Source organism: Glycomyces niveus (assembly GCF_017592475.1).
Taxonomy (GTDB): Bacteria; Actinomycetota; Actinomycetes; order Mycobacteriales; family Micromonosporaceae; genus Glycomyces; species Glycomyces niveus.
The window spans coordinates 64,666-120,849 of sequence record NZ_JAGFNP010000006.1; the positions used below are offsets into that span (position 1 = coordinate 64,666).

The 56,184-nt window shown below is 68.3% G+C and carries 52 protein-coding genes, 2 tRNA genes and 1 pseudogene (1 of these 55 only partly in view); 24 read left to right on the forward strand and 31 right to left on the reverse strand.

The features are described from left to right. Positions 1-77: 77 nt before the first annotated feature. Positions 78-461, forward strand: a complete 384-nt coding sequence (locus J5V16_RS12795; protein ID WP_208496672.1) for a DoxX family protein — start codon at positions 78-80, stop codon at positions 459-461. A gap of 41 nt (positions 462-502) precedes the next feature. Here the strand turns inward: J5V16_RS12795 and J5V16_RS12800 are convergent, their stop codons facing one another. Further along, entirely contained in the window at positions 503-958 is a 456-nt protein-coding gene (locus tag J5V16_RS12800; RefSeq protein WP_208496673.1) for a carboxymuconolactone decarboxylase family protein, read from the reverse strand. Positions 959-1,300: 342 nt separating this feature from the next. Between J5V16_RS12800 and J5V16_RS12805 the strand changes: the two genes are divergently transcribed. After that, positions 1,301-1,588, forward strand: coding sequence for a hypothetical protein (locus J5V16_RS12805; protein WP_208496674.1), 288 nt, complete (start codon positions 1,301-1,303; stop codon positions 1,586-1,588). Positions 1,589-2,055: 467 nt separating this feature from the next. Then, the gene (locus J5V16_RS12810; protein WP_208496675.1) at positions 2,056-3,324 is read left to right on the forward strand and encodes an ATP-binding protein; all 1,269 of its coding nucleotides are present in this window, start codon (positions 2,056-2,058) and stop codon (positions 3,322-3,324) included. Between the two features lie 567 nt (positions 3,325-3,891). Here the strand turns inward: J5V16_RS12810 and J5V16_RS12815 are convergent. From J5V16_RS12815 to J5V16_RS12850, 8 genes are all read right to left on the reverse strand, one after another. Further along, entirely contained in the window at positions 3,892-4,434 is a 543-nt protein-coding gene (locus J5V16_RS12815; RefSeq protein ID WP_208496676.1) for a hypothetical protein, read from the reverse strand. Between the two features lie 76 nt (positions 4,435-4,510). After that, positions 4,511-5,242 (reverse strand): hypothetical protein, encoded by a 732-nt coding sequence (locus J5V16_RS12820; protein WP_208496677.1) that lies wholly within the window; start codon positions 5,240-5,242, stop codon positions 4,511-4,513. 87 nt (positions 5,243-5,329) lie between these two features. Continuing rightward, positions 5,330-5,755 carry a hypothetical protein gene (locus J5V16_RS12825; RefSeq protein ID WP_208496678.1) on the reverse strand — a complete coding sequence of 142 codons (426 nt, stop codon included), beginning with the start codon at positions 5,753-5,755 and terminating at the stop codon, positions 5,330-5,332. 49 nt (positions 5,756-5,804) lie between these two features. After that, a complete protein-coding gene (locus J5V16_RS12830; protein WP_208496679.1) occupies positions 5,805-7,442 on the reverse strand; it encodes an alpha/beta hydrolase in 1,638 nt (545 codons plus the stop codon). After that, the gene (locus J5V16_RS12835) at positions 7,442-7,876 is read right to left on the reverse strand and encodes a type VII secretion target (RefSeq protein WP_208496680.1); all 435 of its coding nucleotides are present in this window, start codon (positions 7,874-7,876) and stop codon (positions 7,442-7,444) included. Before J5V16_RS12835 ends, J5V16_RS12830 begins: the two co-directional genes overlap by 1 nt. 726 nt (positions 7,877-8,602) lie before the next feature. Next, the gene (locus J5V16_RS12840; protein ID WP_208496681.1) at positions 8,603-9,508 is read right to left on the reverse strand and encodes a DUF6414 family protein; all 906 of its coding nucleotides are present in this window, start codon (positions 9,506-9,508) and stop codon (positions 8,603-8,605) included. Between the two features lie 413 nt (positions 9,509-9,921). Further along, positions 9,922-12,648 (reverse strand): ParA family protein, encoded by a 2,727-nt coding sequence (locus J5V16_RS12845; protein ID WP_208496682.1) that lies wholly within the window; start codon positions 12,646-12,648, stop codon positions 9,922-9,924. A 578-nt stretch (positions 12,649-13,226) separates the two neighbouring features. Next, complete coding sequence (locus J5V16_RS12850) at positions 13,227-13,805, reverse strand: hypothetical protein (RefSeq protein WP_208496683.1); 579 nt, start codon at positions 13,803-13,805, stop codon at positions 13,227-13,229. A 158-nt stretch (positions 13,806-13,963) separates the two neighbouring features. Here J5V16_RS12850 and J5V16_RS12855 point away from each other — a divergent pair, with 158 nt between their 5' ends. Both J5V16_RS12855 and J5V16_RS12860 read left to right on the forward strand, forming a co-directional pair. Continuing rightward, positions 13,964-14,731 carry an XRE family transcriptional regulator gene (locus J5V16_RS12855; RefSeq protein WP_208496684.1) on the forward strand — a complete coding sequence of 256 codons (768 nt, stop codon included), beginning with the start codon at positions 13,964-13,966 and terminating at the stop codon, positions 14,729-14,731. Next, the gene (locus J5V16_RS12860) at positions 14,728-15,198 is read left to right on the forward strand and encodes an NUDIX domain-containing protein (RefSeq protein ID WP_208496685.1); all 471 of its coding nucleotides are present in this window, start codon (positions 14,728-14,730) and stop codon (positions 15,196-15,198) included. The genes J5V16_RS12855 and J5V16_RS12860 overlap by 4 nt, the downstream gene beginning before the upstream one ends. Here J5V16_RS12860 and J5V16_RS12865 read toward each other — a convergent pair. Further along, positions 15,186-15,752, reverse strand: coding sequence for an HD domain-containing protein (locus J5V16_RS12865; protein WP_208496686.1), 567 nt, complete (start codon positions 15,750-15,752; stop codon positions 15,186-15,188). The genes J5V16_RS12860 and J5V16_RS12865 overlap by 13 nt on opposite strands. A gap of 365 nt (positions 15,753-16,117) precedes the next feature. Between J5V16_RS12865 and J5V16_RS12870 the strand changes: the two genes are divergently transcribed. Further along, a complete protein-coding gene (locus tag J5V16_RS12870; protein WP_208496687.1) occupies positions 16,118-16,612 on the forward strand; it encodes a hypothetical protein in 495 nt (164 codons plus the stop codon). A 703-nt stretch (positions 16,613-17,315) separates the two neighbouring features. Continuing rightward, positions 17,316-18,344: pseudogene (locus tag J5V16_RS25730) on the forward strand (recombinase family protein); the annotation flags it as partial. Between the two features lie 613 nt (positions 18,345-18,957). Here J5V16_RS25730 and J5V16_RS12885 read toward each other — a convergent pair. The 4 genes from J5V16_RS12885 to J5V16_RS12900 all read right to left on the reverse strand — a co-directional run bounded on the left by J5V16_RS12885 (position 18,958) and on the right by J5V16_RS12900 (position 23,901). Then, positions 18,958-19,033, reverse strand: a tRNA-Ala gene (locus tag J5V16_RS12885). 76 nt (positions 19,034-19,109) lie between these two features. Continuing rightward, entirely contained in the window at positions 19,110-20,675 is a 1,566-nt protein-coding gene (locus tag J5V16_RS12890) for a dolichyl-phosphate-mannose--protein mannosyltransferase (protein WP_208496688.1), read from the reverse strand. Positions 20,676-20,739: 64 nt separating this feature from the next. Then, complete coding sequence (locus J5V16_RS12895) at positions 20,740-22,881, reverse strand: transglycosylase domain-containing protein (RefSeq protein WP_208496689.1); 2,142 nt, start codon at positions 22,879-22,881, stop codon at positions 20,740-20,742. Between the two features lie 270 nt (positions 22,882-23,151). Further along, the gene (locus J5V16_RS12900; protein ID WP_208496690.1) at positions 23,152-23,901 is read right to left on the reverse strand and encodes a hypothetical protein; all 750 of its coding nucleotides are present in this window, start codon (positions 23,899-23,901) and stop codon (positions 23,152-23,154) included. A gap of 137 nt (positions 23,902-24,038) precedes the next feature. Between J5V16_RS12900 and metG the strand changes: the two genes are divergently transcribed. Further along, positions 24,039-25,829, forward strand: coding sequence for a methionine--tRNA ligase (metG, locus tag J5V16_RS12905; RefSeq protein ID WP_208496691.1), 1,791 nt, complete (start codon positions 24,039-24,041; stop codon positions 25,827-25,829). A 47-nt stretch (positions 25,830-25,876) separates the two neighbouring features. Here metG and J5V16_RS12910 read toward each other — a convergent pair whose 3' ends face one another. Beyond that, positions 25,877-27,001: a hypothetical protein gene (locus J5V16_RS12910; RefSeq protein ID WP_208496692.1), complete on the reverse strand. Its 1,125-nt coding sequence runs from the start codon at positions 26,999-27,001 to the stop codon at positions 25,877-25,879. A 415-nt stretch (positions 27,002-27,416) separates the two neighbouring features. Between J5V16_RS12910 and J5V16_RS12915 the strand changes: the two genes are divergently transcribed. Next, positions 27,417-28,274, forward strand: coding sequence for a TatD family hydrolase (locus J5V16_RS12915; RefSeq protein ID WP_208496693.1), 858 nt, complete (start codon positions 27,417-27,419; stop codon positions 28,272-28,274). Here the strand turns inward: J5V16_RS12915 and J5V16_RS12920 are convergent, their stop codons facing one another. Beyond that, positions 28,275-29,936, reverse strand: coding sequence for a copper resistance CopC/CopD family protein (locus tag J5V16_RS12920; RefSeq protein ID WP_208496694.1), 1,662 nt, complete (start codon positions 29,934-29,936; stop codon positions 28,275-28,277). A 69-nt stretch (positions 29,937-30,005) separates the two neighbouring features. Here J5V16_RS12920 and J5V16_RS12925 point away from each other — a divergent pair, with 69 nt between their 5' ends. Continuing rightward, positions 30,006-30,743: a DsbA family protein gene (locus J5V16_RS12925; RefSeq protein ID WP_208496695.1), complete on the forward strand. Its 738-nt coding sequence runs from the start codon at positions 30,006-30,008 to the stop codon at positions 30,741-30,743. 148 nt (positions 30,744-30,891) lie between these two features. Here J5V16_RS12925 and J5V16_RS12930 read toward each other — a convergent pair whose 3' ends face one another. Genes J5V16_RS12930 through J5V16_RS12945 form a run of 4 tightly spaced genes read right to left on the reverse strand, consistent with a single transcriptional unit; the run spans position 30,892 to position 33,429 of the window. After that, positions 30,892-31,644 (reverse strand): energy-coupling factor ABC transporter ATP-binding protein, encoded by a 753-nt coding sequence (locus J5V16_RS12930; protein WP_208496696.1) that lies wholly within the window; start codon positions 31,642-31,644, stop codon positions 30,892-30,894. Then, entirely contained in the window at positions 31,641-32,402 is a 762-nt protein-coding gene (gene cbiQ / locus J5V16_RS12935; protein WP_208496697.1) for a cobalt ECF transporter T component CbiQ, read from the reverse strand. Before cbiQ ends, J5V16_RS12930 begins: the two co-directional genes overlap by 4 nt. Next, positions 32,399-32,737, reverse strand: coding sequence for a PDGLE domain-containing protein (locus J5V16_RS12940; protein WP_208496698.1), 339 nt, complete (start codon positions 32,735-32,737; stop codon positions 32,399-32,401). The genes cbiQ and J5V16_RS12940 overlap by 4 nt, the downstream gene beginning before the upstream one ends. Further along, on the reverse strand, positions 32,734-33,429 hold the full coding sequence (locus J5V16_RS12945; protein ID WP_208496699.1) for an energy-coupling factor ABC transporter permease: 696 nt from the start codon (positions 33,427-33,429) through the stop codon (positions 32,734-32,736). The genes J5V16_RS12940 and J5V16_RS12945 overlap by 4 nt, the downstream gene beginning before the upstream one ends. A gap of 254 nt (positions 33,430-33,683) precedes the next feature. Here J5V16_RS12945 and bcp point away from each other — a divergent pair, with 254 nt between their 5' ends. Continuing rightward, on the forward strand, positions 33,684-34,157 hold the full coding sequence (gene bcp, locus J5V16_RS12950; protein ID WP_208496700.1) for a thioredoxin-dependent thiol peroxidase: 474 nt from the start codon (positions 33,684-33,686) through the stop codon (positions 34,155-34,157). A gap of 14 nt (positions 34,158-34,171) precedes the next feature. On the opposite strand, the gene J5V16_RS12955 is transcribed toward bcp, so the two are convergent. Further along, positions 34,172-34,390, reverse strand: a complete 219-nt coding sequence (locus J5V16_RS12955; protein WP_208496701.1) for a hypothetical protein — start codon at positions 34,388-34,390, stop codon at positions 34,172-34,174. A gap of 240 nt (positions 34,391-34,630) precedes the next feature. On the opposite strand from J5V16_RS12955, the gene katG reads away from it, so the two are divergent. Together katG and J5V16_RS12965 are read left to right on the forward strand one after the other, a co-directional pair. Beyond that, entirely contained in the window at positions 34,631-36,841 is a 2,211-nt protein-coding gene (gene katG / locus J5V16_RS12960) for a catalase/peroxidase HPI (protein WP_208496702.1), read from the forward strand. A gap of 185 nt (positions 36,842-37,026) precedes the next feature. After that, on the forward strand, positions 37,027-38,139 hold the full coding sequence (locus tag J5V16_RS12965; RefSeq protein ID WP_208496703.1) for a sulfite oxidase: 1,113 nt from the start codon (positions 37,027-37,029) through the stop codon (positions 38,137-38,139). Positions 38,140-38,177: 38 nt separating this feature from the next. Here the strand turns inward: J5V16_RS12965 and J5V16_RS12970 are convergent. Beyond that, a tRNA-Leu gene (locus tag J5V16_RS12970) sits at positions 38,178-38,259 on the reverse strand. Between the two features lie 89 nt (positions 38,260-38,348). Here J5V16_RS12970 and rph point away from each other — a divergent pair. Further along, positions 38,349-39,077, forward strand: coding sequence for a ribonuclease PH (gene rph / locus J5V16_RS12975; protein WP_208496704.1), 729 nt, complete (start codon positions 38,349-38,351; stop codon positions 39,075-39,077). Then, positions 39,074-39,658: an RdgB/HAM1 family non-canonical purine NTP pyrophosphatase gene (rdgB, locus tag J5V16_RS12980; protein ID WP_208496705.1), complete on the forward strand. Its 585-nt coding sequence runs from the start codon at positions 39,074-39,076 to the stop codon at positions 39,656-39,658. Before rph ends, rdgB begins: the two co-directional genes overlap by 4 nt. 32 nt (positions 39,659-39,690) lie before the next feature. On the opposite strand, the gene J5V16_RS12985 is transcribed toward rdgB, so the two are convergent. Further along, on the reverse strand, positions 39,691-40,140 hold the full coding sequence (locus J5V16_RS12985) for a peroxiredoxin (RefSeq protein WP_208496706.1): 450 nt from the start codon (positions 40,138-40,140) through the stop codon (positions 39,691-39,693). 189 nt (positions 40,141-40,329) lie between these two features. Here J5V16_RS12985 and J5V16_RS12990 point away from each other — a divergent pair, with 189 nt between their 5' ends. After that, the gene (locus tag J5V16_RS12990; protein ID WP_208496707.1) at positions 40,330-41,478 is read left to right on the forward strand and encodes a lytic polysaccharide monooxygenase auxiliary activity family 9 protein; all 1,149 of its coding nucleotides are present in this window, start codon (positions 40,330-40,332) and stop codon (positions 41,476-41,478) included. A 146-nt stretch (positions 41,479-41,624) separates the two neighbouring features. Then, positions 41,625-42,506, forward strand: a complete 882-nt coding sequence (locus tag J5V16_RS12995; RefSeq protein ID WP_208496708.1) for a CHAD domain-containing protein — start codon at positions 41,625-41,627, stop codon at positions 42,504-42,506. A 54-nt stretch (positions 42,507-42,560) separates the two neighbouring features. Here J5V16_RS12995 and J5V16_RS13000 read toward each other — a convergent pair whose 3' ends face one another. Genes J5V16_RS13000 through J5V16_RS13010 form a run of 3 tightly spaced genes read right to left on the reverse strand, consistent with a single transcriptional unit; the run spans position 42,561 to position 45,223 of the window. Further along, entirely contained in the window at positions 42,561-44,204 is a 1,644-nt protein-coding gene (locus tag J5V16_RS13000) for a DUF885 domain-containing protein (RefSeq protein ID WP_208496709.1), read from the reverse strand. Between the two features lie 21 nt (positions 44,205-44,225). Next, entirely contained in the window at positions 44,226-44,747 is a 522-nt protein-coding gene (locus tag J5V16_RS13005; RefSeq protein ID WP_208496710.1) for an NADH-quinone oxidoreductase subunit J family protein, read from the reverse strand. Next, positions 44,744-45,223 carry a 4Fe-4S binding protein gene (locus J5V16_RS13010; protein WP_208496711.1) on the reverse strand — a complete coding sequence of 160 codons (480 nt, stop codon included), beginning with the start codon at positions 45,221-45,223 and terminating at the stop codon, positions 44,744-44,746. Before J5V16_RS13010 ends, J5V16_RS13005 begins: the two co-directional genes overlap by 4 nt. A 236-nt stretch (positions 45,224-45,459) precedes the next feature. On the opposite strand from J5V16_RS13010, the gene J5V16_RS13015 reads away from it, so the two are divergent. From J5V16_RS13015 to J5V16_RS13025, 3 genes are read left to right on the forward strand one after another with little or no spacing between them, the layout of a single operon-like run. After that, on the forward strand, positions 45,460-45,933 hold the full coding sequence (locus tag J5V16_RS13015; protein WP_208496712.1) for a hypothetical protein: 474 nt from the start codon (positions 45,460-45,462) through the stop codon (positions 45,931-45,933). Then, positions 45,917-46,666, forward strand: coding sequence for a class F sortase (locus J5V16_RS13020; protein WP_208496713.1), 750 nt, complete (start codon positions 45,917-45,919; stop codon positions 46,664-46,666). The genes J5V16_RS13015 and J5V16_RS13020 overlap by 17 nt, the downstream gene beginning before the upstream one ends. A gap of 33 nt (positions 46,667-46,699) precedes the next feature. Continuing rightward, the gene (locus tag J5V16_RS13025) at positions 46,700-47,047 is read left to right on the forward strand and encodes a VOC family protein (RefSeq protein WP_208496714.1); all 348 of its coding nucleotides are present in this window, start codon (positions 46,700-46,702) and stop codon (positions 47,045-47,047) included. Between the two features lie 132 nt (positions 47,048-47,179). Here the strand turns inward: J5V16_RS13025 and J5V16_RS13030 are convergent, their stop codons facing one another. From J5V16_RS13030 to J5V16_RS13050, 5 genes are all read right to left on the reverse strand, one after another. Further along, positions 47,180-47,992 carry a sugar phosphate isomerase/epimerase family protein gene (locus J5V16_RS13030; protein WP_243901158.1) on the reverse strand — a complete coding sequence of 271 codons (813 nt, stop codon included), beginning with the start codon at positions 47,990-47,992 and terminating at the stop codon, positions 47,180-47,182. Continuing rightward, positions 47,989-49,080, reverse strand: coding sequence for a dihydrodipicolinate synthase family protein (locus J5V16_RS13035; RefSeq protein ID WP_208496715.1), 1,092 nt, complete (start codon positions 49,078-49,080; stop codon positions 47,989-47,991). Before J5V16_RS13035 ends, J5V16_RS13030 begins: the two co-directional genes overlap by 4 nt. Further along, positions 49,077-50,234 carry a Gfo/Idh/MocA family protein gene (locus J5V16_RS13040; RefSeq protein WP_208496716.1) on the reverse strand — a complete coding sequence of 386 codons (1,158 nt, stop codon included), beginning with the start codon at positions 50,232-50,234 and terminating at the stop codon, positions 49,077-49,079. The genes J5V16_RS13035 and J5V16_RS13040 overlap by 4 nt, the downstream gene beginning before the upstream one ends. Positions 50,235-50,499: 265 nt before the next feature. After that, positions 50,500-50,865 carry a hypothetical protein gene (locus J5V16_RS13045; protein WP_363527232.1) on the reverse strand — a complete coding sequence of 122 codons (366 nt, stop codon included), beginning with the start codon at positions 50,863-50,865 and terminating at the stop codon, positions 50,500-50,502. Continuing rightward, a complete protein-coding gene (locus J5V16_RS13050; protein WP_208496718.1) occupies positions 50,862-53,240 on the reverse strand; it encodes an SseB family protein in 2,379 nt (792 codons plus the stop codon). The genes J5V16_RS13045 and J5V16_RS13050 overlap by 4 nt, the downstream gene beginning before the upstream one ends. 324 nt (positions 53,241-53,564) lie before the next feature. Here J5V16_RS13050 and J5V16_RS13055 point away from each other — a divergent pair, with 324 nt between their 5' ends. The 4 genes in view from J5V16_RS13055 to J5V16_RS13070 are tightly spaced (each overlapping or abutting the next) and all read left to right on the forward strand, a layout consistent with a single transcriptional unit that may run on beyond the window. After that, positions 53,565-54,653 carry a S8 family serine peptidase gene (locus tag J5V16_RS13055; protein ID WP_208496719.1) on the forward strand — a complete coding sequence of 363 codons (1,089 nt, stop codon included), beginning with the start codon at positions 53,565-53,567 and terminating at the stop codon, positions 54,651-54,653. Further along, positions 54,650-55,435 carry an endonuclease III gene (nth, locus tag J5V16_RS13060; RefSeq protein WP_208496720.1) on the forward strand — a complete coding sequence of 262 codons (786 nt, stop codon included), beginning with the start codon at positions 54,650-54,652 and terminating at the stop codon, positions 55,433-55,435. The genes J5V16_RS13055 and nth overlap by 4 nt, the downstream gene beginning before the upstream one ends. After that, entirely contained in the window at positions 55,432-55,992 is a 561-nt protein-coding gene (locus J5V16_RS13065) for a TlpA family protein disulfide reductase (RefSeq protein ID WP_208496721.1), read from the forward strand. Before nth ends, J5V16_RS13065 begins: the two co-directional genes overlap by 4 nt. Next, positions 55,989-56,184 carry the 5' end (the start) of an NUDIX hydrolase gene (locus J5V16_RS13070; protein ID WP_208496722.1) on the forward strand. The gene runs 452 nt beyond the window's last position, so 196 of the gene's 648 nt are visible here — the first part of the coding sequence; it begins with the start codon at positions 55,989-55,991; its stop codon lies beyond the right edge, outside the window. The genes J5V16_RS13065 and J5V16_RS13070 overlap by 4 nt, the downstream gene beginning before the upstream one ends.

Here is a 56,184-nt window from a genome sequence, read left to right on the forward strand (position 1 = left end):
ACGACGACCGCGTCAGGCCCCGTCCCCCACCCCGCCCAAGGCCCGACCGGGCCGCCGACACCGCAAAGGATCCCACTATGAACCTCGTCCTCTGGATCTTCACCGGCCTACTCGCCACGGCCCTCCTCGTCAGCACCGTGAAGGCGTTCCTCCCAAGGGAGAAGATCGCCGCAACCGGGCCCGCCGCCGAATGGATCCTCGACTTCAGCCCCGGCGCGCTGCGAACCATCGCGGGCCTCGAATTCCTGGCCGCGATCGGCCTGATCCTCCCCGCCGCCCTAGACATCGCCCCGATCCTGGTCCCCATCACCGCCACCTGCGTGGCCCTGCTGTTCGTCGGGGCGACGACCGTGCGTCTGCGCCGCGGCGAACGGAAGACCGCCGTGGGCGACCTCGTCTACCTGGCGATCGCCATATTCATCGCGATCGGGCGCTTCGGCCCGTGGGCGTTCACGAGCTGACCGTCGGCCGGTGGCGCTGACCAGCGCCACCGGCCTCCCGGCTACCAGCTCTTGACGGCGGGCTGCCTCGTCGGGACGTTGAGGCGGTTGAAGAGGTTCGTCATACCGATCATCAGCAGGATCGCGGCGAGCTCCTCTTCCCCGAAGTGCTTCGTGGCCTCGAGCCAGATCTCGTCGGTGACCGCGTCCGGCCGATCGGCGATCCGGGTCGCGGCCTCGGTCAACGCCAGCGCGGCGCGTTCGGCGTCGGTGAACAGCGGCGATTCGCGCCAGACGGCGACCGAGTGGAGCCGGTCGTCCGTCTCGCCCCGCTGCTTCGCCTGGTCGATCCCGAAGACGACGCATCCGGCGCAACCGTTGATCTGGCTCGCGCGCAGGTGCACCAGTTCGAGGGTGGGCTCCGGGACGCTGGTCGCGCTGATGGCCTTGTTGAGCGCGCCGATCGCCTTGTAGGCGTCGGGGAGCACCATTGCGGGGCTGGTCATGCGAGCTTCCATGATTGACTTCCTCCGTGTTTGCCGTCCGGAATTGCCTTGCATCTCCTTGACGGACGGCGGCGAAGGAATCAGACAGCAACCCGAGAAGCATTTCCAGGGACGGCACCGGCCGCCCCGACGAGGACGATCTACGCCGACTCGACAGCGCCGTCGAGCCGGCGAACGCAGCTCGTCGTCTCGTCCCGGCCGGGTGTCAAGAGCCAGTCCACCGTTCCGGTGATACTCCCCCTCGAGCCGATCCCGCTATCCTGAGAATTCTGTGTGACTCAAGACATACGCTCGCGGCCAGGGGCACAGCCATGCAGCGCATCGACTTCCGCGTCATCTCCGACCTCGGCCCCGGTGCCGACGAGCAGGAACGCCACCAACGCGCTGCGCTCCATTGAGGCCGCCATGACCCCGCGTCTGGTCGGCACCACCCACATCGGCTCCACCTGCGGCGTCGTCGCCTCGGTTGCCATCGGCTCCGCCGCTTTCGCCCCGCTCCTGCGCTCCCTGTTCCACGACTGGACCGGCTCATTCCAACTCGTACTGTGGCTTTCCGCGCTCGTCCCGATCGCTGTCGCCGCCGTCATCGTGCCCCTCCCGCAACGCAGGATGAATAGCCGAGAGTCCGGACTTCAAGATTGATTGCAGCGCTTGGTAATCCGATCGCTCTTCCCAGTGGAGATACTGCGCCGAACCTCAACTCGCAAATAGTGTCTTCGCAGCACAACGACCCCGGAGAATCGAATGAGCGGTCATCTATGCGATGACCGCTCATGTGCTGGATGTCTGATTCTGTGGAGCTGGCAACGGCCTACTTGAACCCATCGCCGCAGGTCAACGCCCACGCAAACCGGCTCCCTGACCTCTTCAACCGCCCCACCCTGTTGGCCTCGGGGACGGCCGTCGTCTGCGGTTTCCCAGTGCGCGAGGAGAACCATGGACCCCTTGGCGGGACCTGTGATCCGTCGGCCGGAGCCGACCGGCCGCGCGCGGCACCCGTCGAGGATGTCTGAACCCGTTCCGATGAGCGTCCATGCCTGCAGAATATTCGTAACGACACGCTCAGAATCTTTGCACTGATCGACGCAGAATCTTGGTACCGTATCCTCGTGAATAGGGAATACGTATCGCGCATCGCCGACCGTCTCATCGGCGAGCTCATGCAGGACTTCCCGGCATTGCTCGTGGTGGGGCCGCGCGCGTGCGGGAAAACCACGACCGCCCGCCGATATGCTCGGACGGTCATCCGCCTAGACCGTGAAGCGGAAGCCGAAGCCGTCCGCGCCGACCCCGACGGCGCACTCGACGCGCCGCTACCGCTGCTCCTAGACGAATGGCAGGAAGCACCCCAGATCCTCGGCGCGATCAAACGGGCAGTCGACGAACGCCCCGGCCCCGGCGCCTTCCTGATCACCGGGTCGGTGCGCTCCGACCTGGAAGCCGCCGGCTGGCCCTTGACCGGGCGGGCGATCAGAGTGGAGATGTACGGGCTCATCCAAAGGGAGATCGAGGGCGCGGTCGATCTCGCCCCGCTCTTCGACCGGCTGCGCGCCGATCCAATCCAGTCCCTGCACCCGGCGCGATCGGACCTGGCGCTCAACGACTACCTCGACCTCGCCCTCCGCGGAGGCTACCCGGACGCGGTCCTGGCCTCCTCCGAAACCACCCGGCGCCGCTGGCTGGACGCCTACGTCGACCAAGTCGTCTTCCGCGACGCTGAACTCATCGACAGCGCCCGCGACCCGCTCAAACTCCGCCGGTACCTGCAGGCCGTCGCCCTCAACACCGCCGGAGTCGTCGCCGCCAAGAGTCTGTACGAAGCCGCCGACATCAACAGTCGGACCGCGCAGGCCTATGACCGGCTGCTGGGCAACCTGCTCCTAGTGGACGCAGTGCCCGCCTGGTGGACCAATCGGCTCAAGCGCCTCGCCAAGGCACCCAAGCGGTACCTCGTCGACCCCGGCATCGCCGGGGCGATTCTCGAAATCGACCGCGCGGGGCTGCGCCGCAACGGCGACTTGATGGGAAGGATGCTCGACACCTTCGCAGCGAGCCAGCTCAGGGCCGAAGCGCGCCTTAGCGAATCGCGGCCCTCGCTCTACCACCTGCGCACCAACGACCAGCACCGCGAGATCGACCTACTCGCCGAGTACCGCGACGGCACCGTGTTCGGCTTCGAGTTCAAATCGGCGGGGACCGCGTCGACCAAGGACGCCCGACACCTGGCATGGCTGCGCGACGAACTGGGCGACAAGTTCATCGGCGGGGCCGTCCTCCACACAGGCCCACGTTCATTCGAACTCGGCGACCGCCTCATCGCCGCCCCCATCGCAGCCCTCTGGACCCGACCGCGAACACCAACGGCCGCAGCAATTTAGGCGGCAGCAGAGGGCGCGCAGATGCACTCGTTGCCCAGGCCGTGGTGCCGCAACTCACCAGAGACCCGGGGCCTTGAACCGCTTCCCCGGCACGGCCGCTCCTCCTCAGCCCGCGAGCAAACTGAGAAAAACATTGACCATTGTCACATTAAGTGAACAACACACTGCGACGCACACGAGGGCCTTGAAAAGCAAGAAGAGGGACCATCTCTGCGATGATCCCTCATGTTCACTATGTCCGTTTGTGGACCTGGCAACGGCCTACTTGAACCCATCACCCCAGGCCAACACCCACGCAAACCAGCTCCCTGACCTGTTCAAGCGCCCCACCAGGAATCCTGACCCCTGCCCCACGACCGAACCCCGGTCATCCAACGGAAGACCCTGGTCCCTGGACCGCCGCCTCACCAGCGCAGACCGCGCGGCGATCGTGCGCGAGTACCAGGAAGGCGAACTCCAGAAGACGCTCGCAACGAAGTACGGCATCAGCCTTTCCAGCGTCAAACGCCTCGCCAGGGAAGCTAGAAAAGCGACCGGACTCGCGCCCGTCTTAGGACAGCTGAGGGATCACGCAGCGCGAGCTTGCTTCCATGGTCTAGCTGTTGGTGAGCGCCGGTCCAGTTTCGGGCACGATCGACCTTCAACGACCGCCGAGCAATGCTCGCGGAATGCTGTTTCGGCAACTTCTTGCGAGCCGTACCAGTATGTCCAGTCGTCTTCAAGCTCTCCGGACGAGAGCCATAGGTCCAACCAAAGCATCGAATCGCAGCAGCGAGATGATCCATCCTCGAAGTACCTCATGAACCACCACAACACGTTCGAGAGACTGTCGACGAACCCGGCGCTTCCCGCAAGGTAGCTGGCCGAAGTCTCTTTCACTCGCTGGTCCACCACGGCCTCACGGGTTGGAAGAGAGATCCCGAGTTGTTCGGCCACGACAGGAATCAGATCACGGATGTCGCGTGTCTGGCTGCGGTCCAGCCCAGCGAGCTCAGCCAGTGCAGGGGTATCGAGGCCGCGCGCGAGGGCATGCGCCGCCTCCATCGGCACATCGACACCACCATCGAAGTCGTAGACGAAGTCCTCGAAGACACGAACCAACCGCTGCATCACCTAAGCATGCCGAAGCAGGCGCAGGGCTGCCAACGCGGATCCGGCGAGCCCAGGCATCCTCGATGGCCCGGACTCAAACCGTCGCGATTGAGGCGTCTCCCGGCAGCGGCAACCAGACCGTTTCGAGGAACTCGTCTTCCTCGATCATCTTCAGCAGAGCTGGAGGGCCATAGACCTTCGTTCCCGACAAGTCCCAGTCCGTGTACACCAGCCAGGATTGGTCAGCAGGCCAGATATTGGCGGGGCTGTGGTAGGGGTCAAGCTGCTCGAGAATCTCCAGATCTCGCAACCGCCCCTGAAGCACGCGCAAGCCCGCCTGAGTGTCTTGAAGGAAGGCCGGATGAGCGAATGCGGCCACATCGGGCCCTGAGAAGCGCCGCAGAATGGCAGCGAGCCTGGCGAAACTTTCACGGTCCAGGCTGCCCCACTCCGCCCACCTGATCCTCTCCCACAGCCCATCGCCCTGCCTGACGGAAGGGAAGGCGCGAAACGGCGGCACGCGATACTGCGGCTCGACGTGCTGCGCCACCACCGGGTCTCCAGTCCGCTCGGCCAACTCCCGCCAACGCAGCCGTTGCCACCCCTGCCCTGGATCAGCAGGCCACCCCGGCTCGTCGTCGACCTCATCCTCGTTGCCTGCGCTTCGGTGAAGGGCCTCGTTCTCGCCGGCCTCGACCTCGTACGTGGCATGCAGAATCCAAAGCCCTGCAGGATAAGGCGGAGGCCCGAACCCAGAAACTTGCTCCCCGCAGACATCGATCAGCCAACCGAGTTCCTGCACATCAACTTCCGACCACCGATCCACCAAGGCAGCCTAACGAGAACGCGCCGCGCACTCAGTCGCTGAGGCCGATGCCAAAATGCTGACGCGCTCCTCGGTGCAGCCCGTTGATCATGTGCTGGATGTCGTTGCGTTTCCTTCACGCAACCACCGGCGGACCTCCGGTTCGATCAGGATCAAGACCTCGATGATGACGAAGACCGGGCAGCCGCCCGCCAATGCGAGTGCGCCGAGGGAGTCGCCACCACTGTTGACGAGGAGTACGAGCGAGCCGACGAGATGAATGCCGATGACCACACTGCAAGCTCGAATCATGACCCACGCTCGTTTCGGCCCCTGCCGGAGCCGAATCGCGGTGAGGACGAGCAGCGGCGAGCCGACGCCGATTGTGGCCGCGACGACGAAGCCGATAACAATCTGGGCCGCGCCCGAGGGTTCGGTGGACATCATCGTGGCCAGCTGCGGAACGATCCAGATCAGGTAGCCGGTGACCGGCAGGTAGTACAGGGCGTGCAGGACCAGCACGACCTGCAGCATGCGGATCCACTTCCTAGGCGGCACGGTCAGTGCCGCGTCGCTGCCAGGCTCAGGACGGGTCATATCGCGTCGCCTGTTCTCCTTGGTCGGTGATGATCAACCCGAGATTGTCCAGGCTGTCGGAGTCGGTGAAGTACTGCATGTGGTTGCCGTCGCCGCCATCGACTCGCTGCGGAAACAGCTCGGAGTCTGTCGTATCGGCGCCGAGGACGACGTCGTCGGCGGCGTTGATCGGGTCGTTGTCGCTCATGGAGACGTAGACGTCTTCTCCTCCGACATTGAAGTCGGCCGCGCTGTCGACCTCGTTTCCGGGTCCGGGGGAACCGATGAGCACGACTTGGTCGGCGTCGGAGGTGTCGCCGGTCTGGTCGGCGTAGCCGGTGACAGTGGATCCGTAGCTGTGCCCGATCTGGGTGATGTTGGCATCGCTGGCCTGGTTGGTGGCGCTGATGCCGGTGGTGAACTGGTCGAGCCTTTCGCCGCCCTCTTCTGCGTATTCCTGCGAGTACCCTTCGGCGAACGACCCGGGTGCGTCGTAGCCAAGCCACATGACGGTGACGTTGTTGGCCGCGGGATCCTGGCTCTCGGCTGCGTCGGTGAGATTCTGCGCATAGTCGACGTACGTTTCGGTGCCGGCCTTCGCCATCGCCTCAGTCCAGTCCTCATCGCTGCCCACGCCGGGGATGTAGATCGCGATGTTGTCAGCCGCGTCAGGATCGCCGGTCGCGACGATGCACTGCATGTCGTGGTGGGTGGCGTCTCGCCCGTCCACTTCCATGCTCTCGGGGGTGAAGCCGAGGAGCATGAGGTTCTCGTCGTTGACTTTCTGCAGCAGTCCGCTCGCGTCGTCGTCATGTGGATGCGTGGCAACGTAGTCGGTGAGCATGGCAATGTTGGCGTCGTGTCGGACTTGGGAGGGGATGCCGTCGGTGTTGCCCAGCAGTTCCGGACGGTCGGTGAGCAGCTGCGCTTGGTCTTCAGGGGAGAGCGAGGACCACAGCCCGTAGGTCTCGGTCGGACTAGCCTCGCCGGATTCGACCCTGTCGAGGAATTCTTGGTACTGCTCGGCGTAGTACTCCGCAGTCCGGGTGGCATAGTCCGGTTCGCCAATGCGGGGCGGGAGCGGCTCGGCATCGTCGTTGAGGGCCCGCAGCGCGGCTGCGTACGTGTCGTCGATGTCCCTGGCGTCGGCCATGATCGCGAGGAATTCGTCGGTCAGGATCTCGGCTCGCTCAATCAATCGGAAGCGCTCGTTTTGCTGCTCGGCATTGTTGCTGCCACCGGTGTAGTGGTAGTCGTTCGGGCCCTGGGTGGCGATGTCGAAGCGTTCCTCGCCGATGCCGCCCGCGGCGACCAACTCGACTCCGGCTTCGGCGAAGAGGTCGGCTAGGTCCTGCTTCTTGACAGTGAGGTCTTCCTGGACAGCGCGAAGAATGCGGGTGATGGGGTCTGCGTACAGGCCGAGTCCTTCGATGTAGTCGCCCACGGTGCCTTGGACATTGGCACGCAGCGCATCGGCGGAGGTGCCTTCGAAGTCGGTGCTGCCGTCACGCAGAACGTCGATGTCCTTGAGCACGTCGTCTTCGATCTCGAGTGCGGTCTGGATGTAGGTCGCCCATGACGCTGCCGCATTCTCGACGACGGTGAAGTCAGTGGCGCGCAGAATCTGCCAGGTCAGCTCGCTCATCAGACCGCCACGCTCTCGCCGCCGGTGGACATGGCGCCGTCTTCGCCGGTTCGTTCCGGACGAGCGGCGCCGGTCTGCTCGTAGTAGTCGTCTTGCCGGTACTGGTCGATGCTGATGTAGGTATCGGCTTCGAGTTCGACCATGTCGGCCGCGGTGTCGTTGTCGTGTTGGCGGGCCACGGCGGCGTTGGTGGCCAGGTATTCCGCGGCGTCTTCGAGGCGTTCCCTACTGCCGCCTGCGCGCTTCGACCAGAACGCGGTGGCCTCGCCGAGGGCGTCCTTGAATGCGAACATGCCGACACCGAGGCTGGTCAGGGCATTGACCACATCTTCGGAAGCGGCTGCGGAGGCGGCCGAGACATGCTCAGCGATGCCGAGGAGATCTTGTGAGGCTTGGTCGACCGCGTCCGGGTCGATGGCCATCTTGTCGCTCAAGGGGTGTCCTTCTACTAGGGGGATAGAGGAAGGGGGTTGACCACGAAGGTATCGGTTCGCCGGACCGGTTGGGGTACATGCAGTTCCAGGCGAAACGATCCGTTATAGGAGAGCGCAGTAGCGCAACGGCATCATACCGCTACAGATCAACTCGCTGATGATTCGAAGGCAAGGGCCCGTGACCTGTGAGCCCACCCTGGGCACGACTTCGACATGCGAAGCACCCCTACCAGGACTTGCACGGCCCAACGGACGCTCTCGACGCAAAAGAGCGGTCATCGACACGATGACCGCTCTCCTACTCAATATCCGGTTCTGTGGACCTGACAACGGCCTACTTGAACCCACCGCCCCAGCTCAACACCCACGCAAACCAGCTCCCCGACCTGCTCACCCGCCCCGCCCCGAATCCTGACCCCGCGCCAGCACCCCAGAACCCCAGCAAAGCCTGGGCATTGAACAGCCGCCTGTCCGAAGAAGTCAGGAGGGCAATCGTGACCGCATATCGAGAGGGTGTCCGCCAAAACGTGCTCGCCGACCGCTACGAGGTCAGCCTCTCCAGCATCAAGCGCCTGATCCGCGCCTCCCGCTTACCTACTCGACCGCCGACGGCGCGCCGCGGTCGTGCAAGTGCGGCAGCCGTCGACCATCGCAAGGGCCCGAGCGCGGAAATCGCGCTCGGCAGCCTCAACCGACCCGAAGGTCGATGTTGCGCTTGCAGAGCATCTAGGCGTGCTTGGTGATGGGGCGGTAAATCGCCACCGGGGTAATAGCGCCACCAGGCCAGACTACGTCCTCACTGAACCCCGTTCCCGCCGTGAACTTGCCGAGTAGGCGCATCAGTGTCGCCATCTGGGCTGAATCGACTCCCTGCTCCCCCTGCGGGGTCATCGAGACCATCTGCTTCACGATCTGATCAGCGGTAAAAGATTCCCGGGCTGGGTATCGGGTTACTATTGCAATAGTGGTCCACGAAACTGGATCGTATCCGTATCGGATCGGAATCGCCGAACGTTCATGCTCGATGTACTGGCTCTCGAGAACTCCAAAGAAACCATGATGAGGGAGACCAAGACTAACGGGTTCGATCCTGACGGTAACCGCATCCGTTAGTGTTGACCCCATGGCCTGGATGATCTTCTGGAATTCGATGGGGAATATATCAGCGCCTGCCTGCGCAAACCTCGCAGCGAACTCACTGAAGGTCTCGATGGTTGCACGGTGATCCGCTAGGAAAGTAGGTGCGGTGATTCGAATGACCCTGAATGGTGGCGCAATCTTCCCGATGGCTCCCGACTCCCAGATGGAGGAGTCTTGGACCTCAACGGAAATATCCTTCATGAAGCCAAGTGCCACTGCGTCTTCCTCGAACGCTGCGCAGTAGAGCGAATCAAGGTCACGACTGGTTGTCGTGCCAGACTGGCGCGAGGCGCCCAATGTTTTCTCCGCCTTTATCAGGGCATTGGCCCCGATTTTCAAGCCGTCCTTGGTCTCCTGCTCATGCACACTGCTGAGCAGCCCCCCGGCGAGATCCGCTGCCAGTGCTCGGATGCGGACTGAGTCAATGTAAGCGAACTCGCGGATGTGATCAGGGACTACTTCGCCGGGCTCATCGGTGCTCTCAACCATCATCAGTCGAGCATAGAGGTGGGGCTGGCTCTTCGGAGTCTCACATTGATCAGCGAGCCGGCTACATTTTTCTGGCCGAAGGTACGAGTATCTGGCTGCCAGCGAATCACGGGCAACGTTCAGAGATCCGTTAGTTCGACAGCCTTAGGTCGAGAATCGTAATCCGTTACGGTTGGGCTTGAACCCAATTCCCGGTCGGTGCAGCTCCGGCCGGAAAAGCAATCCGCCGCTGGGGGACGGGTATCAGGGAGTCGCCTGCCACCCCATGACGCTACCGCAACGCATCACACGGATCCTGACTGGCATCCCCAGCCGCCGCCGAGAACGCCGATGAGGATGCCGGGCGTAGGCTCCTAGAGCATCCCAACATCGGGACTATCCGGAGTGATGCTGGGTCAGATTTCACCCAGCTGAATCTAACGTTTACCAAGAACCCTGGGACGTCGCTCGCTTTTCAGGTTCAAACCATGTCGATAGATCTCGGCTACCCAGTACCTGCCGTCGCTATCCCGGGCCAAGACCCCTGATTCGACAAGGACTGTAGTCTCTTCACTTCGCAAGTCCACTTGATCGAGCGTGAATGGAATTGTTACAGAAGCAGCATTCTGAAGCTTTTCCAACGAAGCTCTCACGTCTGGGAACTCTTGCTTGAGCGCATCGATCTTCTGAATACTGCATTCGAAAAGCGCGCTCCTCATCGCGGGTGGGGCCAAAAGTCGATCGGTCCAATCTGCTTGCGATTGAGAAAGTCTTGCGGCTTCAGCAAGGAAGCCTACTACATCCCGAGCCTGGACCTGACCATGAAAATCGCTAAGTGCGGCCGGCACCCAAAGATATGAACGAGCCTCGCGGGACTTTTCACGACCCATTTTTTGGCCCCAGAGTCCGTAAAGCTTGCTGGGCAATTCTCGAAGCTCAATTCCAGGAACTTCGTCAGGAATAATGTCCGAGACCAAGGCTTCTGAGTATATGCTCACCCACAATGCTAGGCGCAAGGCATCTTCCTTATCCCAGCGAAGGGTGTACCGGGAGTATCGGTCCAGGAGCTGGCCACTGTTCTGCGGAACGGCACGGCGAACCAAATCACCTCGCACAAACACGACCAAACCGAAGGGTCGACCATGCAGTGATCGGAGCCATGCAACTACGTCTGTAAGGAGAACTCTCAGTGCTGTCTGCTGCGACTCACTATTGACAGATTGAAGCAGGTCTTCAAGTCCGTCGATTACAAATATCGCCCGAGCTTTCTTTCCGAGATCAATAATCCTCTCAAAAGGACTCAGATCAGCACTTAGGGGAACACCTGCAGCAGCTAGCAGTGTTCGAACCCAGAGCTCACGCCAACGAAGCTCATCGTCTGGTCGGATCGTGAGTAGACCGTCCTTCAGCAAATCCGCAATCTCGATCTGAGTCGCCCCGTTATCAACGCCAGCATAACGCCGCGCGAAATCATCTCGCAGATGCTGAGTCGTAGGATCTTCAGACTGAAGATTTGTAGGTTCGAGAACCGGAAGAATGGGGGCATTTACTCGTACACCATCAACGCTTGCGCCCCGTGCAAACGACTTCCAATCGCCAGCCGCACATGCCTTTGCGAAGAGAAATGTCTTCCCCGCGCCCTTCGCGCCAACTACGAGACCCAACGGAAGCTCAGTCCTGTGGTCACCCACCAGTGATTTTAGGGGGTCGATTGCGAGGAATCCACTGGAATTTGAAAGACCCACTCTTTCTGCGAAAACCAATGCCTTCGCATGCTGAGCGAGTCGAGTGCGACGCGACAACAAGTCTGCTGGGTGAGAAGTTGCCTGTTCTGGGCCAGAATGAACCTCAGGAAAGGTTGGAAGAATTGGATCCAGTTTGTCGCCAATTTCCAAACTACTGATGATCCGGACCACAGCATCCCATGAACGAGGCAATGCCAATAGTTGTTCGCGGAAAGGACTCAGAATTGGTTGAGCAAGCACCTCGACGTCGGTGGCGTTGACGGCGGGGTCCTCGTTCTGACTCAATCCGATTGAGTCGAACAATGCACGCCCAATTTTTTCTTTAGCTTCCTGGACCTCCGAGCCATGATAGTCCTCGCGGAACTGAGTTATCACAACAGAACTTGCGGGATCCAGCCCTCGGACAGAAGGAGCACGCCTACCCAACTGTCGAATCATCATTTCCGTGCCGTCGAGTGACTGACCGCTAAGAGTGGTTACAAACACTCGCTGGACTCGCGGATCAAGCAGGAGTGGGGATGACAACTCTGACATTCCTGCCCGGAGATCAATTACGATAAGATCGACCTCAAACTTACTTGCTAGCTCCGCCAAAGTATTCGTAAGAAAATACGGCGATCGCGACGGATGCATAAGCAGATCCGCAGGCTCGATTCGCGGAGGAGTCAGGTCTGAATTCCTAGTCGACGGCATTACCGTAATTTTGCCGCCGTTGTTAAACGACCGCACTCGCTGATTAGGAAGAAACTCTGCCGCAGTATCGACAACCTGAGAGATGTCATTGCCATTAGATCCGTGAGCGAGGGATAGAAAATCATCGTACGCGAAATCGATCTGACGCCCTTGTGAGCGATACATCCAGGTGATACCAGGCGCTTCCAAGTCTGCATCTATAAGGAGAACGTGCTTGCCTTGCTTCGCCACAGCTTCGGCATAGGCAACTGCGTGAACGGTTCGCCCTACGCCACCCTTGAAAGAGTGAAATGCTACGATCTGCATGTCATCGAGGAATGAATCTTCAGGCCGGTCTAGCTCATTCGCGATCTCCCGTACAATGCGACGTTCTCGCCAAAGAGGGAGGCGACGTGCAGATTCTGAGCCTGACTCATTTTCCTCGATAATGATTTCCAGGCTTGCGGTCTTCCCGGCTACAATACTGTCCATGCTTAGCATGAGCTGGCCTCCCTTGCGGAAGATCGAGCCAGCGCCAAAGGCGTCTTGCAGCCAGGACTCTACTGATTCGAGAGTCGTCCCAGCCTCCACGGCCAATTCGACCGCGTCCCACCAGCCACTAACAGATCTGAGCCAGCCGGGCCAACTCTCAATAGATGCCAGATGCGCCAAATGCTCATCCACATCAACCCATGTGAAAACCCGCCCTGGAGTCTCAATGATATGTGGTTGGCTCATCTCAGGCATGTCTAGCCTCCTTCTTAGTCCTGCTGACACCATTGGATTACCGCGGCCAGCGCGTCGGCTGCTTTCTGTTCATCGACCTGATTCAGGTTTGCACCGTACCTCCACGCCTCGTGAACGTCTTTGAGCGCCACAGGATCCCTATTCTTATCTCTGCGTCGGCAATCTTTGAGATTATCAACCAAACCTGGTGGCAATCTCAGATCCTTCGCGAGCTCACGGATGTTGTGCCCGTGGAGATCGTTTCGAAAATCAAGACCGCCTGTGTCACGAAGGCTTCGACGCGTGAGAAATCGCTCCTTGAGCCCACACTCTGCAGCATAGAAGAGTAGAAGGCAACTCGACCCGCGGTCGCCTGACCTCAGAGCTTTCGAGCTCTGTTCCAGCTCGTTTCGCCTTCGGAGGAGATCTCGTACTCCAATATCTATCGCCACGAGACGATTATGCCAGTCTTCCTGAGTCGTCTATGCCCACGGCTGGCGGTGACCTGCTAGCGGTGGGCCCCTTCCAGGAACCGGTTACGAGCTTTCGGAAGGGGCGGGGCTCGCCCCACCTTGCGTGCCCCGCCCTGCGCGGAAGGTTTAGAGGCGGCCTTGTTCGGCTGCTTGGGTGAGGATGGCTTCGGATTCGTGGCGCCAGTGGCGTTTGCGGTCGTCGGGGGTGCTTTTCCAGCCGGGGCGAGTGGAGATGCCGGCGATGTGTCCTTGCTCGTGGAGGAGGTCGGCGACGGGTGTGAGGCTGCCTGCCACGTTGAGGATGCTGAGGATGGCGTGCTCGGCGGTGGCGGTCGGTTCGACGGCGAAGCGGAAGCCGAAGGAGTCGAAGATGCCGAGCACGCTCGCGGGCAAGGTCGCGGGTTGGGGAGGGGGCGTGCCTTCGGCGTGCCAGGCGGCGATGAGGGCTGCGATGTGGTTGCGTTGTTGGGTCTTCCAGGCGTCGGTTTGCTCGTTCCAGAGGGGTTCCCAGCGGACCTCGCGGAGCACGCCGCCTGCGTGGACCGCGTAGCCGATCTTGACTGGTTTGCCGTGGTGGTTCAGCCAGATCGAGGCGTAGCCGGTCGCTCGGCGGGCCATGAGGGTGAGTCGGTTGCCGTGATTGGTCGTCCATTCGCCCAGCACCTCGGGCTTGGCGGTCCGACCCGTGACCTGTGTTTGCGTCATCGACTTCCTCCCTGTCATCCGTTCAACCGCCCACTCATCTGACCTGGTGGAAAAGCGGCATATGAACATGGTGGTTGACAGAACGGGACGACAGAACTACACAATGGGACGCGAAGAGACGTCCCCAAGCATCGAAGTCGTCCCGATTGGGAGTGCTCATGCCGAATGAACGATTGAAGGATGCCCTGCAAGCGTCCGGGATGACACCGGAATCCCTGGCCGATGAGCTGGAGGTCGATGCCAAGACCGTGAGGCGGTGGATCAGTACCGGCCGCACTCCGTACCCTCGGCACCGCTCCGCCATCGCCGCGATGCTGGACGAGGCCGAGGAGTATCTGTGGCCCAACATCGATACCGCCGAGCGGCAAGCGCGTGTGTCGGAATCCGAGGTGATCCGGACCTACCCGCGCCGCTTTCAAGTGCCATCGGAGCTGTGGCGGCGCTTGTTCGACAACGCCACCGAGCGGATCGGCATCCTGGTCTACTCCGGGCTGTTCCTACCCGAGCATGATCCGCACCTGATCGAGGCGTTGCAGCGCAAAGCCGAAGCGGGCACCAAGATCACGGTCCTGCTCGGGGATCCTGACTGTGAAGCCGTGGCCGTCCGCGGTCGCGAGGAGGGCATCGGCGACGCGCTCGCTGCGAAGATCCGCAACGTCCTGGCGTTCTACGAGAAGCTCAGAGGCACCGAAGGTATCTTCGTCGGCTTCCACACTTCGACCCTGTACAACAGCATCTACCGCTACGACGACGAAATGCTGGTCAACACCCACGTTTACGGTTTCCCGGCAGCGCACGCCCCGGTCATGCACCTGCGCCGACTCGCTGGCGGCACTCTGTTCAATTCCTACGCCGACAGCTTCGACCGAGTCTGGACCGCTTCACGTGACGCCTGGACCGGCGACCATGGCAAGGTGAGGCCATGAGCCGCATCGACCACATCAACAACCCCGATGCCCCCGAGCCGAACAGCGTCGTGCCCTCGACCGTCGCGTTCGTGACCGATGACGAAGGCCGGGTTCTGCTCATCCAGCGCTCGGACAACGGCGACTGGGCCCTACCTGGCGGGGGCCACGACCTGGGGGAGCGGATCGCGGACACCGCAGTCCGCGAGACGAAGGAAGAGACCGGCCTGGACATCGAGGTCACCGGCGTTATCGGGCTCTACACCGACCCGGGTCACTTGATCGAGTACAGCGATGGCGAGGTCCGGCAGCAGTTCTCGATCTCCTTCCGTGCCAAACCGGTCGGTGGAACGCTCGCTACCAGTGCCGAGTCGATCCAGGTTGCCTGGCTTGGCGCAGATGAGCTTGACGCTCTTCCGATCAACCCGTCGATGCGGCTCCGAATCGAGCACGGATTCGCGAAAGACGCTGAGCCCTACATCGGGTGAGCTGGTGGCAGCACCGATTCGACTCGTTTTGCGACCTCTGCGAACACGCTGGCACTGCCAGTAATGAACTCGTAGACGACCGAATCAGGCTCATATCGTTCCTGGACCTCAGCGATCCGCTCCTCGACAGTGAAGGCCTGTCCGTCAGGGCCGGTCGTGAGGTCGCAGTACCAAAGCAGGTCCGCGACGAGTGAGGCTTCACGGTCGAACTCCCCGGACAACTCCTTGTCGAGACCGCGCTGCTCGGCTTCAGCAAGTGCATTGGTGTGGTGGGCGACCAACGCGGACACCCGGTCGTTGAACCCGATCTCGCGAAGCCAACGCGCCCCGTCCAATGGATGGAAACCAGTCGCATCGATCGAGGGGGAGTAGCCGATGTCGTGGAGCGCTGCGGACGCGACAAGCGCCTCGCGATCCTGCTGGATACGGAGCGCTAGGGAGAGCCGTTCGGCCTTGGCTGTCACCGCTTGAACATGTCGCCATCGTCGAGGCAACGCCTCGCTGAGTTTCCGCTCCGCGAGCGCGCGCGCACTGCTGACCATGCTCGACTGCACTCGACGATCCTATCGATCCGGATGGTCGAGCCAAGGTCTGTGACAGTGGCCGTTCGACCCGGAGGTTTGTCCCGGCGTCTGGCCCAGCATCTCGTCGGCCAACTAGGTGCCGGGAGAGATGCCGCCCCTGTCACCAAACGTTCGTGACAGCTAGAGGCGCAGGTCAGTTAGGGTGCCGGGCTAGATCGGAGAGGCGTTCGCGCAGGGCCAAATGGTGGGGCAACTTATGTACTCGGGCCAGCAGCGTTTCTCGGAAGAGACAGGCGAGGACTGGTAGCTGATGTGGGGGCGATAGTTGGCCGGTCCCAGCCGCTTCCTCTGTGCCCCCTGGAGGCCCCATCTGAGTGTTCCTTGATGATCACTGCATGACTTCAAGCGAATCGGAACTCTTGGCGCTGCTGTGCGAGCTTGACGATCCTGTCCACTTGGAGTGGCCGCAGGGCTACGACCGCAGGAAGTGCGCCGAGCCCTTCGGGCGCCTGGTGGCGCGGCTCGAACAGGATTTCGCGGTTGGCTGCGAGTTTGAACAAGACACCCAGGATTCCAGCGAATACGGGCGCATCCACGTGCCTGCAGCGGCGCTGAAACGCGGCTCCAGGCTGGTCGTTTGCATCAGCAAGTTCGGAAACCTGGCCCTCATCTGCGCCGACAATCCAGGCGCGTTCCTTGGCACGGCCGAGGCAATTGACGAGGGGGAACTGCACGTCGACGACCTTGCGAAAGTCGATCAAGCGCTGAGGGAACTCGGATACGTCGTAGTTCCCGAGGAACTGCTGACCCGCGACTACGAAGGGCCGAGCAAGCAGTACCTGGACGGTGAGCGGCCCGACTGGTGGGCTCGGTTCTTCGGCTACTTCTGACGCGCCCCGCGAACAGCACCTGTGTTGTGACCGCTTCCGTTCCCCCACAACTTTGACCCTGAGTCTGACCTTGCCCCCTCGCCCGCCATCGACATGCAGGATGAGACGCAACCCCCTGTCACAACCCGTTTGTGACACCCGATCAACCAGGTCATTGCCTATGAGACGCCTTACGCTAGAGGCTCCGTGGAGGGAGCGAAAGTCGCCCCGACATATTTACTCCGAATCTGAGCGTTCCGGCCTGCGAGGCCTGCTCTGCAACTGCCGACCGGCCTCCCGGCCCGGCCTTCGGTGATCTTGAAGCGTCTCCAGGAACGAGTTACCTTCGAGGGACCTTGGTCCTAAGGACGGCGCGAGACGCCCGCCTTGCCCACACCTGCCATCACGCACCGCCCAGTGCTCCATCGAGCGTTTCCGGCCTGCCCATCCGCAGGCTCGTACCCGCAGCGAGTCCGCGCTACGGTCACCACCAGGGCCGCTACCTGGTCTTTTGCCTGGTGGTGGGTGCGGTGAGCGGGCTTCCGCAGAGGATTCGCGTCACTGGGGCGCGTCGCGATGTCATCGACACCGATCGTTTGGCCGCACTGTTGTTGCGCGCCGCCAGACGCGCCCAGAACGTCGCTGACACACCTGCAGCGGACGCCGGGTGTCCGGACCAGGATGCGGCCCTTGACGACGAAGTTCGGAGCGAGAGGGACGCGGCATGAACGGGCAATCTGACACGAGGAGCGTGACCCCGATCGGTGGGCGAGCAGTGGTGTACCTGCGGGTGTCCTCCAAAGGGCAAGTGGAGACCGACTACGACCCCGAGGGGAACTCGATCCCCGCCCAACGGAAAGCCTGCCTGCAACTGGCCGAGCGCATGGGGCTCACCGTGGTGGACGAGTACGTCGAGCCGGGCAAGTCCGCCCGCTCGATCGACGGTCGCCCCGCCTTCCGCAAGATGATGGGTCGGATCCGCAACCAGCATGACGTCGACTACGTCGTGGTGTACATGCGCTCGCGGCTGTTCCGCGATGCCACCGACGCCGGGCTCACCAAACGCGAACTCCGTGGCCTAGGTGTCGCGATCCTGTCGGTGAAGGATCCGACCGATGACTCGCCCACCGGGGACCTCATGGCGCATATGGTCGACGGGTTCAACGAGTACCAGTCGCGTGTCTCAGGGCAGGACATCGCCTACAAGATGGAAGCGAAAGCTGCTAGAGGTGGCACGCCTGGTCGCGCGCCCCTCGGGTACTTGAACACTCGGGAGACCATTGAGGGCCGCGAAATTCGCACCGTCGCCCTCGATCCCGAACGCGCCCCGATCGTCAAGACGCTGTTCGAGCGGTACGCGACCGGGCAGCACTCGTTCAAGGAACTCCGCGAGATAGCCACCGCCGCCGGGCTCAAGACCCGGCCGACCCGAAAGCACCCGGCCGGAACGCCGGTCTCGATTCACAAGATCGGGCAGATCCTCATCGACCCGTACTACCTCGGCACCGTCACCTTCAACGGCACCGAGTACCCCGGCCGGCACGAAGCTCTCATCGACCGAGCCTTGTTCGACAAGGTCCAGACCGTGCTGACCGAGCAGCGGGGCGCAGGCGTTCGCGAACGCAAGTGGGACCACTACCTCAAAGGCCTCGTGTGGTGCGGGCGCTGCGGTCGCCGCTTGATCGTCGAGCGCGCCAAGTCCAAGACCGGCCGCCTCTACTTCTATTACCTGTGCATGGGCCGCAACGACAACGGCGGCTGCGATCTCCCGCGGTTCGCCGTGGCTGATGTCGAGGCCGCCGTGAGCGCCCACTACGCCACCATCGCGCTCACGCCCACTGAAGCGAGCCGGACCCGGAACGGGCTCGAACGGGTCGCGAAGACCGATGAGCGGACTGCGCAGACTCTGCGGCGCAACCTCAAGCGCGAGCGCGCCCGACTCGACACCCTGGAAGACCAGGTCCTGGACTTGCTCGGCGACCCCGATTGGCCTACCGAGAAGCTCACCGCCAAGATCCGCGACATCGCCGCGCAACGCGAAGCCATCGACGCCCAACTCGCCGGCACCGACCTGCCGCGACTCGACCAGGCCGCAGCGCTCATCGCCCCGTTCCTGGAGCTCTTGTCGGATCCGAGGCGGCTCTACGAGTCTCTGGCAGACGAGGACCGGCAGACGCTCAACTCGATCTGCTTCACCCGGCTTCACATCGACACCGACGCCGACCGGCTACCCCGGATCAGCCAGAGCGCTACCGCCGCCAGCATCGCGCCGCTGGTGGCGTTCCGGGACCGGGAACGGCGAAACGGCACCTGCCCGGAGGCTGATGCCGTTCTTCCTGTGGGTCAGGGTTCAAGTAAGAACCCTTTGGTGGAGCTTAGGGGATTCGAACCCCTGACCTTTTCATTGCGAACGAAACGCGCTACCAACTGCGCCAAAGCCCCTTGCGGCGACTAGATTAGCACAGCGGCGGACGGGCGCCGCGAGGGTGCCGTGTGGGCCGGGTCTCGTTCGCGGCGGTCAGATCCAGGAGTCGAGCCACATGCGGGCGTGCCATTCGTCGCGGGGGATGGCCTCGCCGGTGTAGATCGGCCAGAAGTAGGCGAAGCACAGGACGACGACGGCCACGAAGGCCCCGGCGATGAGCGCGCCGGTGAGGCGGCGCTCCGGTGAGCCGAGGGACGACAGCCCCGCATCGCGGCGGCGCAGGTCGGTGCGGCCGATGATGAGGCCGAGGCACCACGTGACCGCGCCGATGAAGAACGGGACGGCGGGGGCGGTGTAGAAGAAGAACATCGTCCGGTCGGGGTACATGAACCACGGGAGGATGCCCGCGCCGAGCCCGGCGAGGAGGAACCAGGCGCGCCAGTCGCGCTTGTGGAGCGCCCAGACGAGGAGGGCGAGCGCGGCGGGCACGAAGGTCCACCACAGCAGCGGGGTGCCGAGGAGGAGGACTTCGGCGGCGCAGTCGCTCGTGCCGCAGTCGACGTCGGAGCTCCAGTAGAAGACGACCGGACGCAGGTCGAACAGCCACTGCCAGGGCGCGGACTGGTAGGCGTGCTCGGAGGAGAGGCCTTCGTGGAACTCGAGGACGCTGAAGTGGTACTGCATCCAGTTGGTGAGCGCGCCGATGACGGGCGGCTCGGCCCGGCCCTGGTCGGCGAGCCAGTGGCGGTAGGAGCCGGTGTCGTTGAGGAACCAGCCGGTCCACGAGAGCGTGTAGACGCCGATCGCGAGGAGCCCGAACCACAGGTTCTGGAAGAACTCGTAGATGAGCGTGTCCCGGAAGGGCTTGCGGGCGCCCGCGTCGGTGCGCAGCCGCCAGTCCCACACGACGAACAGCACGATCACGATGACGATGTACCAGAGGGCGCTCCACTTGGTGGCCATGGCGAGACCGAGGAGCACCGCGCACGCGATGCGCCACCACGCGGGGCCGAGGCGGGGGCGGCGGCGGGAGGGGTCGAGGCCGTCCTCGATCGCGGCGAGCCAGCGGGCCCGGCGCCAGTCGCGGTCGCGCACCAGGCAGTACATGGCGGCGAGGAGGAGCGTGGCGATGAAGATGTCGAGCAGGGACGTGCGGGAGAGCACCAGGTGGCTGCCTTCGACGGCGAGCAGGAGGCCCGCGGTGCCGCCGAGGAGGGTCGAGCCGGTGAGGCGGCGCATGAGCCGGACGAGGATCGCGACGCCGATGATCCCGGCGGCCGCGGCGGCGATGCGCCAGCCGACCTCGTCGTACCCGAAGGCCCATTCGCCGAGGCCGATGAGCCACTTGCCGAACGGCGGGTGCGCGACGTACGAGGAGCCGTCCGCGCCCGGGTCCCACTCGACGCCGTGGGAGAGCATCGAGTGCGCGTCCTGCGCGTAGTAGACCTCGTCGAAGATCAGGCCCTTGGGGTGGTCCAGGCCGATCAGGCGCAGCACCGCGGCGATCCCGGTGACCCCGAGGGTCACCCAGAGGGCGCGGCGGCGGTCGTCCGGCAGGGTGCTCGCGAGGCGGGCCCGGACGGCGGGGAGGGGGCCGGGGAGCGGGGTCGGCCGCCAGGCGGCGGGCGGCTGCTCGGGCCGGACTGCGGTGGCGCTCACCGGGGTGAGTCTAGGGCCTGAGCGCCCCCTCTGGCGAGTCGCGTCAGGCCCTAGTGTCCGGTCGTCAGTGCACGAGTTCCGTGGGGGGCGTGAAGTCGCCTTCGCCGTTCATGTCCCATTGCGCGGCCAGGATCTCGGCGACCGCGTTCGCGGGCTTGCCGAGGTTGCCCTTGCCGACGAGGTTCTGCGGGCTGTCCGGGTCGGCGATGAACGCCGCGGCGGCCGCGTTCGGGGTGAAGCCCACGAACCAGTTGGTGGAGTTGGAGTCGGTGGTGCCGGTCTTGCCCGCGACCGGGCCGTCGACCGCGTTTCCGACCTGCGGGGCCGTGCCCCACGTGCAGTTCCCGGCCGCCGCGCCGTACTCGGTCGGGCAGCGGGCCGCGTCCACCGCGGCGCGGGCGACCTCGACGCTCACGGCCTGGTCGCACGCCGACTCGAACGGGATCGTCTCGCCGGTCAGCGTGGTCGCGCTCGACGCCGGGATCGGCGGGCAGTACACGCCGTCCGCCGGGAGCGCCGCGTACGCCGCGGCCATGTCGAGCGGCGTGGTCTGCGTGACGCCGAGGACGAACGGCCCGTACGTCTCCGGGCTGTTCGTCACCAGGTTGAGGTCCTCCTGGGACCGGAACTTGATGCCCAGCCGCTCGGCCACGTTGATGGACTTCTCGACGCCGATCCGCTCGGCCAGCTGCACGAAGTACGTGTTCACCGACTCGCCGAAGCCGGTCCACATGTTGTAGTCCCCCTGCTCCGACTTCGAGGCGTTCTTCGGGCACCAGTAGTCCCCGCACGAGGCCGCGCCGTCGCCCACCACGTACTTCGACGTGTACTGGTACGGCGAGTAGATCGTGGTGTCCAGCGGCAGGCCCTCTTCGAGCGCCGCGAGCATCGTGAACATCTTGAACGACGAGCCCGCCTGGTACCCCGGCACCGCCGAGTTGCCGCTCAGCAGCGGGTTCGTGGTGCTCGGGTACGAGCCCTTGTACTCGGGGTTCGAGGTGTTCGGGCCGTTCTCGGAGGTGTCGTTGGAGTAGATGCGGTTCACGGCCATCACCTGGATGCCGCCGGTCCCCGGCTCGACCACCACGGAACCGAGCGCGTACTCCGAGCCCATCTCCTTCTGCCGCTCGACCGCCTCCTGCGCCGCGTCCTGCAGGTCCACGTCGAGGGTCGAGACGATCTGGTAGCCGCCCCGGTAGAGGCGGGCCTTGCGGACCTCCTCGGAGTCGCCGAAGTCCTCCTGCTGGTTCCACCACTGCTCGAAGTAGTCGACGAAGAACCCGTAGTCGGAGTCGATCGCCCCGCCCATGGTGTTGTTCGCGTCCTGCGGGTTGAGGTTCAGGCCCTCGGCCTTCGCCTCGTCGCCCTCGGCGCCCGTGAGGAACCCGACGTCGACCATCCGGTTGATCACGTGGTCGCGGCGGACCTGCGCGGCCTCCGACGAGCCGTTGATCGGGTCGTAGTTCGACGGCGACTGGATCAGGCCCACCAGCATCGCCGACTCGGCCGTGGTCAGGTCCGCCGGGACCTTCCCGTAGTAGACCTGCGCGGCCGCGCCGATCCCGTACGCGCCGTTGCCGAAGTACACGGTGTTCAGGTAGTTGGTGAGGATCTCATGCTTGGTCATCTCCTCTTCGAGCGCCAGCGCGTACCCCATCTCCTTGACCTTGCGGTCGATGGTGACCTCGCTGGCGGCGGCGACCTCTTCGGGAGTGGTCGCGGTGTAGGAGAGGACCTGCCGCACGTACTGCATGGTGATCGTCGAGGCGCCCTCGGAGGTGCCGCCGTCGGCGAGGTTGGTGACGAGCGCGCGCATGACGCCTTCGGGGTCGACGCCGTTGTGCTCGAAGAAGTTCGAGTCCTCGGTGGCGACGAGCGCGTTCACGACGGACTCGGGGATCTGGTCGAACTCGAGCTGCACGCGGTACTGGTCGCCGAAGGTGGCGATCACGGTCTTGCCGTCGGAGGCGTACAGGGTCGAGGACTCGGGCGCGGGCGGGAGGACGAGCTCGTCGGGGAGTTCGAGCACGGTCTCGGAGCCGACCTTGGCGAGGCCGCCGAAGGCGCTCGTCAGCGGCAGGAAGGCGAGGCCGACGACGAGACCGAAGGCGACCGCCACCGGCACGAGCGCGAACATCGCGCGTCGCTGCACTGCGGTGATGGGGCCGAACCAGGTCTGCGCCACCGGTTTCGAAGATGCACTCACGCTGTCTCCCGAAGAGCCCCGAAGCCGGGGAAGGATACGGTCAATTCTCAAATGGGCGCGCCGTAGCGCCATTTCAGGCGGAGTTCCGGGGGCGGGTTCACTCTACGACGCCGCGCCTCGCGGGCTGCGGGGCGTCCGATCCGGGTGGGCGTCATTACAGCCCGTCCCGGGCTCGCGCGCCGCCCGCGCACAGGGTGTCAGGGCTGCTATCGCGCGCGACGGACCGCTCTCGGCGAAGCTTGCGAGCCATGGATTCGCGCGGCTCGTCGCTCACCAGGCGAACGCGAGGGCCGCCGCGAGGACTGCGCCGGCGAAGGCCCAGCACAGGCCGATCGCGCCCGAGCGTCCTTCGTACAGCCTCGTGGCGCCCGAGACGCCCACGAGGGCGAACGCGACGGCCATGAACAGCACGAGCGAGGGCGCCCAGCGCAGCAGCAGCCCGGCCGTGTCGCCGACGTAGGCGCTGTGCGCGTCGGGGCCGGTGGACCGGGCGAACAGGGTGCCGCCGACGTCGGCGGCTTCGACTTCGCCGGTGAGGTGGAGGTCCTTGGCCCAGCCGTCGGCTTCGAAGCGGCCGGTGCAGGCGGGCGCGAACCCGTCCTGGCAGGAGGTGACGGTGACGGTGCCGTACTCGTAGTGGCCCACCGAGATCCACAGGGCGGGGGCGGCGGTCCAGGCGAAGAACATGAGCAGGCACGCGCAGACGAGGATGCCCAGGAGCGCGGGCGCGAACGCCTTGGGCTCGCGGCGGCGCTGGGGCCGGCCGGCCTTGGCCGAGCGGCGGCGCTCGGTCTCGGCGGCCCGCTCCCAGACGGCCCGGATCGCGGCCATGCCGTCGGCCTGGGAGCCGAGCGGGCCGCGCTGCGAGACCGGGCGGGGGGCGGGCTCGGGGGCCGGGTCCCACCCGTAATCCGCGACGGTGCCGTACGCGGCGGGGAGCTCGGGAACGGGCGCGTTCGCGTCCGGCGTCTCGGAGGAGGCGGGCTGCTGGGGATCGACCGCGCGGTTTGTTCCAGACATAACGGTTATTGCATCACCGAATCCTCCGACGGGGGCGCAATCGGGGACGGATCGCCGTGTCGGGTGGGGCGAGACGGGCGCTGCAGGAGGCCCCGGACAGTGCCGGTCCTGATATCCGGACCGATAACATGGGGCGCATGACTCACGTATTGACCGCGCTGGCCTGGCCTTACGCCAACGGTCCGCGCCACATCGGCCATGTAGCAGGATTCGGGGTCCCCGCCGACGTCTTCGCCCGCTACATGCGCATGCGCGGTCACGACGTGCTCATGGTCTCCGGGACCGACGAGCACGGCACGCCGATCCTGGTGCAGGCCGACTCGGAGGGGCTCACGGCCGCCGAGGCCGCCGCGAAGTACAACCGGGTCATCGTCGAGGACCTGGACGCGCTGGGCCTCTCGTACGACCTGTTCACCCGCACCACGACCGGGAACCACTACAAGACCGTGCAGGAGCTGTTCACCACTCTGCACGCGAACGGGTACATCCTGCAGCAGAAGACGCTCGGGGCGATCAGCCCGTCGACGGGCCGGACGCTGCCCGACCGGTACATCGAGGGCACGTGCCCGCACTGCGGGTTCGACTCGGCGCGCGGCGACCAGTGCGACAACTGCGGCCGCCAGCTCGACCCGACCGACCTCATCGACCCGAAGTCGCGGATCAACGGCGAGACGCCGAAGTTCGTGGAGGAGGACCACTTCTTCCTGGACCTGCCGGCGTTCGCGGAGGCGCTGCACGCGTGGCTCGACACCCGCACCGGCTGGCGCACGAACGTCCTGCGGTTCACCAAGAACCTGCTCGACGAGATGCACCCGCGCCCGATCTCGCGCGACCTGGACTGGGGCGTGCCGATCCCGCTCGAGGGCTGGGTCGACCGGCCGGACAAGCGCCTGTACGTGTGGTTCGACGCGGTCATCGGCTACCTGAGCGCGACGATCGAGTGGGCGCGGCGCTCGGGCGACCCGGACGCGTGGAAGCAGTGGTGGCAGGACCCGGAGGCGGTGTCCTACTACTTCATGGGCAAGGACAACATCGTCTTCCACTCCGAGATCTGGCCGGCGATGCTGCTGGGCGCCAACGGTGAAGGCGCGGGCGGCGGCGAGCCTGGCCCGCTCGGGAAGCTGAACCTGCCGACCGAGGTCGTCTCGTCGGAGTTCCTGACGATGGAGGGCAAGCAGTTCTCGTCCTCGCGCCGCGTCGTGATCTACGTGCGCGACTTCCTGGAGCGGTACTCCCCCGACGCGCTGCGCTACTACATCTGCGCGGCGGGCCCGGAGAACCAGGACTCGGACTTCACGTGGGCGGAGTTCCTGCGCCGCAACAACGACGAGCTGGTGGCGGGCTGGGGCAACCTGGTGAACCGCTCGATCGCGATGGCCGCGAAGAACTTCGGGGCCGTGCCGGAGCCGGGCGAGCTCGAGGACGTCGACCGGGAGCTGCTGGCGACGACGCGGGCCGCGTTCGACACCGTGGGCGAGCTCATCGGCGCCAACAAGGTCCGCGCGGGTATCGGCGAGACCATGAAGGCGGTCGCGGCGGCGAACAAGTACCTCGCGGACACCGCGCCGTGGAAGATGAAGGAGGACCCGAAGCGCCAGGGCACGGTCCTCTACACGGTGCTGCAGGCGGTCTCGGACCTGAAGACGGTCATGAGCCCGTTCCTGCCGCACTCCTCGCAGCGGGTGCACGAGCTGCTCGGCGGCGAGGGCGTGTTCGCGCCGATGCCGTACATCGAGGAGGTCGCGGACCTGGACGAGGGCGGCGCGACCGACGGGCCGTACCCGATCCTCACCGGCGACTACTCGGACACCCCGAAGTGGGAGTCCGTGCCGCTGGTGCCGGGCACGGTGCTGGAGAAGCCGACCCCGGTGTTCACGAAGCTCGAGCCGTCCATCGTGGACGAGGAAATCGAGCGCCTGAACGCTTAGGGCGCAAACGGAAGGGCCTGGCTGATGCCAGGCCCTATTCCGTCGTCTCAGATCGCCGGGGCGACTTCGCCGCGCTCGACCCACTTCTCGTAGACGCCTCGGCGCACGGCCTCGGCCCCGGTGCGGGACAGGACGTCCGGGCTGGGGCGGGAGAGGCGGAACCGGGCCCAGTCGTCGTCGGCGTCCACGAGGGACCCGGGGACGCCCTTCCACACCACGTGGTTCGCTTCGCGCAGGACGCGCCGCACCTGGTGGACGCGGCCCTGCTCGACGCCCGGGATGTCGACGCGGCGTTCGAGGGTGAGCGGCGACCACTGCTGCCCGGCGTAGGCGAACAGCTCGAGCTCGGCGCCCTGCTCGGTGTAGGCGAGCAGACGCGCGCCCTCGGGGAGCGGCAGGTCGGTGAGGTCGGCGGTGACGTGCTCGGGCAGCAGGTGCGCGGTCGAGATCGCGAACCCGGTGCCGAGGACGGGCATGCCGCGCCGGTCAGAGGACGGCATCGCCGTCAGGCCTTCGTATTCGGGCGCGACGGGCGCCTGGTAGTCCCAGGGATCCGTTGCGGGCCAGCGCAGTGCGAACACCCACGGGTCGCCCGGCTCGGTCTCGCCGCCGAGGACGGAGCGGGCCGCGGGGGTGCGCAGGTGCGCGACGTCCCAGCGGCGGTAGCAGAAGCCGCCGGGGACGGCGGCGGTCTCCATGAGGCGGGCGATCTGCGGGGCGGTGACGGGACGCTCCATGAGTTCGCCCGGGGCGACCGCGGCGGAGCGGCGGACGCGGTCGAGGAGGACCCGCGCGGCCGGGTCGAGGTGCGGGGTCTGGGTGAGCCGGCGGACGTACTCGAGGTCGAGGCCGGGCGCGAGGGGCACGGTGAGGGAGCGGTCGTCGGCGACGGCGACGGGGACGCCGTCGCGCAGGACCTCGCCGGCGTGCGCGAAGTGGCGGTAGGGGTAGTCGCTGCCGGGGCGGGGGTTGGGGAGGAAGTCGGGGCGCGGGAGCGCGGAGAACAGCTCCCAGGCGGCGCCGTCGGCGTAAGGGAGGCCGGGGTACTTCTCGCCGCGCCATTCGACGGTGACGAGGGTTTCGGGCTGTGGCGTCGGTTCGGCCGGGACGGCGGGGCGGCGTTGCTGGAGCGCTGCGGCGCGGTTGCGGCGGGACGCGAGGTCGCGGGTCATGTGCGTCTCGATTCGTCTTGCGCGGATGCGACGGCGGGTGCGACGGCGTTGTCGTGGTGGATGCGCAGTCGTTGTGGACGCGCTGTCGTGTTGCGGTTGGTGCGAGGTGCTGCCGCCGGACGGTAGTGGCTTGTCCACAGGCGGTGGTTCGACTGTCCGCCAACGTAAGCGCGCCGTGTCAGGCGTGGATGTCCGGAAAATGAAGAAGATGTTACGTCGGCGGCATTACGTGCGCAACGCGTCGGGTAGCGAGGTTCGCGCGAGGGGGGCGCGGTTGCCGTCCCAAACCCCCGCCCACCACCAGAGGGGAAACAAGGTGCCGCGATCGTCTCGCGCCCCACCGACAAGAACGGCCGCGAAACCGGCGCGCGCGGCGCGGATTCACCCGTTCGAGGCAACGTGGCATCGTTGAGGCGTGTACCGATCCGAACCCGCGCCGCTGCCCGAGCCGCTGCCGCATCCCGTCGCCGACAGCCACACCCATTTCGACCTCGTCGACGTCTTCGGCGCCGAGGAGGACCTGCCGGTGCCCGCGCACGACGCGCCCGAGGTGCGGGCCCGCCTCGACGAGGCCGAGTCCGTGGGGGTCGCGAGGGTCGTGCAGGTCGGCACCGATGTCGAGTCGTCCCGCTGGGCCGCCGCGCTCGCCGCGGTCGACCCGCGCGTGCTCGCGGCCGCGGCGCTGCACCCGAACGACGCGCCCCGCCAGGCCGACCTCGACGAGGCGCTCGCCGCGATCGACGCGGTCGCCGCGCTCCCCCGCGTCGCGGCCCTCGGCGAAACCGGCCTCGACTACTTCCGCACCGACGAGTCCGGCCGCGCCGCCCAGCAGCGCTCGTTCCGCGCGCACATCGAGATCGCGAAGCAGCGCGGCAAGACCCTCGTCATCCACGACCGCGACGCCCACGAGGACGTCCTGTCGATCCTCGACGCCGACGGCGCGCCCGACCGCGTCGTCCTGCACTGCTTCTCGGGCGACTTCGCGTTCGCGAAGGAGTGCGCGCGCCGCGGGTTCTTCATGAGCTTCGCCGGGAACGTGACCTTCAAGAACGCCCAGCACCTGCGCGACGCCGCCACCGTGGCCCCGCCGGAGCTGGTCCTCGTCGAGACCGACGCGCCGTTCATGGCCCCGATCCCCGTGCGCGGCCACCGGAACCACCCGGCGCTCGTGAACTACACGGCCCGCTTCCTCGCCGAGCACCTCGGCCGCGACCTCGAGGCCTGGTGCGAGCGGCTGTGGGCCAACACCGAGAACGCATTCGGGGAGTGGTGATCAGCTGACGTCGACGGCCGCTTCGGCGGTCGCGGTGTCGCCTTCGGCGTCGGTCAACGTGAACGTGAAGATCCAGCGGCCCTCGTCGGGCAGGCTCACCTCGCCCGCGAGGATGCCGGTGCGCAGCTCGATGAGGGGCATCTCCTCGGCCTCGCCGCCTTCGGGCCCGTACGAAGCGGTCCACTCGACGGCGGGGAACGGCGCGCCTTCGAGGTCGGTGGCGAGGATGCGCACGCTGTTGGGGCCGGGCCGCCCCGGTTCGAGCACGAGCTGCGCCGAGTACACGTCGGTGGTGACGAGCGTGGCGGTCTCGGTGGACTGCGCCTCGCTCGTCTCGGTCTCCAACAGCGCGGTCTTCGCGGGCACCGCCTGCACCAGCACCGCCACGGCGGCCATCACGGCCGCGAGGAACACGAGCTCCACGCCGGCGGCGACCCGCAAGCGCCGCTCGGCCTCCGTGCGGCGCAGCAGCGCGCGCCGCGTGAACAGGCCGGCGCCGAGGATCGCGAGGAACAGCGCGGCTTTGAGGAGCACGAGCCGCCCGTAGGCGGTGTCCGTGAGCGCCGCGATCGAGTCGATGTGGAGCAGCGCGGAGGCGACGCCGGCGACGAGCACGTTCGCGACCAGCCACGGCACCAGGGCGATCCAGGTCTCGGCGGCCTTGTCGGGGATGTCGGTGTCCTTGCGCAGAGCCAGGATGAGGATCGCGAGGACCCCGCCCGCCCATGCCATCGAGGCGGCGAGGTGCACGAGGTCGGCGACGAAGGCGACGACGACCGGCTCGGTCGCCATCGGGTGCCCGGCGAGCGGCCAGGTCGCGGCGAGCGCGATGCCGACTCCGGCGAGCGCGGCGATGAGCGGCGGCTTCAGGTCCTCGTCGCTGGTGACGACGGTCCGCATGAGCGGCAGGGCGAGCAGCACGAGCAGCAGCCGCAGGAGCCCGGCGAGGCCCACGTTCGACTCCATGACCGACTGGAGCCCGACCGCGTCGAGCCCGGAGATGCTGGTCCCGGTCTCGTAGGCGGCCTGGAGCGGCAGCCCGAGCACGGCGGTCATGGCGACGACCGCGAGCCCCGTGGCGACCGTCTTCGCGGTCGCTTCGCGCGGCCGCGCGCCGAGCGCGAGCAGGATCCCGGCGCCGAGGGCGAGCGCGAGCCCCGCGTACCCGAACCAGCGGTTGCCGTAGATGAGCGCCTGCACGAACGGATCGGTTCCGGCCGTGAGCGCTTCGGCGCCGGGCGCCTCGGTCTCGACGCCCACGGAGTACGTGAAGGTGCCGGAGACGGGGTGCCCGTCGTGGGAGACGACCCGGTAGCCGACGAGGTAGGTGCCCTCCTGGTCGGCGTCGACCGCGATCGTCAACGTGGTCGCTTCGGCGTTCTGCGAGACCCCGGTGTCTGCTCGGTCACCATCGGGAGCCACCACGCCGGTGGCCGCGTCTACGGGGGTGACTGGTTCGTTGAACTCGACGACGACTTCGCTCGGTGGCGCGTCCAGGAGCGCACCGGAGGCCGGAGTGGTCTTGGTGGCCGTGGCGTGCGCCCAGGCCCCCGAGGCCCACAGCGCGCCGAAGAGCATGCCGACGAGCGCCGCCGTGAGCGACGACCAGGCGAAGCGGGTCGCTGGAGCGGCGGGGCGGCGGTCGTCGGATCGGGATCGCATCGCCGCTGAGCGTACTCGAATCCACTTCGCGAATCGAGAGTTGGACCGGAGAAAGGGTGAGCGAGGCACATGGGGAAGTCGAACCGGAACACCGACCGGCGGCAGGCCGCCGAGGCGCTGCGCAAGCAGCAGGCGGCGGAGGCGCGGCGCCGGAAGATCGTGTTCGGGGTGGCGATCGGCGCCGCCGTGGTGCTCATCGGAGGGCTCCTCGTCTGGGGCATCTGGATGAACAGCAAACCGGAGTACGAGGAGCACACCCCGGCCGCGCGGACCACGGACACGTACGGCGTGCAGATCGGCGACGGCCCGGTCCAGGTCGACCTCTACATCGACTACATGTGCCCGGCCTGCAACCAGTTCGAGTCCGCTTACGCCGAGCAGATCCAGTCGTGGGTCGACGCCGGCACCGTGACGGTCAACTACCACCCGCTCGCGATCCTCGACCGCCTCAGCAACGGCACCGAGTACTCCAGCCGCGCGGCCGCCGCCGCCGTGTGCGCCGCCGACGCCGGCGAGCAGCAGTTCCTCGACTACACGCTGGCGCTGTACGCGAACCAGCCCGCCGAGAACAGCGAGGGCCTGAGCGACGACGAGCTGATCCGCATCGGCACCGAGGACGTCGGCCTCGACGCCTCCTGGCAGTCCTGTGTGGAGGACGAGCGGTACCGGGGCTGGGTCCAGGAGGGCAACGCCAGCGCCACCGGGGACCAGGGCGTCTCCGCGACGCCGACCGCGAAGGTCGACGGCGAAGTGGTCCAGAACTCCGAGTTCGCCGAGAAGGTGCAGGCCGCGATCGACGCGGGCTGACCGAAGCAGATGTTCAGGGGCGCAGCCGCATGAGCGGCTGCGCCCCTTCGGCGTCGGCGGCGACGTGTGCCCGGGCGAGCCGTCCCGCGAACCTCGACGGGGGGCGAGGTCCGCGGGACGGGGTCTCGAGGGCGGTTGCGGTCCCTCGCTATGCCCGCATCGCCGCCAGCGCGGTCTCCAGGGAGAAGCCGAAGGGGAGTTCGAGTCGGTGCCGTTGCAGCAGTTCGGTGTCGGCGAGGATCTCGGCGGTGGGGCCGTCGGCGGCGACGCGGCCGGCGTCGAGGATGACGGCCCGTTCGCACAGCTGCAGCGCGTACGGCAGGTCGTGGGTGACGAGCAGCAGCGTGGGGGCGGTGGCCTGCAGGATCGCGGCGAGGTCGCGGCGGGCGGCCGGGTCGAGGTTGGCGCTCGGCTCGTCGCAGACGACGATGTCGGGGCGCATGGCGAGGACGCCGGCGAGGGCGGCGCGGCGCTGCTGGCCGACCGAGAGGTGGTGCGGGGGCCGGTCGGCGAGGTCGCTCAGGCCCACGTCGGCGAGCGCGGCCGCGACGCGCGCGGCGAGTTCGGGCCCGCGCAGGCCGAGGTTCGCGGGGCCGAAGCCCACATCGTCGGCGACGGTGGGCATGAACAGCTGGTCGTCGGGGCTCTGGAAGACGATGCCGACGCGGCGGCGGATCTCGGCGAGGGTCTTCCTCTCCACCTTGACCTCCCCTACCGACACGGTTCCGGCGGTGGCGGTGAGGAGCCCGGCGAGGTGGAGCATGAGCGTGGTCTTCCCGGCGCCGTTGGGGCCGAGGATGGCGACGCGTTCGCCTTCGCGCACTTCCAGGTCGACGCCGTCGAGGGCGCGGTGCCCGTCCGGGTAGACGTGCTCGAGTCCGCTGATCTGCAAGGCGCTCATGCGAACACCGCCGCCCAGGCCGCGATGCCCGCCGCGAGTGCGGGAGCGGCGAGCGCGGCGGACCATTGCAGGGCGCCGGCGGGCGCGGGGCCGACGTCGAGCGGGAGCCGCCCGGTGTAGCCGCGGGCGGCCATGGCCTGCCAGACGCGTTCGCCGCGTTCGAAGGAGCGGATGAAGACGACGCCGAGGCTGCGGGCGAGGGCGCCCGCCTGCCACAGGAAGCGCGGGTCGTCGCAGCGGGCGAGGCGGGCCAGGCGCATCTGGGTCACCTCGGCCACCGTGAGGTGCGCGTAGCGGATCGCGAAGGCGGTGATCTGGAGCAGGATCTCGGGGCAGCGCAGCCGCGAGAGCCCGGCGAGGACCCCGGCGATCGGGGTGGTCGCGGCGAGGACCAGGGCCGCCCATACGCCGAGCGTGGCTTTCGCGAGCAGGTTCCACCCGGCCCACAGACCCGGTTCGGAGACGGTGAGGAATCCGAGGTGGACCGCCGGGCCTTCGACCATGAACGGGAACGCCAAGGCCAGCACCAGGAACGGCGATTCGACGAGGCTGCGGGAGAGCACCCAGCCGAGCGGGACGCGCGCGAGCGCGAACAGTCCGGCGATGAGCAGGGCGTAGGCGCCGAAGGCCCACACCGCTTCTCGCGGGGTGGCGGCGATGGCGCAGGTGAAGGCGACGAGCGCGACGATCTTCACCTGCGGCCGCAGCCGGTGGACCGGTGAGTCCCCCGGCCGGTAGAGGCCGTCGACCGGGCTCACGCGTTCTCGCGCTTCCTGCCGCGCGCCAGGAGCCGGAACAGGCCCGTGGCGATCGCGAGCGTCAGGATGACGCCGAGGACGCCTGAGAGGGACGCGCCCAGGATCTCGTTGTCCAGGAAGGAGATCCCGTAGTCGGCGAAGACGCCGCCGATCTCGTGGTCGCCCGCGGACTGGAGGACGCAGGCGCCGCCGGTGATCTCCCCGTCGGCGGTCTCGCAGCCGGTGAGGAGCACCGATTCGAGCCCGTCGGGCGAGGCCGAGGCGAACAGGGACACGAACCCGGCGAGGACCAGCGTGACGACGACGCCGGCGATCCAGAAACGTTTGGTCTTCACACCGACTCCTTCGCGGTCCGGGCGAGCGGGGTGCCGCGCAGAGCGTGCACGAGGTCGGGGCGGGCGACCGCCACCGCGGTGACGGCGCCGGCGGTGATGACGCCTTCGCCGATGCCGATGAGCACATGGGTGCCGAGGATGGCGGCGGCCATGGCCCCGAAGGACTGGCCGACCTCTTCGCCGCCGAGCCAGAACTGGAGGACGAACCCGGCCGAGGCGGCCACGACGCTGACGACGGCGGCCGCGAAGACCGCGACGCCGAGGCCGAAGCGCGTGCGCGGGAGGACCTTGAGCGCCAGGACGATCACGCCGTAGCCGGTGAACGCGGCGATCACGGCCATGTTCATCACGTTCAGGCCCAGGGCCGTGACGGCCCCGTCCGCGAACAGGAGCGCCTGGATGACGATGACGACGGTGACGCACAGCGCCCCGAGCCAGGGGCCGAGGAGCGCGGCGGCGAGCGCGCCGCCGAGGAGGTGCCCCGAGACGCCGGCGGCGACGGGGAAGTTGAGCATCTGCGCGGCGAAGATGAACGCCGTGGCGAGGCCCGCGAGCGGCACGAGCCGCTCGTCGAGGTGCCTGCGGGACACGACGACGCAGGCGCCGACGGCGATGGCGGCGAGGAGCGCGAACGCGAGGGAGGTCGGTCCGTTGACGACGTCCACTGGGATGTGCAGCGCCAGGTCTGACACGGGCAAGTGCCGCCTTTCGACTGGTTGTGGGCCTGGGGGCGGGGCCGGGAGGTGTGGCGGTCGCCCTGCCGGATGCAAGGCGCCCACGCGTGGAATCAACAGCCCGCTGTCAGGCTATTGCAATCATTTTGCAATAGCCGGTCTGTCGCCGTCAACCCGGACCGGGGAGTGTCGGGAACCGGCACACTGCCGAACAGGGACCGTCAAGCGCGCTCCCAGGCGATTGTCAGGGACGGCCGGTAGGGTTGCCACCTGTGAACGTACGACTTCAGCCAGGTGAGACGGCGCCTGATTTCACGCTGACCACCGACACCGGCGACCCGGTGACCCTGTCGAGCCTCCAGGGCCGCAAGGTCATCCTGTTCGCCTATCCGAAGGCCATGACGCCCGGATGCACCAAGGAGGCCTGCGACTTCCGCGACAGCCTCACCGGCCTCCAGGCCGCCGGCTACGCGGTGCTCGGGATCTCCCCCGACGAACCCGACGCGCTGGCCAAGTTCGTCGAGCGCGACGGCCTGACCTTCCCGCTCCTGTCCGACCCCGAGCACAAGGTGCTCGAGGAGTACGGCGCATGGGGCGAGAAGAAGAACTACGGCCGCACGGTCGTCGGCGTCGTCCGCTCCACGTTCGTCATCGACGAGCAGGGCGACATCGAGCTCGCGCAGTACAACGTCAAGGCCACCGGCCACGTCGCGCGCCTGAAGAAGCAGCTCGGCCTCGAGGAGTAGCGGCCCGCTCCGGGTCAGGGACGGGTGAGGGCGGGTTCGGCGCCGTCGATCTCGCGGAGGCGGCGGGCGGTCTCGGCGCCGCCGGTGCGGAGCACGTGCTCGCGCAGGCGCCGGTACCGGTCGAGGAGGGCCGCCTGCTCCTCCTGCGGCAGGAGCCCCGACCGCTGGACGGCGAGGGCGAGTGCGGCGACCCGCTCGAGGTCGGTGGCGGCACTGGCGTCAGCAGTGTTCATGGATTGACCGTCCACTCTGAAGGCGTACTGGAGGCGAACCGGAGGTGAACCGGACCGGACGCGGCGACAACGATCGATGTCCGGTTTGCCCCCGAACGGGTCGTCCCTGCGATCGCCTGGAGCCTCTCGTCACGCAGCGGCAATTCGCGGCATAGGTTGACATTGTCATGGTATGACCTCAGAGGGGGCTCCCTCACTCGAGCACCGGGCTCCCCGAAGCGACCTCGCGGAAGGATTCCCATGTCTGCCAAGCAAGAAGGCACCGACCAAGAAGCCGGCGGCTGCCCTGTGCGGCACAGCCGCGCGCTGCTGCCCGTCCAGGGCGGCGGCAACCGCGGCTGGTGGCCCGACCGGCTCAACCTCAAACTCCTCGCGAAGAACCCTCCGATCGGCAACCCCCTCGGCGCGGACTTCGACTACGGCGCGGCCTTCGAGAAGCTCGACCTGCCCGCCGTCAAACGCGACATCGAAGCGGTCATGACCGACTCGAAGGACTGGTGGCCCGCCGACTTCGGGCACTACGGGCCGCTGTTCATCCGCATGGCCTGGCACAGCTCGGGCACGTACCGCATCAGCGACGGCCGCGGCGGCGCGGGCACCAGCCAGCAGCGGTTCGCGCCGCTCAACAGCTGGCCGGACAACATCAGCCTCGACAAGGCGCGGCGGCTGCTGTGGCCGGTCAAGCAGAAGTACGGCCGCAGCCTCTCCTGGGCCGACCTGCTCATCCTCACCGGGAACGTGGCGCTGGAGTCGATGGGCTTCAAGACGTTCGGGTTCGGCGGCGGCCGCGCCGACGCGTGGGAGGCCGACGAGGACATCTACTGGGGCCCCGAGTCGGACTGGCTCGACGACCAGCGCCGCGGCGAGGACCGCCGGATCCAGGACGAGTTCGCGGCCTCCCAGATGGGGCTGATCTACGTGAACCCGCAGGGCACGGGTGGCAACCCTGACCCGGTCGAGTCGGCCCACGACATCCGGGAGACGTTCCGGCGCATGGCGATGAACGACGAGGAGACCGTCGCCCTCATCGTCGGCGGTCACACCTTCGGCAAGACCCACGGCGCCGCGCCCGAATCGAACCTCGGCCCCGAGCCCGAGGCCGCCCCGCTCGAGGCGCAGGGCCTGGGCTGGGCCAACGCTTACGGCACCGGCAAGGGCAACGACACCATCACCAGCGGCCTCGAGGGCATCTGGACGAACACGCCGACCCAGTGGGACAACAGCTTCCTGGAGATCCTGTTCGGCTACGAGTGGGAGCTCAAGGAGAGCCCGGCCGGCGCGCACCAGTGGCAGCCCAAGGACGGCGCGGGCGAGGGCACCGTGCCCGACGCGCACGACCCGTCGAAGCGGCACGCGCCGACGATGCTCACCACCGACCTGTCGCTGCGGTTCGACCCGGTCTACGAGGCGATCTCGCGCCGGTTCCTCGAGCACCCGGACGAGCTCGCGGACGCGTTCGCGCGCGCCTGGTTCAAGCTCACCCACCGCGACCTCGGACCCATCGTCCGCTACCGCGGCCCCGAGGTGCCCGCCGAGCAGCTGATCTGGCAGGACCCGCTCCCGGCCGCGGACTACGAGCCGATCGACGACGCCGACATCGCCGCGCTCAAGGACCGCATCCTCGAGTCGGGGCTCTCGAGCCGGCAGCTCATCGCGGCCGCCTGGGCCTCCGCGTCCTCGTTCCGCGGCAGCGACAAGCGCGGCGGCGCCAACGGCGCCCGCATTCGCCTTGAGCCGCAGAAGGACTGGGAAGTCAACGAACCCGAGTCGCTCGCGGCCGTCCTGTTCGCGCTCGAGTACGTCCAGTCGGAGTTCAACGCGCGGGGCCGCGGTAAGAAGGTCTCGCTCGCGGACCTGATCGTGCTCGCCGGCACGGCCGCGGTCGAACGCGCCGCCGAGGCCGCCGGCCACCACATCGAGGTCCCGTTCACGCCCGGCCGGGTCGACGCGACGCAGGAGCAGACCGACGTCGAGTCGTTCGCGCCGCTCGAACCGACCGCGGACGGCTTCCGCAACTACCTCGGCAAGGAGCACCCGCTCCCCGCCGAGTACCTGCTCGTCGACCGCGCGAACCTGCTGGGCCTCAGCGTCCCGGAGATGACCGTCCTCATCGGCGGCCTGCGCGTCCTCGGTGCGAACTTCAACGACTCCCCCGTCGGCGTCCTCACGGACCGGCCGGGGCTGCTCACCAACGACTACTACCGCAACCTGCTCTCGCTCGACACCGAATGGCGGCCGACCGAGCAGGACGCCCAGACCTACGAGGGCCGCGACAGGGCCACCGGCGAGGTCCTCTGGACCGCGTCCCGCGTCGACCTCGTCTTCGGCTCCAACGCCGAACTCCGCGCCGTCGCCGAGGTGTACGCCGCCGACGACGCCGAGTCCCACTTCATCCGGGACTTCAACCGGGCCTGGACCAAGGTCATGAACCTCGACCGCTTCGACCTGTAAGCAGCACAAAGGCCCCCGGCGGAACGCCCGCCGGGGGTTTCACGTCCGGTCGTGGGACGGGCGTTCGCCGGAGCCGCGACGACCTGCTCTGACCGCGACCGTGCTCAGCTCAGCGCAGAGCATCCTTTGCCGGGCCTTTGCGCTGAGCACGCCTATCGACCGCTGCCGGGCGATACGATCAGCACGTGGTCCGCTTCGAGGACATCAGCACTCCCGCCCGCCTGGCCGAACCCGGCGAGGGCATCGGCCGGGACGAGCTGTCGCTCGCCACCCGCAACCACGGCCTTCCGCTCGAAGCCCTCCGCTACGACCTCACCCCGCCCGGCCTGCACTACGTCCTCACGCATTACGACATCCCGTACGCCGAGGACGGCGACTGGGAGCTCACGCTCGGCGGCCACGTCGAGCGTCCGCTCCGGCTGGACATGGACGAGCTGCGCTCATACGCGGCCGTCACCACGCGGGTCACCATGGAGTGCGCCGGGAACGGCCGCGCCCTCCTCTCGCCCCGCCCGGTGAGCCAGCCCTGGCTCGTCGAAGCGGTCGGCACCGCCGACTGGACCGGCGTGCCCCTGCGCGCGCTGCTCGCCGAGGCCGGCGTGCGGGACGGCGCCGTCGACGCGGTCTTCACCGGCGCCGACCACGGCATCGAGCGCGGCGTCGAACAGGACTACCAGCGCGCGCTCCCCATCGAGACGGCCACCGGCGACGCACCCGAGATCCTGGTCGCCTACGCCATGAACGGCGCCCCGCTGCCGCCCCAGCACGGCCGTCCGCTCCGCCTCGTCGTGCCCGGCTGGTACGGCATGGCCCACGTCAAATGGCTGCGCGACATCACTGTCGCCGCCGAGTCCTTCACGGGTTTCCAGCAGGCCACCGCCTACCGCCTCCGGCAGGAGCCCGACGAACCGGGCGAGCCCGTCGCCCGCATCGCCCCGCGCGCCCTCATGGTCCCGCCCGGCTTCCCCGACTTCATGTCCCGCGCCCGCGTCGTCCGCCCCGGGGACCACACGCTCGAGGGCCGCGCCTGGTCGGGCCACGCGCCCGTCACCGCCGTCGACGTCAGCACCGACGACGGCCACACCTGGAACCCGGCTGCCCTTGAAGCGTCCGACGACCACCGCTGGGCCTGGCGCCGCTGGCACTTCACCTGGACCGCCGCCATCGGCACCCGCGTCCTGTGCGCCCGCGCCACCGACGCCGAGGGCCGCACCCAACCCCTCGAGCAGCCCTGGAACCGCGGCGGCTTCGCCAACAACCTCGTCCAACGCGTCCCGGTCCACTGCACCGGTCTCTGAACGCGGAAAAGGCCCCGATCGATCGGGGCCTCTCGATGTGCGCGAGGGGGGACTTGAACCCCCACGTCCGAGGACACAGGAACCTAAATCCTGCGCGTCTGCCAGTTTCGCCACTCGCGCGGAGCGCCTGGAACGCGTACCGGGTGGGTCCGGCACGCGGGCAGCAACTAGTGTTTCACACCCTCCGGGGGTCCCGTAGTCTGGTGGGGATGACTCGACCTGACAAGCGCGCCGCCGATGAGCTGCGCCCCGTGAAGTTCACCCGATCCTGGACCGACCACCCCGAGGGATCGGTGCTCGTTGAATTCGGCCGCACCCGGGTGCTGTGCACCGCGACGGTGACGCCCGGCGTGCCGCGGTGGCGGCGCGGGTCCGGCGAGGGGTGGGTGACCGCCGAGTACTCGATGCTGCCGCGCTCCACGCACTCGCGCTCCGACCGCGAGTCGATCCGCGGCAAGATCGGCGGCCGCACCCACGAGATCTCGCGCCTCATCGGGCGCTCCCTGCGCGCCTGCATCGACTTCAAGGCCCTCGGCGAGAACACGATCACGCTCGACTGCGATGTGCTGCAAGCGGACGGGGGCACGCGCACGGCCGCGATCACCGGCGCTTACGTGGCCCTGCACGACGCCGTGGACTGGCTCAAGGAGCAGAAGATCGCGCGCAAGCCGGACAAGATCCTCACGACCTCGGTGGCCGCGATCAGCGTCGGCGTCGTCAACGGCGTCCCGGTGCTCGACCTGCCTTACGAGGAGGACGTGGCCGCGTCGGTCGACATGAACGTGGTCTGCACCGGCGAAGGCGACTTCGTCGAGGTGCAGGGCACCGGCGAGGAGGCGGTGTTCAACCGCGCCGAGCTCGACACCCTCCTGGACCTGGCCGTCAAGGGCTGCAAGGAGCTCGCCGGCCTGCAGGCCCGGACCCTGCTGACCTCATGAGGGTCCTCCTCGCCACCCGCAACGCCGGGAAGATCGACGAGCTGCGGCAGATCCTCGCCGCGGCCGCCCCCGAGGTCGAGCTCGTCGGCCTCGACGCCGTCGCCGACTACCCCGAGACCCCCGAGACCGAGCTGACCTTCGCCGGGAACGCGCTGCTGAAGGCCCGCGACGGCGTCAAGCACACCGGGCTCGCGACCATCGCGGACGACTCCGGCCTGGCCGTGGACGCCCTCAACGGGATGCCCGGCGTGCTCTCGGCCCGCTGGGCCGGGAGCGCCAAGGACGACGCGGCGAACAACGCGCTGCTGCTCGACCAGATCGCCGACGTGCCCGACGACCTGCGCGGCGCGAAGTTCGTGTGCGCCGCCGCGATCGTCTGGCCCGACGGGCGCGAGCTCGTCGTCCACGGCGAGATGCGCGGCACGGTCGGGCGTGGACCGAGGGGCGACAACGGGTTCGGGTACGACCCGCTGTTCACGCCGGAAGGGTTCGACCGCACCAGCGCCGAGCTCTCGGCCGAGGAGAAGAACGCGATCTCCCACCGGGGGAAGGCGTTCAGGGAACTGGCGACCAAGATCTAGCACTGAGGCGGCCTGCGGGCCGCCTCTTTCGCTTACCGGGCCTTGAGGAGTTCCAGGGCCTTGTCGGCGTGGGCGTTCATGTTGAGCTCGCTCTTGAACGCGCCCAGGATGGTCCGGTCCTCGCCGATGACGAAGGTCTTGCGCTTGGTGGCGACGATGCCGAGCTTGCGGCGCACGTCGAAGGCCTCGGCGACCTTGCCCTCGGGGTCGGAGAGGAGCGGGTAGCCGAAGGAGTGCTTGGCGGCGAAGGCCGCCTGGCGGTCGACCGAGTCGTGGGAGATGCCGACGGGGGTGGCGCCGACGGCCTTGAAGTCGGCGGCGAGGTCGCGGAAGTGGCAGGCCTCGGCAGTGCAGCCCGCCGTCATCGCCTGCGGGTAGAAGAAGAGCACGACCGGGCCGGCCTCGAGCAGCTCCTCGAGGCTGCGCGGCCGCCCGGTCTCGTCGTCCAGGGTGAATGCGGGTGCGGTGTCTCCGGTGTCCATGAGGCCGAGTGTATCCGCGACCTCCGGGATCGGACCGTTCCCGGCCGGGGCGCCCGGTACCGTTGCGTTCCGGCAATCGATATAGATACACTCGAATATCACGATATCGTCGGCAGCAGTCCACAAGATCGCTTTGACTCCGTACGAGTCAGGTTGGGAGCGCTCCATGTACGTCAGAGGAGTAATTCCATGTCCACCACCGCCACGGGGGCGCTGGGCGGCAGACGCCGCCGCATCGCCGCCGTCATGTCGATGGTCCTGGCCGCCGTCGCGGCCCTGACCATCACGAGCCTCTTCAGCAGGGACGAGGCGGAAGCCCACGGCGCCACGGTATTCCCGGGCTCGCGCCAGTACTTCTGCTACTTCGACGCGCTCACGCAGAACGGCTCGCTCGACCCGTACAACGAGGCCTGCCAGGCCGCGTTCGACGAGGTCGGCCCCACCCCGTTCTACAACTGGTTCGGGAACCTCGACTCCAACGGCGCGGGCCAGACCGTCGGCTACATTCCCGACGGCCGCCTGTGCGACGGCAACGGCAAGGGCCCGTACGACTTCGAGCCGTTCAACGACCCGGGCAACTGGCCGCGCACGCACGTGACCGCCGGTGCGACGGTCGAATGGCGCTACAACAACTGGGCGCACCACCCCGGCCGCTTCGACCTCTACATCACGAAGGCCGGCTGGGACCCGTCGCAGCCGATCGGCTGGGACGACCTCGAGAAGTTCCAGACCATCTCCAACCCGCCCTCGAACGGCGGGGTCGGAACCAACGACCACTACTACTACGCGAACATGACGCTGCCCCAGCGCAGCGGCTACCACATCGTGTTCACGCACTGGGTCCGCTCTGACTCGGGCGAGAACTTCTACGCCTGCTCCGACGTCGAGTTCGACGGCGGCAACGGCGAGATCACCGGCATCCGCCCCGGCGCCGACCTGCCGGGCAACGACGGCGGCGTGGTCAACCCGCCCACCGGGACCCCGACCTCGACGCCGACCTCCACGCCGACGTCGACTCCGACCGGGAACCCGACGGGCGCCTGCACCGCCACCGCCTCGGTCCACTCGTGGTCCGGCGGCGCGACGGTGAACATCACGGTCAAGAACACCGGCACCTCGACCATGGGGAACTGGATGGTCCACTGGCTGTGGCCGGCGAACTCCGGCGTCGCCATCCGGGACTCGTGGAACACCACGATCAGCACCATGGGCGACATGCAGATGGCCGGCCCGTCCGGCTGGAACGCGACCATCGCCGCGGGCGGGACGGCGACCTTCGGCTTCAATGTCACCGGCAGCCTGTCGTCGATGCCGGCGATGGACTGCATGCCGGCTTGACGAGGCCCGTGACAACGCGGTGATTCGCGTCGGCGACGGCCGCGAGGCCGGAACCTGAACGAACATCGAAATATCGCCGCTTCCGCTCCTCCCTCCGGAGACCGCCTGGAATACTTGAGCCAGCAGGTCTTCCGGGGGGAGGAGCCATGTCACCATCCGCAGCGCCGGCCGACGCCGGGCCTGAGCCGATGACGGCGTCCACACGCGCCGGCACCGTCGTCATCACCTACATCTCCGATCATGTCGACGCGCTCAACCGCGCCATCGCGGCCTTCGAGCGGCAGGCGCCCGGCTCCGCCGGGGCCGTGCGCGTCACCATCCACCGGCTCCGCACCGTCATCCGCGGGTACTCGCACCTGTTCACCAAGACGCCGCCGCGCAGCCAGGAGCTCGACCACCTGCTCGAGGCGTTGAAGCGCACCGAGGACCTGGAGCGGCTCCGCGTCCACTTCTCGGACCGGTTCGACCAGCTCGGCCTCGTGACCCCCGAGTACCCCAAATGGTATGGGGCCCTTGAGGACGAGATGCGCGAATCGTACCTCGACACTGAGGGCGTCGCGTCGCAGACGTGGGTGGCGGTCCTGCTGGAGCAGGTGCGGCTGTTCACCGAGCACGCGCAGTTCACGCGCGACGGCGACAAGCCCGCCTCCTCGCTCATGGGATTCCTCTCGCAGACCAAGAACCATCTGCTCGAGACGTACGGGAAGCTCAGCTACGCCACCGATCTCGTGCTCGCGCGGGACGAGACGCGCATCGCGGCACGGGAGGCGCACTACCTCGCCGAGGCGGCCGCGCCCGCGCTCGGGGCGACCGGGGCGGAGATCGTCTCGCGAGTCGCCGACCTCGAGCACCTGCTCGACCGGTACCGGCAGGCGGTGATCGCCCGCAACTGGCTGACCCGGCTGCCGGGCGCGGACCGGGCCGACCGGCTCACGGCGAGCCTCGCCGAACTGGAGAAGCAGCACCTGCACCAGCTGGGCGAGGACATCGACCGGGCGGCCTCCGACATGGCCGAACGCTGGAAGTGACACGGGACGGGGAACGGCCCCAAAATTCTTGCTTTGGGGCCGTTCCTCTCCGCGTCAGCCGCGCAGGACCGACGCGAGGTTGTCGAGGCCGATCGGGCCGAGGTTGAGGGCCCGGGTGTGCCAGGCCTTCAGGTCGAAGTCGGCGCCGGCGGCGGCCTGCGCTTCGGCGCGGGCTGCGACCCAGGCGCGTTCGCCGAGCTTGTAGCAGATGGCCTGGCCAGGCCAGCCCGCGTAGCGGACGATCTCCGGGTAGGCGCGGTGCTCGGCGATGCGGCCGCGAGTCTTGAGCACTTCGAGGGCGACGTCGAAGTTCCAGCGCTCGCCGTGGCGCTTCGCCTCGGCGGCGGGCAGCGGCAGGTCGAGGTGCCAGCCGATGTCGATCACGACGCGGGCGGCGCGCAGGGCCGAGCCCTTGAGCATGCCGAGGCGGCTGCCCTTGTCGGTGAACCAGCCGAGCTCGTCCGAGAGCCGCTCGGCGTACAGCGCCCAGCCCTCGGCGTGGCCGGAGACCGAGCCGAAGACCTTGGCGAAGCGGGAGAGGGCGTCGCCGGTGACCTTGGTCTGGCCGATCTGGAGGTGGTGGCCGGGCACGCCCTCGTGGAAGACCGTGGTCAGCTCGCCCCAGGTGCGGAAAGTCTCGCGCTCGGCGACGGGCCACCAGGTGCGGCCCGGGCGGGACAGGTCCTCGCTGGGGCCGGTGTAGTAGGCCGACCCGGCAGAGGAGCCGTGCACGACCTGCACGTCGAGGTTCATCAGGCGCGGGTCGATGTCGAAGTGGACGCCGTTGAGCGCTTCGAGCGCGCTCTGGTGCTTCTCCACGAGCCAGGCCAGGTACTCCTCGTGGGTGCCGACGGCCTGGGTCTCGTCCAGGTGGGCGATGACCTCGTCGAGCCCCGCGCCCGGCAGGATGTTGTCGGCCTCGGCGGCCATCTCGTCCTCGATGCGGTGCAGCTCCTCCCAGGCCCAGTCGTAGGCGTCGCGCGGGTCGAGGACCGCGCCGAGGGTGGCGCGGGCCGCCAGGAGGTACCGCTCCTCGCCGACGCCGTCCTGCTCGGCGGCGTGCGGGGCGTAGGTGCGCTCGAGGTAGTCGGCGGCGGCGGCGAACGCCTGGTACGCGGCCTCGGCGGCCTCGCGCAGGTCGCGGGCCTGCGGGCCGTCGCCGTAGGCCTTGAGGTGCTTGTCGAAGGTGCGGGACTCGGCGTTGCGCCGGGCCTGCTTGACGCCCTCGGTGACCTGGAGGAGCGCGACGGTCTGGCCCGCCTCGATCCCCGCGTTCAAGGTCTGGCGCCAGGTCGCGAGCATCTCGGGGATGGCGCGCATCCGCGAGACGTTGAGCCGCCAGTCGTTCTCGGTGCTGCGCGGGGCCAGGTCGACGTAGCTCACCAGGCTCTGGAGCATCCCGTAGGGGACGCGCAGGGCGCGGCGCCACTCGCCGGCCTCGTGCTGCGCGGCGCTCACCTCGAGGCGCTCGGCCATGTGGAGTCGGGCGAGGTCGTCGGCCGGGCCGGTCGAATCCAGGGCGTTCAGCTTCGCGAGGGTGTCGGCGTCGAGCTTCGCGCGCTCGGCGACGGCGTCCGGGCTGAAGTCGGTGGCGACGCCGAAGTCGCCTTTGATGCCGGCGGACCCGGCGAACATCGGGTGGAGCCGGGCGTACGCGGTGGTGTACTCGTCGGCGAGAGCGAATATCGGTGAGGTCATGGCCGTCAGCTTACCGCGCGGCTAGTAATCCTTCGTTACGTGATTGTTGCTCGGGCGGGTAGAGACGACGACCGCTCCGACCAGCGCGGCGAGGAGCAGGAGCGACAGCACTTCGAACGGGAGCACCCAGTCCGCGAAGACCGCTTCGCCCATGACGGCCGCGCCGCCGCTCTCGCGCTCGCCGAGCCCGGCCCGGGTCCAGCCGAACGCGCCGGTGACGACCGCGGCGAGGCCGAGGCCCACGCCGCCGGCGATGAGCGCGCCGGGGAGCCTCGCCCGGTCGAGGTCGTCCGAGGGGTCGGTGGGGGCCCTGGTGAGCATGGTCGCGAACAGCAGCAGGACCACGATCGCGCCGACGTAGACGAGCACGAGCACCCACGCGAGGAACTCGGCGGTGAGCACAAGCGCGGCCCCGGCGATCCCGGCGAACGCGACCGCGAGCCACAGCCCGGCCCGCACGATCCGCTTCGTGGTGACGACGGCGAGCCCGGCGCCGAGCGCGAGGAGCCCGAAGGCCAGCAGCAGCACGTCGGCGAGGGTCACTCGGCGGCCTCGTCGGCCTTCACGGCCTCGGTCTTGGCGGCTTCCGGCACGTTCCCCAGCCACTCCCCCAGGTGCTCCTTGTCGTGGAGCAGGTCGCGGATGTCGCCTTCGGCGTAAGCGAAGTCGGGGGCCCAGAACAGGGCGTCGAACGGGCACACGTCGACGCAGATCCCGCAGTACATGCATAGCGAGAAGTCGATGTCGAAGCGGTCGAGGAGGTTCACCTGGCGCGGACGGGCCGCGCCTTCGACCTCGATGGTCTCCTTGTGGGAGTCGATGTAGATGCACCAGTCGGGGCATTCGCGGGCGCACAGCATGCAGGAGGTGCAGCTCGGCTCGTGGAGGGCGATCACACCGCGGCTGCGCTCGGGCAGCTCGGGCTCGTTCTCGGGGTACTGGCTCGTGACGGCGCGGCGCGCGGCGGTGCGCGCGGTCTGCGCGAGACCGCTGACCAGTCCGCTCCCGGGAAGCCTCATGACCTCATGGTGGCAGATGACGGCGGTGTTTTCCAGACCCCGAGCCGCGGTTCGCGGCTGAAATGCGGTCGGCTCCGCGGCTGCGTCGGGGTCCGATTCCCGACTCCCCAGGCGTGGCCGAGCGGGCCGGGTTTCCCGTGAAACCGCCTGGTGCGTCCACAAGAGCCGTTACCGTGAGCCATCGACACGTCACGTGCCGGGCGCGACCCGGCGCCGTCCGGGGAGGAACCGTGCCCATGCGAATGCCGCAGCCCATCCGAGGGATGCTCTTGACCCTCAGCGCCGCGCTCGTGCTCGCGCTCACCGCCGCTCCGGCGAACGCGGCCGTCACCGTCACGCTCTCGCCGACGGCGGGCGCCGTGGGCACCCGCGTGGACGTGCTCGCGTCGGACTGCGACATGGACGCGACCGGCGACGTCGAGAACACCGACACGAGCTTCAAGCTGCCGAAGAACAACAACAACGCCCAGGGCAGCTTCACCGTCACGGAGAAGATGAAGCCCGGCACGTACACGGTGACGGTGACCTGCGGTTCCGACACCGCCGCGACGAAGTTCACGGTGACCTCGGGAACCGGCGCGGCGACCGGCGGCGGCTCGACCGCCTCGCAGGCGACCACCGCGGTGCTCTGGACGGGCGCCGCAGCGGTGCTCGTCGCCGCGGCGGGCCTCTGGCTGCTCAAGCGCCGCAGCAATGTCACTGCCGCCTGAACCGGCGGGCGACGCCTCGCCCGAGCGATCCGTCCACCGGCCGGAACCCGCGTTCCGGCCGGTGGCCTTCGTCGCGCTCTCGTTCGTGCTCGCCGGCGGCCTCGGGCTCATGCTCGGCAGCGTCCTGACCCTCCCCGCGATCGAGCTGCCGCGCTTCGAGAGCCCCTTCCGCGACGACCCGTTCGCCGTCGCCGACCCCGCGGGCGGCGCCTGGCTCGACCGCTCCGAACCGACCCGCGTCGACATCGACGCGGTCGACGTCCACGCCCCGCTCACGGCGCTCGGCCTCGACTATGAAGGCGACTTCGAGGTCCCCGGCATGTGGCGCCCCCACGAGGCCGGCTGGTTCGAGGCCGGCCCCACCCCCGGCGAGTTCGGCCCCACCGTCCTCATGGGCCACGTCGACACCGAGCGCTCCGGCCCCGCGGTCTTCTACCCGCTCAAGGAACTCGGCGAAGGCGACCGCATCGAGGTCACCCGCGAGGACGGCGTCGTCGTCGCCTACGAGGTGACCGCGATCGAGTCCTACGCCAAGCGGCGCCTCCCCTACGAGGACGTCTTCGGCGTCGAGCCCGAACCGGCCCTGCGCCTCATCACCTGCGGCGGCGCCTTCGACCGCAGAGCGGGCGACTACACCGAGAACCTCGTCGTCTTCGCCGCCTACACCGGCCACCGCGACGCCACCGAAAAGGACCGCGACCGCCCCCTGCACGGCCGCGACCATTTCGAGTAGGGAGTGTCGGACCCCTCGGTTATCTTCGCGCGCATGGGTTTGAAGATCGCGAACGTCACCGTCAACACCGACCGGCCGAAGGAGCTCGCCGAGTGGTGGCGCGCCGCGCTCGGTGGCGAGATCACCGCCGACTGGGGCGAGTACGTCATGGTCGGCTTCGGCGACGGCACCGGCCTCGCCTTCCAGTTCGTCGCGGGCACCGAGCCCGGCCGCATCCACCTCGACCTCGTGACCTCGGACGCCGACGCCGAGATCGCGCGCCTCGTCGAGGCGGGCGCCGCTGAGGTCTCGCACCACGAGGCCCCCGGCGGCGCCTTCTCGTGGACGGTCCTCACGGACCCGGACGGCAACGAGTTCTGCGTCGCCCAGGGACACGGGTAGACGCGACCGCGGGCGCCGGGTCGGGTGCTTGACCCCGCCGACCCAGCGCCCGCGGTGTACCGAGGGGGCTTTCGACCGCGGGCGCTTTCCCGGCTCGCCCAACCGCTGAGCCGGTGCCGCGCCCGCGGCGCCCTATGACAGGACCCGCTCGAAGGCGGTCCTGGTCTCTTGGAAGACCTCCGCGCCCGGGCGGGCCCAGAGCGCGTCGTTGAACAGTTCGACCTCGATCGGCCCGGCGAAGCCGGTCGCGTCCACTTCGGCGAGGTAGCGCTTGAAGTCGACGCAGCCGTCGCCGAGCTGCCCGCGGCCGGTCAGCACGCCCGCCGGGAGCGGGGTGACCCAGTCCGCGAACTGGAACGAGGCGATGCGGCCCTCGTGCCCGGCCCGGGCGATGCCCTGCCAGACCTGCGGGTCCCACCAGATGTGGTACGTGTCGACCACGACGCCGACCTGCGCGGCCGGGTACGGCGCGGCGAGGTCGAGCGCTTCGTTGATCGTCGTCACGACGCAGCGGTCGCTCGCGAACATCGGGTGCAGGGGTTCGATCGACAAGGTCACGCCCCGCTCGCCCGCGTACGGCGCGAGTTCGGCGAGGGCCTCCTTGACGCCCTCGCGAGCGCTGTCGATCGTGCCGCCTTCGGGGATGCCGCCCGAGACGAGGACGAGGGTCGGGGCGCCGAGCGCCGCGGCCTCGTCGATCGCCCGCTTGTTGTCGTCGATCGCCTCACGCTTCGGGTCGGTGAAGAACCCGGCCCGGCAGAGGCTGGTGACCTCGACTCCCGCGTCCTTCACGAGCTTCGCGCTCGCTTCGAGGCCCATCTCCTGCACCGGCTCGCGCCACAGCCCGATACCGGAACCGGTGCGTGCGCAGGCTTCGACGGCCTCGCGCTGGTCCCAGAACTTCGCGGTGGCGTGGTTGAAGGAGAACCGCTCCATGATGCTCATGCGAGGGTCCGCTTCGGCTGGCCGGCGACCTTGAGCAGGGCGTTGAACCGGTCCATCGCCAGGTTCTCGTCCGGGAACAGGTCCACTTCGAGCGCGAGGTCGACGATCTCGCCGAAGTGCTTGACGGAGCGCGCCGACTCGAGCCCGCCGACCATCTTGAAGTGGTCCTGGTAGCCCCCGAGCCACGCCAGGAACACCACGCCGGTCTTGTAGTTGAACGTCGGGGCCTCGAAGACCTTGCGCGCCAGGGGCACCGTCGGGTCGAGGATCGCGTGGAAGCCGGCCACGTCGCCTTCGTCGAGGCGCTTGACGGCCTTCGCGGCGAGCGGCGCGAGCGGGTCGAAGATGCCCAGCAACGCGTCGGAGTGACCGAACTCGTCCCCGGCGATGAGGCGCGGGTAGTTGAAGTCGTCGCCGGTGTAGCAGCGCACGCCCTCGGGGAGCCGGCGGCGCACCGCGATCTCGGCCTCGGCGTCGAGCAGGCTCATCTTGATGCCGTCGATCTTCGCCGCGTTCTCGGTGATGATCTCGATGAACGTGTCCGCGGCCGCCTCGAGGTCCGAGGAGCCCCAGTAGCCCTCGAGCGCCGGGTCGAACATCGGGCCGAGCCAGTGCAGGATCGCCTTGCCGCTGACCTCGCCGAGGAGTTCGGCGTAGAGGGCCTTGTAGTCGTCCGCGCCCTTCGCGCTCGCGGCCAGCGCCCGGGAGCACATCAGGATCGTGCCCGCCCCGGCGTCCTCGACCACGGCGAGCTGCTCGAGATAGGTCGCGCGGATCTCGTCCATGGTGGTCGGCGCGGCCGGGAGCTGGTCGGTGCCGACGCCGCACGCGAGGAGGTCGTCGGGTCCGGCGGCCTCGGCCGAGCGGCGGATGAGCTGCTTGGTGGCCTCCCAGTCGAGGCCCATGCCGCGCTGGGCGGTGTCCATGGCGTCGGCGATGCCGAGGCCGAGGTCCCACAGGTGCCGGCGGTAGCGGAGGGTGGCGTCCCAGTCCACGGCGGCGGGGCGGCCGGGGCCGTTGTCCGCCAGCGGGTCCGCGACCACGTGGGCGGCGGAGTAGATGACGCGGGAGGTGAACTCGCGGGTCACAGGTCCAGGTCCTCCAGTTCGATGCGGCGGCCTTCGCGGGCGGACCGGTAGCCGGCCTCGGCCAGCTGCACGCCGCGGGCGGCGGCGAGGAAGTCGTGGTGCCACGGCTCGTCGTCCACGACGTGGCGCAGGAACTCCTCCCACTGGATCTTGAAGCCGTTGTCGAAGACCTCGTTGTCCGGCACCTCGTGCCACTGCTGCCGGAAGGGGATGGGCTGGTCGATGTCGGGGTTCCAGACCGGCTTGGGGGTGTGCACGCGGTGCTGGGCGCGGGCCTTGCGGAGGCCGGCGATGGCCGAGCCCTCGGTGCCGTCGACGTGGAACTCGACGAGTTCGTCGCGGTCGACGCGGGTGGCCCAGGAGGAGTTCATCTGGACGACGGTGCCGTCCTGGAGTTCGAAGAGGGCGTAGGCGGCGTCGTCGGCGGTGGCGGCGTAGGCCTGGCCCTGCTCGTCGAAGCGCTCGGGGATGTGGGTGGTGACGTGGGCGGAGACCGACTTGATCGGGGAGTCGAAGGTGCCTTCGAGGAGGTAGGACCAGTGGGGGAACATGTCGAGGACCATGCCGCCGCCGTCTTCGGCGCGGTAGTTCCAGGACGGCCGCTGGGCTTCCTGCCAGTCGCCTTCGAAGACCCAGTAGCCGAACTCGCCGCGCACGGAGAGGACGCGCCCGAAGAAGCCGGAGTCGACGAGTCGCTTGAGCTTGCGCAGGCCGGGGAGGTACAGCTTGTCGGCGACCGCGCCGTTCTTGACGCCGGCGTCGCGCGCGGCGCGGGCCAGGTTGAGGGCGTCGTCGAGGTTGGTGGCGATGGGCTTCTCGGTGTACACGTGCTTGCCCGCCTTGATGGCCGAGTTGACGGCGGCGAGGCGGTGCTGGGTGGTGAGGGCGTCGAAGTAGACGTCGATCTTGTCGTCGCCGAGGGCTTCGTCGAGGCTGGTCGTGTACTTGTCGAGGCCGTGGCGGTCGGCGATCTCGGCGAGCTTCTCGGCGCTGCGGCCGACCAGGGTGGGCTCGGGCCAGATCACGCTGCCGTCGGCGCGCTCGACGCCGCCCTGCTCGCGGATGGCGAGGAGTGAGCGCACGAGGTGCTGCCGGTAGCCCATGCGACCGGTCACCCCGTTGAGGGCGATGCCGACGGTGATTCTCTCTGCCATAGGGAAGTGCTCCAGACCTTGCCGACGTGGCTGCGGAAGCGTCCGCCGCGAACTGAGCCCGTTTACAGCTCGCACGCTTCGCCGAAAGGCGAGGCAAACGCTTTCTTTGTTTCCTGAACTATACATCAAACGACACCTATGTGAAAGCGGTCTCCTCACAGTTTCGCCGGACCGGTCACATCGCGTTCGGAGAGTGGGGATTCGGGCCGGGTCCGGACACGGAAAAGCCCCGGCCGCAAACGGCCGGGGCTCGCGTCGAACAGCCCTAGAGGTACTGCTCGCTGATGTCCTTGACCTCGTCCGCGGGCGCCCAGATCTGGTACACGCCGTTGTCGTACGGCTCGAGCCCGAGCGCGCGGGCCACGTCGCTGCGGCCGCCGCGGTACTCGAGCCGCAGCCACTCCCCCGAGGCGCCGAGCACGAAGAACGGCTCGTCCCGCCAGGTCGCGATCGTGCGCACGTAGAAGAAGTCCTCGAGCTCGCCGATCGGCACACCGCGGCGGAACCGCCCGTCGGCGACCTCCACGAAGCCGTCGCCGCCGGTCGGCGAGTAGAGCCGCACGTGGGCCCCGTCGGGGCTCGAGTCGTACTCGGCGCCCTTCCAGCGGGCGATGTAGCCGTCGCGCATCAGGCGTCCTTCCATTCCCGGTCGCGGGTGTCGAGCACGTGCGCGGCCCGGTCTTCGGGGTTGGGCCGCACCAGGTCGTAGTGGCCGTCGGCGTCGCCCCAGGCCTCGCCGAGCGCGCCTTCGTAGCCGTAGGCCTCGCCCATCGGGCCGCTCGGCGCGGGCGCGGAGGGCGACGACGGCAGCGCCGGGGTCGCGGAGGCTTCGATGGCCGCAGGGCCGCCGAAGGCGCCGTCGACCGGGGTCCACTCGCGGGAGTCGGCGTCGTAGAGCGCGATCTCGGTGACCTCGCCGCGCGAGTCGATCCGGAGGATCTTCGCGCCGTGCGGGAGCCGCACCGAGTCGACCTTGTGCTCGGGGATGCGCTCGTCGCCCTCGGAGGGCGCGAACCCGTCGCCGCGGAACGGGCCGGGCTCGACGACGGTGCCGCCGCGCGCCTCGGCCGTCGCGTAGTCGTTGCCGCCCAGCGCGACCGGGTAGAGGTCGGTGCGGTAGCCGATCCAGCGCAGGACGTGCACCGAGTCGTCGGCGGGGCTGAACTCCTCGCTGGAGCGGATGAGCCCCAGCGCGAGGTACAGCTGCGCGGGCGTGCGCAGGTGCTCCACGGCCCCGGCCGGGTGCACGAAGCCGCCGACGCGGTCGTAGCCGCGCTCGAGGTAGAACGGCACCTGCTGGTGCGGGATGGTCTTCTGCCACAGGACCGGCTGGACCTTGTGCGCGGGCGAGTTGGCGCGCGCTGCCGCGGCCTGGCGCTGCTCCATCTCGGTGGCGAAGGCCAGCAGGTCCTTCGCTTCGGCCCATTTGATGAGGGGTTCGATCTCGGGGCCGCTCATGTTGGCGCCCACCGAGGTGCCCGGGTTGACGTAGAGCGCGTAGTCCTGCGAGGGCCAGTGCTGGATGAGCCAGCCGAACGGGACCACCGTGTGGGCGAGGTCCTCGCCCGCGCGCTCGGCCATGCGCTCAGTCGTCGTGTAGACGGTGATGCCGATGTTGCCGTCGACGATGTCGCTCGACCACCGGAACGCCGGGTCGCCGACGCGCAGGTGCGCGGCCTCGGGGTCCCCGATCGGCAGGATCACGCTGGCGCACAGCAGGGTCTGCAGGAACGCGGCGGTGTCGCCGGAGGACGCGGCTGCGGCGAGCAGCGGCTCGGCCTCCTCGCCGGAGAGCTCGACGGGGCGGCCCTGCGCCTGGGCGCTGGGCTGCGGCTCGGGCTCGGCGGGGCGTCGCCCGAACGCGCTCGACATGGACGCGAAGGCCTCGGCGGAGCGCTGGGGCTCGGAGCCGAAGGCCTCGCCGCCGAACGCGTCGTTGCCGAACGAGTCGCCGCCCTGGAACGCGCCCGCGTTCCCGAAGGACTCGCCCGCCGGGTACGGCTCGGGCGCGCCGGTCGGGGGCGCGGGCGAGCGGGTCGGGAGCGTGGACGGGTCGGGCTGCTGCTCGCGCAGCCAGTCCGGCGCGTCGGGCCACTGGTCCTGCTGCGGGTTCGGCCACTGCGCGTCGGCCGGGAAGCCCTGCGGGGCAGGCGGCTGCGAGTAGGCCGGCGACGGGGAGCCGTAGCCCTGCGGCTGCGAGCCGAACTCGCGGGGCGGGGAGCCCGCGCCGCGGGGCTGGGAGCCGAACCCCTGCGAGCGGGGCGGCTCGGGCTCGGGCGGCGGCTGGGACGCGAACGAGTGCCCGTTGAACGGGTCGGCCTCGGGCGCCTCGGGGTCGCGCGGCGGCTGCCGCAGCGGCAGGCCCGCCGAGGTGGTGCCGCCGACGGTGGACTGCTGCTGCGCGGTGCCGTTCAGATCCGAGGAGCGGCGCGGCGCGGGCGGCACGTCGGGCACCGGCGGGGCCGGGGGCATGAAGCTCTCGCGGCGCTGCTCAGGGGCCGGGGCCATGGGGTTCGCGAACGGGTCCGACTGCGCCGCCGCGAACGGAGACGATTGCGGCCCAGAGGAAAAGGTGTCGCCGTACTGGTCGGCGGCGGGTTCCGGGACGGGTGCCGGGTCGGCCGGAACGGTGGTCATGCCCTGCGCGACCTGGGATACGAACCAGGCCGGGAGGTACCCCTCGATCGGCAGGCCGGGATTGACGGCGAGCCACCACTCCTCGTCGGGCCAGGCCTCGGCGAGCGCGGCGAACGAGACGCGGCGGGAGGCGCCGGCGTTGTCGCGCAGGCACACCTGGAGCGCGGACTCGGACGTGAAGGCGAGGATGTGGGTGCGGTCGTCGGTGGTCCAGGTGGCCCAGGTGTCCGCTCCCGCACCGTTGGAGTCCTCATAGGACAGTGGGAGGACGAGTTCGATCTGCGCCAGGATGCGGAAGTATCCGTCCTGGTCCTCGCCTCGCAGTGCCTCCCGGAGGCGGTGCTCGATCTCGTTACTGGGTTCCCACATCGATCCCACTCAGCCCTTCCCCCCTACCGGTCCTGGATGGGGCCTTGCACATGTACGGCTCGCAAGCTTCGCCGAGGCCGCTCGTCTGCGGCTCGCAAGCTTCGCCGAGCGTGTCGAGAGAACGCGGTGTCCCCTCGCGATCGTCACCGTAACGCGAGGGGGTTGTCAAGTTTCCGTCAGTAGGGCGAGAATAACGAATTCATAAAGGAGAACGTGTGTCATTCCCACGCTGTGGGCCTGTCGCTGTGTGACGATCCGGTTCTCATGTGGGACCGCTCTGCACGCTACGTTCTCGCCTGTCTGTGCTCGACGCTGTTGGCGCTCTTGCTCTCAGCGCACACGGGCCGCGCCTCCGCGCCCGTCGCCTGGCACCTCGCCGCCGTCCGGGCCCCCGAGGCGTGGCCGGTCGCGACCGGCGAGGGCGTCACGGTCGCCGTCGTCGACTCGGGAGTGGACGCCGACCACCCCGCCCTCGAAGGCCGGGTCCTCCCCGGCCGCAGCTACGTCGACGTGGACCCCGGCGACGAGCCGCGCCTCCTCGCATTCGGCTCCGATCCCGGGCCGGTCTACGAGCGGGCGTTCGGCCAGGCCGACCCGGTCGGGCACGGCACCGCCGTCGCCGGGCTCATCGCCGGGAGCACCGAGTCGCGGCACCCGGGCGTCGCCCCGGACGCGGCTATCCTGCCGGTCCGGGTCCTCGACGACGAGAACCGGTACCACGACTCGGCGATGGTCGGCGCGGCCGTCGAGTGGGCCGTCGACAACGGCGCGGACGTCGTCAACCTCTCCCTCGGCGGCCACTACGACTCGCCTCCGTTCGCCGCGGCGATCGCGTACGCGGAGCGGCACGACGTGCTCATCGTGGCCTGCACCGGGAACCAGGACGCCGACCTCCCCGACGAGGACGTGTGGTTCCCCGCGCGCGTCTCGGACGTGCTCGCGGTGACCGGCTCCGACGAGCACGGGCACCGCTGGCGGACCGCCGTCACCGGCGCGGAGACCGACCTGGCCGCGCCGGGCGCGAACCTGGACGCGCCCCGGGCCGGGGGCGGGTACAAGTCCGTGACCGGCACGTCGTTCGCCTCCGCGGTGGTCTCGGGCGCGGCGGCCCTGGTGCGCTCGGCGCACCCGGACTGGAGCGCCGACCAGGTGCGCCGCGCGCTCACCGGCACCGCGACCGCGGGCGACCCGGCCCTCGGCGAAGGCATCGTCGACGTGGCGGCCGCCGTCGCGACCGAGGTCCTGCCGCGGCCGGCGCAGCCCGCCGAGCCCCAGCTCTCCCCGGTGTGGAGCGCGGCGGCGACGGCAGCCGGGGGCGGCCTCATCGGCATGTCCGCGCTGCTGTTGCGCGGCGGACGCGGCACCCGCAGCGGCGGCCGGCTGCCCGGCCGCCCGCGTACCATGGCGGGGTGACCGCCGCCGACGCCCGCCGGGCTCCGAGAACCCGCAGCAAGGGAACCGAGAGCGAACTGGCGAAGAAGCGCCGGGCCCGCAAAGCCGACCGCCTGCTCGCGGCGGCCCACCCGGACGCCAAGTGCGAACTCGACTACACCAACCCGCTCGAGCTCGCGGTCGCCACGATCCTCTCGGCGCAGTGCACCGACGTCCGCGTCAACCTCACGACGCCCGCGCTCTTCAAGCGGTACCGCTCCGCGTCCGACTACGCCGAGGCGAACCCCGAGGACGTCGAGGCGATCATCCGGCCCACCGGCTTCTACCGCAACAAGGCGAAGTCGATCATCGGCCTCGGCAAGGCCCTCGTCGAGCACCACGACGGCCGGCTCCCGGAGGACATGGAGGCCCTCGTGAAGCTCCCGGGGATCGGCCGCAAGACCGCGAACGTGATCCGCGGCAACGCCTTCGGCGTCCCCGGCATCACCGTCGACACCCACATGATCCGCATCACGAACCGGCTCGGCCTGGTCGACGGCAAGGACCCGGTCAAGCTCGAGTTCCAGCTCCAGAAGCTCGTCGAGCCGCGCGAGTGGACCATGTTCTCGCATCGGATCATCTTCCACGGCCGCCGCGTCTGCATCGCCCGCAAGCCCGCGTGCGGCGCGTGCACGCTGGCCTCGATCTGCCCCTCCTACGGCGAAGGCCCGACCGACCCCGCCGAGGCCGCGAAACTCCTCAAGGGCGACAACGTCGAGGAGCTGATCCGCTTGGCGGGCATCGAAGACGCGGTGAACCGATGAAGAAGGTCCTGACCGCCGCCGCGGCACTGTTCCTCTCGGCCGCCTGCTCGAACCAGTCCCCGGCCGCGCCGGGCGGCACCGCCGAAGCGCCCGAACCGACCTGGTCCGTCGCGTGCGCCTCCGGCGCCACCGCGATCGACGGCGTCGGCGACCTCGACCTCGACTGCCTCGGCGACGAGGCGCCGACCTCGGTCGGTCCCGGTGAGAGGCCGCTCGTGGTGGTCCTGTGGGCCAGCTGGTGCGGGCCGTGCCAGGCGGAGGCCCCCGAGGTCGAGGCGTTCTACCAGGCGCACGGCGACCAGGTCGACGTGCTCGGCGTGGACACCGCCGACACCCGCGACATGGGCCGCTCCTTCGCCGAGGAGTTCGGCATGACCTTTCCTTCCGTGTTCGATCCCGAAGAGGCCGTTCGCATCGGACTCGGCGTGCCGGGTCTGCCCGGCGTCGCGTTCGTGAACCCGGACGGCACGGTCGCCGCGCTCGTGGCCGAACCGGGCGTCACCACCGAGATCCTCACCGAGACCGCCGAGACCGCGTTCGGGCTGGAGCTCGCATGAACGAACCGGACTGGTGGCCGCCGCTGCTGAAAGCGGCCGAAGAGGCGCAGCCGCCCGTGATCGGCCGCGTCATCGCCGACCACCTCCTCGCCTACGAGGAGGCCGACGCCCGCACCGCTTCCGTTCTCGTGCTCCTGCGGGACGACGAGAACGGCCCCTCGGTCCTGCTCCAGCAGCGGGCCGCGACCCTGC

What these genes read in the sequence shown, in the direction of transcription:
- J5V16_RS12795 (WP_208496672.1), top strand. Translation starts at nt 78, where the DNA reads ATGAACCTCGTCCTCTGGATCTTCACCGGCCTACTCGCCACGGCCCTC.
- J5V16_RS12800 (WP_208496673.1), bottom strand. Translation starts at nt 958, where the DNA reads ATGGAAGCTCGCATGACCAGCCCCGCAATGGTGCTCCCCGACGCCTAC.
- J5V16_RS12815 (WP_208496676.1), bottom strand. Translation starts at nt 4,434, where the DNA reads ATGCAGCGGTTGGTTCGTGTCTTCGAGGACTTCGTCTACGACTTCGAT.
- J5V16_RS12825 (WP_208496678.1), bottom strand. Translation starts at nt 5,755, where the DNA reads ATGCTGCAGGTCGTGCTGGTCCTGCACGCCCTGTACTACCTGCCGGTC.
- J5V16_RS12830 (WP_208496679.1), bottom strand. Translation starts at nt 7,442, where the DNA reads ATGAGCGAGCTGACCTGGCAGATTCTGCGCGCCACTGACTTCACCGTC.
- J5V16_RS12840 (WP_208496681.1), bottom strand. Translation starts at nt 9,508, where the DNA reads ATGATGGTTGAGAGCACCGATGAGCCCGGCGAAGTAGTCCCTGATCAC.
- J5V16_RS12845 (WP_208496682.1), bottom strand. Translation starts at nt 12,648, where the DNA reads ATGCCTGAGATGAGCCAACCACATATCATTGAGACTCCAGGGCGGGTT.
- J5V16_RS12850 (WP_208496683.1), bottom strand. Translation starts at nt 13,805, where the DNA reads ATGACGCAAACACAGGTCACGGGTCGGACCGCCAAGCCCGAGGTGCTG.
- J5V16_RS12855 (WP_208496684.1), top strand. Translation starts at nt 13,964, where the DNA reads ATGCCGAATGAACGATTGAAGGATGCCCTGCAAGCGTCCGGGATGACA.
- J5V16_RS12860 (WP_208496685.1), top strand. Translation starts at nt 14,728, where the DNA reads ATGAGCCGCATCGACCACATCAACAACCCCGATGCCCCCGAGCCGAAC.
- J5V16_RS12870 (WP_208496687.1), top strand. Translation starts at nt 16,118, where the DNA reads ATGACTTCAAGCGAATCGGAACTCTTGGCGCTGCTGTGCGAGCTTGAC.
- J5V16_RS12900 (WP_208496690.1), bottom strand. Translation starts at nt 23,901, where the DNA reads ATGTCTGGAACAAACCGCGCGGTCGATCCCCAGCAGCCCGCCTCCTCC.
- metG (WP_208496691.1), top strand. Translation starts at nt 24,039, where the DNA reads ATGACTCACGTATTGACCGCGCTGGCCTGGCCTTACGCCAACGGTCCG.
- J5V16_RS12910 (WP_208496692.1), bottom strand. Translation starts at nt 27,001, where the DNA reads ATGACCCGCGACCTCGCGTCCCGCCGCAACCGCGCCGCAGCGCTCCAG.
- J5V16_RS12920 (WP_208496694.1), bottom strand. Translation starts at nt 29,936, where the DNA reads ATGCGATCCCGATCCGACGACCGCCGCCCCGCCGCTCCAGCGACCCGC.
- J5V16_RS12925 (WP_208496695.1), top strand. Translation starts at nt 30,006, where the DNA reads ATGGGGAAGTCGAACCGGAACACCGACCGGCGGCAGGCCGCCGAGGCG.
- J5V16_RS12930 (WP_208496696.1), bottom strand. Translation starts at nt 31,644, where the DNA reads ATGAGCGCCTTGCAGATCAGCGGACTCGAGCACGTCTACCCGGACGGG.
- J5V16_RS12955 (WP_208496701.1), bottom strand. Translation starts at nt 34,390, where the DNA reads ATGAACACTGCTGACGCCAGTGCCGCCACCGACCTCGAGCGGGTCGCC.
- katG (WP_208496702.1), top strand. Translation starts at nt 34,631, where the DNA reads ATGTCTGCCAAGCAAGAAGGCACCGACCAAGAAGCCGGCGGCTGCCCT.
- rph (WP_208496704.1), top strand. Translation starts at nt 38,349, where the DNA reads ATGACTCGACCTGACAAGCGCGCCGCCGATGAGCTGCGCCCCGTGAAG.
- rdgB (WP_208496705.1), top strand. Translation starts at nt 39,074, where the DNA reads ATGAGGGTCCTCCTCGCCACCCGCAACGCCGGGAAGATCGACGAGCTG.
- J5V16_RS12985 (WP_208496706.1), bottom strand. Translation starts at nt 40,140, where the DNA reads ATGGACACCGGAGACACCGCACCCGCATTCACCCTGGACGACGAGACC.
- J5V16_RS12990 (WP_208496707.1), top strand. Translation starts at nt 40,330, where the DNA reads ATGTCCACCACCGCCACGGGGGCGCTGGGCGGCAGACGCCGCCGCATC.
- J5V16_RS12995 (WP_208496708.1), top strand. Translation starts at nt 41,625, where the DNA reads ATGTCACCATCCGCAGCGCCGGCCGACGCCGGGCCTGAGCCGATGACG.
- J5V16_RS13000 (WP_208496709.1), bottom strand. Translation starts at nt 44,204, where the DNA reads ATGACCTCACCGATATTCGCTCTCGCCGACGAGTACACCACCGCGTAC.
- J5V16_RS13010 (WP_208496711.1), bottom strand. Translation starts at nt 45,223, where the DNA reads ATGAGGCTTCCCGGGAGCGGACTGGTCAGCGGTCTCGCGCAGACCGCG.
- J5V16_RS13015 (WP_208496712.1), top strand. Translation starts at nt 45,460, where the DNA reads ATGCGAATGCCGCAGCCCATCCGAGGGATGCTCTTGACCCTCAGCGCC.
- J5V16_RS13020 (WP_208496713.1), top strand. Translation starts at nt 45,917, where the DNA reads ATGTCACTGCCGCCTGAACCGGCGGGCGACGCCTCGCCCGAGCGATCC.
- J5V16_RS13025 (WP_208496714.1), top strand. Translation starts at nt 46,700, where the DNA reads ATGGGTTTGAAGATCGCGAACGTCACCGTCAACACCGACCGGCCGAAG.
- J5V16_RS13030 (WP_243901158.1), bottom strand. Translation starts at nt 47,992, where the DNA reads ATGAGCATCATGGAGCGGTTCTCCTTCAACCACGCCACCGCGAAGTTC.
- J5V16_RS13040 (WP_208496716.1), bottom strand. Translation starts at nt 50,234, where the DNA reads ATGGCAGAGAGAATCACCGTCGGCATCGCCCTCAACGGGGTGACCGGT.
- J5V16_RS13050 (WP_208496718.1), bottom strand. Translation starts at nt 53,240, where the DNA reads ATGTGGGAACCCAGTAACGAGATCGAGCACCGCCTCCGGGAGGCACTG.
- J5V16_RS13065 (WP_208496721.1), top strand. Translation starts at nt 55,432, where the DNA reads ATGAAGAAGGTCCTGACCGCCGCCGCGGCACTGTTCCTCTCGGCCGCC.